This is a genomic window from Nostoc sp., assembly GCF_036917635.1.
GTDB lineage: Bacteria > Cyanobacteriota > Cyanobacteriia > Cyanobacteriales > Nostocaceae > Nostoc.
On record NZ_JBALCW010000075.1, the window covers coordinates 1 to 44,815 of the forward strand.

Consider the following 44,815-nt stretch of genomic DNA (forward strand, 5'->3'; position numbering starts at 1 on the left):
TAATCTACGGGGAATTTAAGAATGTATCAATTAATTTATCCTAAGTCTGGCTAATCCAGGTGTTTTTTTCTCCCTCGTGAGAAATCCGGGATAAGTAGTCTAGAATCAATCTACAGTAATAAGCTGTTGTGCCTTTGATTTGCACAACCAGGGCGGGCAAGATGCCCACCCCACAAGAGGTCTATTTTTCTGACGATGCAAATTAAAATATTTTTAGCTTAAGCGATCGCTTTTAGTCCAAATGTTCTTGGGTAAGTCCAACTTCCAACCAACCTTGAACTGCATCTTGCAGCATCTCTAATAGATGTTCGTAGCTGTCTCCCCAAGTATGACATCCTGGTAGGGCTGGTACAGAGACACACCACACACCGTCTTGTTGCCAGATAACTGCTTTAATTTTCATTGCCAATCATCTCCACAAGATTGTGGCTAATATTTTATCGCCTTTTCCCTGTATTAAGGTTTTCGTTGGGAATAACAGCGCGATCGCAGAATTATCGCAACTCAAGACGAAAAATATAGTCTCAAATTTATACCTTCTAAATGTTAATTATTTGGTATCTGAGGGAAATATAAGTATAAGGTGATGCCTCGTTTTTATGTTTAACCCGTAGACGAGTACTAACCAAATACTAATCATAATCAGGAGTATTTGATGATTCCATTGATTTTGGGTGCTGCGGCTTTGGCCACTGGAGCCTTCGGAGCAGTAAAAGGTGCTGAAGGCATTGGGAATATGAATCAGGCAAAGGAAATTGGTGAACAGGCTCAACAAAAATACGAAAGTAGCTTGCAAAACTTAAAAGCAACCTGGGAAATTACCAATCAGTCAGCAGAAGTTTATGGTCAAATGCAACTTCGTATCAAGCAGGGTACAATTTCAAACTTTATAGCTTTTATTGAAAGAATTGGTCAGCGAGCTTCCCAAAACAATCTGGACATTATAACTAAATTAGACATCTCCACTCAGCAAATTCAGGAGTATAAAACAGAAGTTATCAAAGCTGAACAGTGGGTCAAAGGTGGTATTTCAGCAGCGGTTGCAGCCTCAGTAGCAGGTTCTAGTGCAGTTACTTTAGCAAGGAGTGTAGGTACTGCTACTGTTTCCAGGTTCTTTGGATTGTGGACTACTGAAGTCGCTATCTCACAACTTGGTGGTGCTGCGGCTTGGAATGCGACCATAGCTTGGTTAGGTGGTAGCAGTATGGCAGTTGGTGGTGCTGTATTGGGAGGTATTACACTCGCCCCGGCGTTGATGGTTGGGGGTTTTCAACTTGCTGGTAAGGGTGAGGAAGCTTTGACTAAAGCGCGAGAGTATGAAGCTAATGTCAACGTAGAGATTGCCAATATTGAAGCAGCTCAAGATTTTCTATTACAGGTTCAAGGGCGAATAGTGGAACTGGCTAATTTAGTGTGTAACTTAAACAACCTTGCTAAATCCGCACTTCAAGAGCTTGAAGCCCAACCTTTTAATAGCGATCACGATGCTAGGAAATTTCAAGAGGTAGCACTTTTAATTAAAGCACTTGCAGAAATTATGAAAATTCCTATTTTAAATAATGAAGGACTATTAAACCCTTCTACTTTAACCATCCAAGCTAAATACAAAACTCTGGGAGGTATTTAGCAATGGTTTTAGCAAGTATTGGTACAATATCTACTGCCATTAACGCCACAAAATCCTTAGTAAGCATTGTTTCTAGTTACAAGCAAATTGGAGAGCAAGAAAAGACTAAAAGGCGAGAGATAGCAGCTTTGGAAAAAACACAATGTGTTGATGCAGTTTCTTCAGCTTATAGTGAATATAAAATAATTGCCGAACAAGAACAGACAAAGAGACGAGAGATTGAAGCTTGGGAAAAAGAAACAATCACCAAGATTAATGCCCAGCGAGAGTTGTTGATAGCGTATTTAGATAGCTCTTTCGATGAACGTGCAAAAAACTTTCGCGCTTTATTTGCTGTCGTTGATCATGCGATGCCTTCGGCGGGCTACGCCTACGCATCCGGTAATAATGACCAATTAGCCCTTACCTTAAACTCAATCATAGAAATAGCTAAATCCTGCCCTTTCAAAGACCTTGCTAACTTAACTTCTGTTCGCGCCGCATTAGATGATCCAGACCATGAATGGACATTTTGATTTTATAACAGCGCGATCGCTCCAAAACTTTCTCAAAAGCCTACCAATGTAGGCTTTTTTCATGTAGTGCAAGGCTTCCACCTAGAGGCGTTCTCAGATAATAGCGATCGCCATTCATCACATCTCATCCTTGCAAAACTTCAGCAGCAGTCAATTTAAGATTAGCAAAAACAGGAGAAGCGATCGCCCGATCTCCCACATACACCTGCTCCTCATAAAAACCCTCCACCCATTCCAACACCGTCACCTTTTGGGCAATTGGATCAACAATCCAATACTCAGCAACCCCCCGCGCTGCATACTCAGATCGCTTGTAGCAATAATCCCGATTTTCCTGATTCGGACTCACCACCTCAACCACCAACAGAGGTGGCGGCATATCCATCAAAATTAGCGATCGCGTAACTCCTTCCATCACCTTTGCTAACTCCTCAGAATATACCACCAAATCAGGTATACGTACCCCCACCTGTGTACTATTAACAGCTAACTCTGCCTTCATCCGCAACTGATAAGATGGGATGCCTAGTTGCGAAAAATAAATTAATAAAAACGTCGCAATCCGTTGATTAATATCACTTTCTGAAGGTATGACAATGAGTTTTCCGTTTTCTAATTCATATAAAGTATCCGTTCCATCGTTATAATTTAGGAATTCTTCAAAGGTCATCTTTTTAGCGATCGCTGTAGTCATTGCCTTTATTCCCATATCTTAGGATTGATTAATCTTAGCTTCTTGTAAAACAATCAATCGCTTTAATCACGACAACAGAGATACCCAACTTTTGCGCTAATTTCTGCAATTTTATCCAGATGGTGCTCTGTAATATTAATGGTTATAGAGCATTCTTGTTTATCAATGGAGATATAAATTTGCTTCTGGTAGCCAGTCTTCATCCAACACTAATTCTAAAGAATATGGGCACTCTTCTGGAAACACGGATATAAGTATTTCCGTTTGCTTGGCTGCTTGGCGACGTGTCCTTTGATAGCTTTCTTCAAGTTGCTCTGTAGGATAGTTCTTGAGACTAGGACTATCGAGTATAGCTAACTCAATTTGGGTACGAGAATCAGTAATGGAATCTAGCCAACTATCTGAGCGACGCTGAGGTTGATATTGCCACTTGAGCAGATGTAACAGTAGGCGAGTTAGTTGACTGGCAATATCCCTTCGTTCACTTTTCCTCAAGCCTTCAACCTCTTCAATCAGATGTTCTACATCTATTTCATGCCAGTGATGCGATCGCAATTGTTGGGCTGTCTGTTCAATCCACAAATTAAAATCTGCTGTATAATTTCCACTCATAGCCGTTTTTAATCAGCCGCATAGCTTAGGCAAGCCAAAATATCCTTATTTTCCAATACGCTCAAGTTCCTCTCGCAACACTCGCCGTAATGTATCTTCTAGGGGTTCACGGCGCTGCTGAATATACTCACGCAAGGCATCGTTAATCAAAGTTTGGTAATTTCCCCCACCTGCTGCGTGAACTTGGTCACGAAACCATGCTAGTACTTCATCATCTAAACGAATTGTAATTCGAGTTTTGCCTGTCGGTGTTGATTCAATCGCTCCCCGCTTGCCTTGGCTAAAATCATACTCAGTTTCCATAATTTCCAAATCTAATACAGTGTCAAAACTCCCAAATCTGGATTTTTGTCAAAAGCTTGGATATCCTCTACATGCAATCGCAAAATCTCTTCAATCTGTCTGGTTGAACAATTGCCATAACGAATCCAAATCACTTTCGGAGGAAATCCTCGCAAAATGCTCAACTCATTAAAATCAGCATCTCTGGTTACAACAGTAAATTCATTTTGTCGGGTATACTCCCAGACAGTTAAATCATCTGCTTGATCTAAGCCTATAAGAAAAAGATGCTGAGAGTTTGGGTACATATCAGCCAGTCGATTAACTAACCGAGGTGATAAGTTATGGTCAAACAATAACTTCATGCTTGCATTGTCAGCATTTGCCGTTCTCGATCAGCCGCATAGCTCAGGCAAGCCAAAATATCCTCTTGTGTCAAATAAGGAAAGTCATCAAGCATTTCTTCGTAGGTCATGCCAGATGCAAGATACGATAAAACATCGTATACAGTAATTCGCATTCCTCGAATACAAGGCTTACCACCTCGTTTTCCTGGTTCGATTGTAATAATATTTTGGTACTGCATAGCTATTCAACCCTCAAAAATCTTCATCGTCAACAAAAAATTCTGCATCCTCTTCTAATCGAGAATTACGTTGACTAAAATCAGCTAGTCCCCAAAAAGGTTGCAGCAGCGCCATACCAATTAACCCTAAACCGGCACTAAAAGCTAGCACTAAACCCATTGGTATTTGAATCGATTGGAATGTTAAGAATTTTAACGACACTGGTGTGGCATTTTGGACTGAAATAATTGCGATCGCAATTACCCAAACCGCTACAACTAGAGATGTCAAAAAAGGAGCAAGAGTTTTCATACTTTGAGCAAAGTGAGGAGTGAGAAGCTAGGAGTCAAAAGTTAAGAGTTGTTAATTTACAATTCTTAACTCCTGTACAGATGCGATTAATCGCATCTCTCCTAACTGCTAATTCTTATCCCTCTAATTTAGCAATGACACTCTCTAACTCTTTGGCGATTTTGGTTAGTTTTTCGGGAGTGTTGGTTTCTAGATAGACGCGCACCAGTGGTTCTGTACCGGAAGGACGCAGTAAAACCCAGCTACCTTCTTCTAAATACAGCTTAATACCGTCTTTACGCCCCACTTCCTTGACTTTAATTCCTGCTACGTCTGTAGGTGGATTTTTAGAAAAGGAGTCGATGACGGCGATTTTGTGCGCCTCTGACAGGTGCAAATCTAGGCGGTTATTGTAAAGTGGCCCATCGGCTTCGGCGATCGCTTCTTTGACAAGTTGACTCAGAGGTTTGCCTTCATAAGCGATCGCTTCTGCCACCAGCATATCGGCTAATACCCCGTCTTTTTCGGGAATATGCCCGATAATACTTAAACCACCGGATTCTTCTCCACCAATTAACACGGCAGTTTCCCGCATTTTTTCGCCGATGTATTTAAAACCGACTGGTGTTTCGTAAATTTGCAGTCCATTTTTGGCCGCAAAATTATCCAGTAGGTGGGTTGTCGCCACAGTGCGGACGATCGCGCCAGTTTTCCCTTTATTTTTGATTAAATGACGTGCTAGAACCAACAGCACAGTATTAGGAGTCAGGACAGTTCCTTGTTCATCGACGATACCAAAGCGATCGCTATCTCCATCAGTCGCCAAACCCAAATCAGCGCGATCGCTAACTACTGCTTCTACTAACTCAACTAATTGTTCTCCTTTAGGTTCTGGCATCCCACCCCCAAATAAAACATCCCTCCAATCGTGGAAACTTTCTAATTGAACGCCACAATGTTGCAAAACTTCATCTAAATAGCCGCGAGAGGTAGAATAAAGGGCATCGTACTTTACCTTTAAATTAGCGCTTTTAATTTTTTCTATATCAAGTAAGGTGTAGATAAATTGCAGGTAATCAGGTTTGGGATCGAAAATTGAAATTGAACCTAATGGGCTGCTAAGAGGCAACTCATCCGAAGCACTTTCTATATTTGCCACAATAGTATCAGTAATCTTTGGAGTGGCAGGCCCAGCATAATCGGGTATATATTTAATTCCACAGTAGGGTGCTGGATTATGGCTAGCAGTAAACATTAATGCCCCAGCAGAATTTAGATGACGGGCGTTGTAGGCAATTACTGGTGTGGGACAATCCCGGTCGGTAATTTTTACAGTCCAACCCAAGTCTGCCAAAACTTGGGCCGATGTTTGGGCAAACTGGTCAGCTAAAAAGCGAGTATCGTAGGCAATAAGCACTGGTCTATCTTTTGTGTAGGCTGTATCCAAGTAAGCGGCAATTGCCCTTGTTACTTTCCGCACATTGGGGAAAGTAAAGTCATCGGCAATAATCCCTCGCCATCCATCAGTACCAAATTTTATCTTGCTGGACATTTTTGCCACTTGCTCCCGTACATTATCAGTACTATAAAAGCTTCTCGCAAACCGTGTGTAGCAGCAACTATTCTCCGAAGTTCTTTTCTAAGCAAGCCTTAGTTTAAACTTCTCCCCACCGTATTTTCTCTCACTGTTTCTGAGCAATGTCAACCCCCGATCGACCTTTTGCCAGTTATCACCTTTGGTCTCTAGTTGCCCCAGCAACCGGGCAAGAACGCTGGCATTGCCAGATGAGACGGGGGTTTATCAAAGCACGGCAACACGAACCAAAAGTCAAAGCGCTTTTAGCGCAAGCCACCGCGCCCCAGAGAATTGGCATACTTGCCCAAAAAGGCGTTTATGAGTTTCATCATCACAGGCATCTGTTGAAGCAAGCAGATGGTGTAGAAAAAGTTGCACAGCTACTTAAATTAGGTAACTCAAGTGTTCAAGTTCAGCAACGCGTGCTGCAAATTTTGAAAAAATATCACGATGCGCCGTTGCTTTTGAATAAAGATATTATCCAATTAACTCCTGGTGATGAAGGCTTTCCTAAACCGATAGTAGTTGAACAAGAAGATTATTGTTTTCGCTTATACGCGGCTATGGACTGCGTTTTCATTGAGTCTGATAGCACAATACATATTTTAGATTTCAAAACTGGTAAGTCGGCTTTTGACCGACGACAGGCATTAGTTTATTTGCTAGCTGCTCGTTATCTTTATCCTGGACAGGAAGCTGTCGCATCATTTTATAATTTAGAAATATGTAAAAAGTCAGAGTTAATTAGTATTAATAATAGTGAATTAGAATACTTAAAATTAGAGTTAGCAAATATTGCCCACAAGCACCAGCACGATTTGCAAAAATATCACGAAGAAACTAGTAATTTTAGTAAAATTTTCCCTCCAAATCCTGGTTCTCACTGCCGTTTTTGCCCATTTAACTCAATCTGTGATTTTGCCGATTTTAAGCAGTATAAATCGTATCCAATGCCCAGTTTAAGAGTTAATAGCTAATTGGTTTACCTCTTTTATCTTGGTTCAATCTTCAAAAAATAGCTGCTAAATCTTCGTACTTTTACTGGCCTCATTCTCGACTCCTGTGAGACAACCTAGATGTAAACTACACCTATTTTTATCTTTGGTTGTGAGGAGTTAAGACTAGTGCGATTAACCACAAAGAAATCTATCTCTAGATTAGTAGGAATTTGGACGTTTCTTTTTCTTCTAATATTTAAGGGAGTTTTTCCTAAACCTGCTTATGCATTCCTATCATCCCTAGATGCTTGCGCTGCTAATCCTGAATGTGCCGCTGCTATAGGTTCTGAAGTAGCTCCTGCTGTTGCTGCTCCCACTGCGGAGGCTGCCGGAACGACAGCAATTAGTACCACTACAGCTACTGGAGTTACTACTTCTTCTGTGGAAGTTGTTGCTGGTACTACGGTTGTTGGGGATATGCGCCTATCTGGGGTTGCCGCTTTTTATATTTGGAATCGGGCGCAAAATGAGCAGGCTCAAAATAAGGCTAAAGAAAAATACTGTGCTACTTACCCTAATGACTCTGAGGTTTGTACTAGCTGGACTTTTTCTGGTAATGGAATATGGGTTGGCGATTGTAGCAAACATCCTCTAACCTTTCTTGGCAATTGGATCAGTGAACCTCAGTTTATTCTTGTTAATTTCCACACATACTGTAGTGGTGTCGGGGTTTTGGTGGATGGTCAAAGGTTTGGTGGAGATGGTTATGCCTATTTTCCTGGTACAGAAATCAAAGTTAGGAACAATAAAAAAGAGTGGAAAGATTGGCCTCAAGAAAAACGCAATGCTGCTGTTAAATTACTAAATAATTCTGACTGGCAAGGTTTAATTAGTTCAATGCCAGCAGGAGGTCTATTAAATCCTGGAGATAAGATTAATGCTCCGACAATTGTAATTCCAGGGCAAGAGACAGACGACCCTAATACGCCAGCAGATGAGGGTTTGTTGAGAAAGGAGTCTGGATTTTTTACTTTTCCTGGAATTCCTGATTTTGATAAAGATGGCATTCCAGATTCAATTGACTTAGACAATGATAATGACGGAATAGTAAATACGAATGATCCAGAACCGTACAATCCTAATGTTTTCTTCGCAAGCAGTGCGCCCGATCAGTCAGGAAAAGTTACTCCTGAAGTTCTTCAAGATATCCGCGATATCGTAAGTAAGCATCCGAATGAATTCTGTGTTGAATGCGCTGCTGAAATTGAGACTTACTTGAGAGAGCAGGGTATTCATGGAGAGCGGATTAAACTTGATACGACGAAATCAGTAAAAGAAGATGACAACATATATGATGATAGCCACCCACCTAAAGCAGCACCAGACTATATTATTTCAACTAATGGTCATCATGAAGGAATTGCGATTAGGATAAATGGAGAAGAAAAAGTTTTTGATAACCTTCATCCTGACGGAGTTCCTACGGAGCAATGGATAAATAATCTCACCTTTATCAGCAAGGAACTTTCTGGAGCCAAGTTCCGAAGATCAGGATACTTATTTTAAATAGGAAATATCTTTCAAGAACATTCTTCATCAAAGTACAGGTTGCTAGCATGAATGATCTTTCCACGCTGCTTCAAAAGATTAAAGAAAATCCAGTCATGTTCATAGATAAGCCATCAATTACTTGTCTTCATTCATTCTTAAATGGGTATTTAAGTGGTCTAATCCGACTAGGGTTCACTCAAAAAGGCTCTGAAACAGACGGGTTTAACGAGTGGATGCAAGAAAGAGCAAAAACTAATGTGAGTCAATCTTGGGCTGGGATAATTCTCTTTGGTTCTGGAAGTGAACGAAGTGCTTTTTATAGGTTCTTTGAAGAATTTGATCAGTTCTTAAAGCAGAAAAATAGTTCAAAAATTCAAGAAAGTGAAGACGTTTTGAAGCTTCGTCAGGATTTGAGCTTTCGTCAGTTTGATATTTACAACGAGATTCTAAAGGGCATAAAGAAGAGACCGGGTATGTTCTTGGGAACTAGTTCAATTACTAAGCTTGATATGCTTTTGCGAGGATATAGTCTGGCTCGAAGGGAAGTTGGCGTACCTCCAACAGAGCCAGAAAGAGAATTTGAATGTTTTCAATCATGGGTTCAAGAAAAATATGGAATTAACTCAGGTCAGTCATGGTCTAAAATAATTCTTTTCTATTCTGTAGACGAGCATGAGGCACTACAGAGATTTTTTGAATTGTTTGAAGAATACTTGAATAGGAACAAGAGTTTACAAGTAGACCAAAATAGTGGTTAAGCAGAGAGTATTAAGGTGCGTTAGCCTACGGCATAACACACCTTACTCGCTTTCTTAGCGCCTTTCCTCAATGCCCTAATTTAAAAAGGCGGTAACTCTTTAAGAATTGTGAATCGGATATGATTTATCGCTAAATCACCGATGGGGATATCTTCTTTGGTTAGCCGCGCACCTTGACTTGTCACGGTTTCAAAGGTGATACCTTTGCCAATTTCAATGTGATACCAGCACAAGCCCATAAAAAAGCGCGTCGGATAAGGGCCACCTTCACCTATATCATCAGGATTTGATTCCATTGGCAACCAACCAAAATTCGGGACGTAGAACTCCAACCAAACATGATTAAACTCTGGTTGTAGCGGCACACCTATTAAGTCACTATGAGGAGGACATTTGTACCTACCTACAGTGCGGCAGGGGATGCCATTTAAACGGGATAGGGCAAGTAAAACGCCGACATATTCGCCACAGGAACCAACACCCCGTTCTAAAACTGTATCTGGTGTGTCGATGTAAGGTTTAATACCGTAAGATAACTGATCGTAAACGTAGTTGCGGATGCTGTGCATTTTCCGCAGCACATTGGTTTCAGAACCAATCGCTTCTCTGGCGGCACGGCGAACAATGGTAGTATCCATTGCTAAATCGTCGTCATCCACTAGGTAGCGTGTTTCTAATTCTGGGGACAGTTTAGGTATATCTTCCACATCTCTGGGTGTAATCCGATATTTGATACCGCGAACTTCCAAAAGTGCTTTCCAGCCAAAGATATGCCGTTCACCTGGAGCAAGAGAATCAAATTTAAAGACTGCGACACGTTGCCCCTGTACCACTTCTTCGGTAAAAGGTATACCAATGGGTTCAACGTGTTTTACCTTTTGACGCTCTGTTTCGGATGGTAAGGCGATGCGCCATTCTAGCTCAGGTAAATAAACCTCGTCTAAGGGGGCAATTTCCTCAGCATAAGACATTTCAATCAGATAGCCATTAGAGAGGGCGTAGCGCTTATCTGGATCGTAATGATAATACAGAGGATGAATAAAAGTGCGATCGCGGAATGTTAGCTCATAACTAGGATCGGCATTTGGATTGTCTCTAATATAAGCCTCCTCTGAGGCGTAAGCGATGTAAATACTTTTTTTTCCTGTTTCGCCATTTTTATGAATTGCTATGCCTGTGGGACATTCAAATGGTGTCAGGACGCTAAATTGAACTTCTCCTGTGGCTCTATCCATCGCGTAAACTGATTGTTCGGTGCGATCGCAAATCCACAGCATTTCCTGAGTTACAGCTAAATTCTCTATCCCAACGCCTGGGGCATAAAACCTGGTAATCTCTTTTCGCGTTTCGCGGTCATAAATCAGAATGTAGCCTAGCCTTTGGCAACTGACATAAACTGTTGTTTCCCAAACAGCAACGCCGTCAGCAGGATAAGGCAATGTTACAAAATGTTCCAGATCCAAAGCATTGAGCTTGCAGATGTAAACACTATTTTCTCGGCTCACCCACAGGGTATCTTCCCACGCAGCTAGACCAGTGACATCAGTAAATTCTTTAACTTGATGGGGATTGAGAATTGTGCTGTTGTCAGAGGTGGGATCAATTTCTAATAGATGCCCTTTAATACTGTCAATAGCAATCAGTCTATCTTTAATGAAAGTAATGCCACACAGGGTTGCAGCAGTAAGCGGTCGAATCGTCTTTTGCCCAAACATCTGGCTAACGGTCAAACTGGGGAGTGCAAAACTCATAAAACCTTGTGGGAAGTGTAAAAAGCCCTCACCTTTTGGTAGGGGAGAAAACATGATTATTTAAGCAATTCAAAATTATTCTTGAAAAATTTACTAGGTAGGAAAACCTTACTGGCAACTTCTCTCAAAATTAACAATGAATAAATGTACTTGTGCCAAGCATCCTAGCTATTGACCAGATGTAAATTAAAGCAATACAGCCTAAATTCATTCTGGCAGATGCTCTGGAACTAACCTTCAAAGAAGAGGCAGGGAGCAGTTATTGCTGTTCTTGCAGAGGGAAATGACCCCATGAAGAACTGCTGTAAAGCAGAGTGGAACATGGGTCTGAGTCCCCGACAACAGTGGGTGTGGTTCTTTTTGTGGTCGGGTCGAATCCCCATTGTTTTCTATCCCCCTTGCTTATTGCTCCCTGCTCCCTTGCGTCTTTTTCAAAGCTCTATTACTCACAATTATCGGTAGAATGTGTTCTGAAAAACTCTTTCGTGAGAGATAACACTATCTTAAAAAAAATAAATTTACAAATGTTAAGAATTACAGATCCACTCGTGCAACTGGGCGATCGCCTTAATGTAACTTTAGAAGATGGAATTCCTGCCATCACTAAATTATGATCAAATTTTGTAACCATTTGCTGTGACCTACACGATGTCTGCTAATTCTCTGCCTGAAGGTGCCGCCGTTTGGCATAGTTTAGAAGTTGATAAAGCGCTAGACCTGCTCGATAGTAATGCAGACAGTGGCTTAACACCCCAAGAAATTGAGCAGAGATTGCAAAAGTACGGCCCCAACGAACTAGAAGAAACTGCTGGGCGTAGTACTTGGGAAATCCTGCTGGATCAGTTCAAGAACATTATGTTGTTGATGCTGATTGGCGTAGCTCTGATTTCTGGCTTTTTAGACCTGATGCGTTTGCAGTCGGGTCACTTGAAGCCTGGTGAAGTGCCATTTAAAGATACGATCGCTATTTTAGCAATTGTCATCCTCAATGGCATACTTGGCTATGTCCAAGAAAGCCGGGCCGAAAAAGCCTTGGCAGCCCTAAAAAAAATGACCTCTCCCTTAGTGCGCGTCATCCGCGACGCTAGACTGGTGGAGATAGCAGCCAAGGAATTAGTTCCAGGGGATGTAATGCTGCTGGAAGCTGGGATGCAGATAGCCGCAGATGGACGTTTGATAGAACAGTCTAATTTACAAGTGCGTGAGTCGGCATTGACTGGTGAAGCCGAAGCGGTGAATAAACAGGCATCATTAAAATTGCCAGAAGAAACATCATTAGGCGATCGCCTAAATGTCGTGTTTCAAGGAACTGAAGTAGTCCAAGGACGCGGCAAGGTTCTGGTGACTAACACCGGAATGACTACAGAACTAGGCAAAATTGCCACCATGTTGCAGGCGGTGGAAAGTGAACCGACGCCTTTACAGCAACGGATGACTCAACTGGGTAATGTCTTAGTTACTGGTTCCTTGATTCTCGTGGCGATCGTCGTTATCGGCGGTGTGCTAAGGGATGGAGGTTTTAAAAACATCCAAGAACTCTTGGAAGTTTCTTTGAGTATGGCGGTTGCTGTGGTGCCAGAAGGTTTACCTGCTGTAATTACTGTCACCTTGGCACTGGGAACCCAGCGAATGGTGCGCCAAAATGCCTTGATTCGCAAACTCCCAGCAGTGGAAACATTAGGTTCTGTAACTACCATCTGTTCTGATAAAACCGGTACGCTGACGCAAAATAAAATGGTGGTGCAATCGGTTTTCACTAATAACAAAACTTTTCGCGTCATCGGTGAAGGTTACACTCCCACAGGGGATTTTCAGTTAGATGGTCAAAAACTTTCTCTAGAGGAATTTCCAGAAATCTCAGCTTTATCAGTCGCCTGTGCTATTTGTAATGATTCGGTGTTGCAAAAAGAACAAGGTGACTGGGCAATTTTGGGAGATCCCACAGAGGGGGCATTGTTAACACTGGCGGGAAAAGCCGGAATCGAAAAAGACCAGTGGAACAGTAAATTACCCAGAGTTAGGGAGTTTCCATTTTCCTCAGAACGGAAGCGGATGAGCGTGATTTCTCAGGTGGAGGGAGTCGCCACAGGTGACGCGTTTTCCAGAGGCATTGACCCCGCGATAGCTAGTTTTATCGAATCTGAACCTTACTTAATGTTTACCAAAGGTTCTCCAGAGTTAATCTTGGGACGTTCCACTCAAATTCATTTGGGCAATGACACAGCCCCCTTGACTGAAGCACAACGCCATAACATTTTAGCAGAAAATGACCTGATGGCGAGTAAAGGTTTGCGGGTGCTAGGTTTTGCCTACAAACCCCTGGCACAGATTCCACCGGAAGGTTCAGACGAAACATCCGAGCAAGGCTTGGTGTGGTTGGGATTGGTGGGAATGCTGGATGCGCCACGCCCAGAGGTAAGGGCAGCTGTGCAAGAGTGTCGAGATGCAGGCATTCGCCCTGTGATGATTACAGGCGACCACCAATTAACAGCACGAGCGATCGCTACCGATTTGGGAATTGCCCAAGAAGGCGATCGCGTCCTCACAGGTCAAGAATTGCAACGGATGACTGACCAAGAATTAGAGGAAAATGTTGACCTGGTGAGCATTTATGCTAGGGTTTCCCCAGAACACAAACTGCGAATTGTCCAAGCACTGCAACGGCGGGGTAGATTTGTAGCAATGACGGGTGATGGTGTTAACGATGCCCCAGCCCTCAAACAAGCCGACATCGGTATTGCGATGGGCATTACTGGCACTGATGTAAGTAAAGAAGCCAGCGATATGGTGTTACTTGATGATAACTTCGCCACCATTGTCAGCGCCACCAAGGAAGGTAGAGTTGTTTACACCAATATTCGCCGCTTTATTAAATACATCTTGGGCAGTAACATTGGTGAAGTTCTGACAATTGCAGCAGCACCCCTAATCGGTTTGGGAGGCGTTCCCCTTACTCCTTTACAAATTTTGTGGATGAACTTGGTGACAGACGGTTTACCAGCTTTGGCATTAGCTGTGGAACCTCCAGAACCGGATGTGATGCAACGTCCGCCTTTTAGTCCCCGCGAAAGTATTTTCGCTAGGGGATTGGGTTCTTACATGATTCGCATTGGGATAATTTTTGCCATTATCAGCATTGCCTTAATGTGGTGGGCTTATCAACATACCCATGCAGCTGGGTATCAAGGAGATCCAGAGACTTGGAAAACAATGGTATTTACTACCTTGTGTATCGCCCAAATGGGTCATGCGATCGCTATTCGTTCCAATAACCGACTGACTATAGAGATGAATCCCTTCTCTAATATATTTGTACTAGCGGCTGTTGTTGTCACCACAATTTTGCAGTTGATGCTAATTTACGTCCCACCCCTGCGAGATTTCTTTGGTACTCACTACCTAAATATGCAAGAATTGGGGGTTTGTATTGGCTTCAGTGCCTTAATGTTTGTCTGGATTGAAGCGGAGAAGATATTTCTGCGGATTATGGGCAAGAAGGCCGTCTGAAAAAGTTAGGAGTTATGAGTGAAGAATTATGAGTTATAAGATATGAGTTTTGAATTCCTAACTTTTAACTCCTAACTCCTAAAGCGGTTCCCATTCAGATGCGGTACAACATTATATCGCCAGGTGTAGGGGCATGGCAGTGCCATGCCCCTACCGATGTACCTCACATAAACGAGAACCGCTATAACTCCTAACTTTATGTACCTGAAAAGTATAAATCTCCGACAATTTCGTAATTATCAAAACCAGAAGGTTGAATTTAATGCTGCTAAAACAATTTTGGTAGGTAATAATGCTCAGGGAAAGTCAAATTTGTTGGAGGCGGTGGAGTTGCTGGCGACATTGCGATCGCACCGAATCACCCGCGATCGCGATTTGGTTCAAGAAGGGGAAGCCATAGCCCAAATTAATGCTACTCTTGAGCGACAAACAGGCATTAGTGACCTGACTTTAACGCTGCGCCGCAATGGTCGCCGTAGCGTTGCCCTCAATGGTGAATCTATCCGCCGTCAAATGGATTTTCTCGGCGTTCTCAATGCAGTCCAATTTTCTAGTTTGGATTTAGAACTAGTACGCGGCGGCCCGGAAGGTCGCCGCAACTGGTTAGATACACTCTTAATTCAACTCGAACCACTTTATGCTCACATTTTGCAGCAGTATAACCATGTGTTACGCCAGCGCAATGCCTTTTTAAAACGCCATGTAGAGACGTTAGATGCAACCTCTCTACAGTCAGAATTGGCGGTGTGGGATGCACAGTTAGCTACCACAGGAACCAGGGTAATTAGACGACGCGATCGCGCTATCCAAAGATTAGCTCCCATTGCTAATGCAAGGCATGCCAGTATTAGCGGCAGTACAGAAGTTTTGCAAATCAACTACCTGCCGAATATTCCTTTAGAGGATAACCATCCAGAAGAAGTGCAGCAAGCTTTTTTAGCAAAAATCCAGCAACGAGCGATCGCCGAAATGCACCAAGGCACTACTCTTGTCGGCCCCCATCGAGACGAAATAGAATTAACTATTAACCAGACACCCGCTCGTCAATACGGTTCTCAAGGTCAACAACGAACGCTGGTTCTAGCCTTAAAATTAGCAGAATTACAATTAATTGAAGAAGTCGTTAAAGAGCCACCATTACTATTGCTTGATGATGTTCTTGCTGAATTAGATTTATCCCGCCAAAATCAATTACTCGATGCCATTCAAGACCGCTTTCAGACCCTTATTACTACTACTCACTTGGGTTCTTTTGATTCTCAGTGGCTGAAATCCTCGCAAATTATTTTTGTGAAAGCAGGAGAGATAATCCCAAATTAGTGATTTTTGATTAAGTAAGTGGGCGCAACTACGAGCCAAATACAGAAATTTTACTTTTCGTTACATAGTTTGGTTTTATCTTGTCTAGCTACTTAATTACGTTTTTCTAACCTTTTAAAAACGGTGAGAACCAAAAAAGTAAGCAAAGCACCGATTAATGCTAACTGCCACAAACCGCAACCAGCAGCAATTCCCAAAGCAGCCGAAACCCAAATAGCTGCTGCTGATGTCAGTCCGTGAATTTCAAGTCGCTGTGATTCTTGAGAAGATTGGCGCACAATTTCTCCAGCACCGAGAAATCCTACACCCGCTGCAATCCCCTGAATCACGCGGCTAAGTGCATCATGACTGGACTGTGACTGTGACCCATCTGTTTGCATAATTATGAGAGTAAACACGGCTGAACCGAAACTCACCAGGATATGAGTTCTTAAACCGGCTGGTTTACGGCTAATTTGGCGTTCTAAGCCGATAATTGCTCCAATAAGCAATGCAAGGCAGAGCCTGAAGCTGATATTTAACCAATCATTAGTTGCAAGATAGTAAGTGTTTGGCAATGCTTAGTCTGGGTAGAGAATTTCATATATTAGTACAGCACGGCATAAATCTAGGTACTATATATAAAAATTAACAAGACTTGGGGCAGAATCCCATTATTAAAGGTAGGCAAAGTTTCGCCACAGTGTATTAGGTTAATTATTAATATTTTTACCAAAATAGTGCAAAAATATTTTAATCTTTTATTGATGGAGTCTCATTGAACGAGTGCAAATTAATATCTTACCTTGTTAGGATTATTTACCAATAATATCATGTCCGCATAAGTAAGTGGGCGCAAATAATCATCACTGGCTCGTAGTTGCGCTAAAGCGCAAGAGGGCGCAACTACGAGCCAAATACAGAGATTTTACTTTTCGTTACATAGTTTGGTTTTATCTTGCCTACCTACTTAATTAGTTATGATTCCCACAGTCATTGCACCCCAGCCCGCCAAAGCATCGGGCAGGGGATTAAGGGGAGCTTTGGCGGTCTTGGGGTCTCCCCAAGTGGAGCATCTGGCGTGTGGGATGATTCGGGTTTAATAAGTAATCAAGCGGACATGATATAAGACATTATTTTGTCAAAAATAAATGAAGGTTTGCATTGTTAAATTATGACAACGATCGTAATTTGGGCAAACTACATGAATTTTAAGTTTATTAAATAGGTTTTTAACTAAGTAAGTCGGTGAGAAGAAATAAAACTAGATTAAGTAATGTAAACAATCTTAAGATGATTTCGTAGTGAGGCTTTCAGCCATCTTAAAAAAACTAAAGTCCTCAGCCAACGGGTTCATTATTCGCTCGTGGGGTAAACCCCTCTGAGCGACTAACTCACTACAAACCTTGAATTATTCACGCCGCTCTACTTATTTGAAAATGACTAAAGTATAAAGTTTTACCTTAAACTGCTATATTTAACGCATACACTCAATAATTAAATATAATACCGCGATCTACAACTCGCTCAAACAAATAAATCCCTAATTTTAGGGAAGAGAGGCTAAATGAAGGAAAATATTTGATTTACAAAGGAGTTGAATTACAGCAACACATCGTGTAACTGGCAACTAACCACTAATAAGGTCGGCAAATTAAACGTAAATGCTGAAAACTCCTCCTAGTAGAGAGTCAGTCGATTTACGGTTGATAACGTACCACGAGGAAATGGCTATGGCTACAAATAGATAACTGACAACTAACAAATTGAGTGGACATCTACTGGCTAGACCAAATTAAACTACAAGACCGCGCCAAAGTAGGCGACAAAGCATTTTACTTGAGCAAAATGATCCAGCGTGGCTATCCGGTGGTGCCTGGTTTTGTGGTTTCGACAGAGATTTTGCGGCAATTTCTCGAAAATCTCAATAGTTCAGAGTCATTAGTGGCTGACTTACCCCATTCTTCGTTACACCTAGATGTAGCTAATTGGCGTCAACTTCAGCAAGTAGCTGGTCGTTTGCGCCAAGAAATTCTCACTGCGACTGTGCCACAGGATTGGGTGAGGACAATTTTCCAAGCAGCTAGAGAATGGCAAACTAGCTGTTTGATTCTTCGGCCTACCTTGGCAGTATCAAATGCTACTCTAGGGATGAAGAATATATCTGGTTTGCTAGAGTCGGTGTTTTGCCAGTGCGAACCCGAAGCGATCGCTTTTGCCCTAAAGCGTACCTGGAGCCAAATATTTCGTGCCAGAAGTCTACTATATTGGCAACGGGCAGGAATTAACCTGCAACAAGTGAGTTTAGCAGTTTTAGTTCAACCTGTTGAGAATGCGATCGCCAGTGGCTTGCTGAAAGCCAACTCCTCTGCATGGGAAATTGAAGCTACTTGGGGATTAGGAATTGCGATCGCTCTTGGCGAAGTCCAGCCAGATATTTACTACATTCAACAGGTAACCGGAGTTGTGGAGCAACAGTTGGGCAATAAAATGCTCGCTTATGGTGTTGATAATGCACCACCTGGAACTTTTTCGCAACCTGTGCCAAACTCAGCCCTAACACCAGATCACACTTGTCTAAATACCTACCTAATTCAGTCAGCCCAACAAAAAGAGTACGCTTTACAAGAAGAATACATCCAACAAATAATTGCTCTAGGAACTCAACTGGTGAGTGAACTAGGTAAAAGCTTTACCATTAAATGGACTATCGCCGAGCAAAATACATCTGGCAAGCTCTACATAACACAAGTTAGTTCTCCCCAATCTGTAATTAACCACAGACACCTCATTAGGGGAATAGGGGCGGGTGGAGGACGGGTTGTGGCCACTGCTTTAGTAATTAATAATCCCCAACACAAACCCGAACAATTACCCAAGGGAGTGATTTTAGTAATAACAGCGATCGCACCTGATTGGTTACCATTGCTGCACCAAGTTGATGGTATTATTACTGAACAAGGCGGATTAACCAGCCACGCTGCAATTCTTGCCAGAGAATTAGGAATCCCCGCAGTAGTTAACGCAACATCTGCGACAAGCTTAATCCAAACAGGCGAACGACTGCTACTCGATGGCGACAGAGGAGAAGTTTATCGGATCAAAACAGAAGGGGGAAGTAGCAGAGAAAAAGAGATAGAGAGGAGGAAACTGGCAGAAAAACCTCTCCATCCTCTTATCTCCCCATCGCTTCCTGTTACTTCTCATCTACCTATGATTGCTACCCAACTGCTGGTTAACTTGAGTCAGTCCAGTTTGATAGAACAAGTGCAAAGCTTCCCTGTGGATGGAGTGGGATTGTTGCGCTCAGAATTGATGGTACTAAATATATTGTCTGGGCAACATCCTAATAGTTGGATTTTAGGCGGGCGGGAAGCAGAATTATTAGAGCTATGGTCTGAGCAGATTATGCAGTTTGCCCGTGCTTTTGCACCAAGACCAGTTTTTTATCGTTCTTTAGATTGGCCGCAGGATTTACCATCATTGAATGATAATTTACAATCTTCAACACAATCGATGTTGGGTGAACGTGGGACTTTTAGCTATTTACGAAATCCCGCAGTTTTTGAGTTGGAACTACAAGCTTTAGCGAGTGTCCAGCAAGCTGGTTACAGCAATGTAAATCTACTATTGCCTTTTGTGCGGACTGTAGAAGAATTTGTCTTTTGCCGTCGCAAAGTTGAACAAGCCCTTTTAACAGAGGTGTCACAGTTTCAATTGTGGATAATGGCAGAAGTGCCAAGCGTCCTGTTTTTATTGCCAGAATATGTTAAGGCAGGTGCAGCCGGAATTTCTATTGGTACAAATGATTTGACCCAATTATTGCTCGGAGTGGATCGAGAGCAAGGACAGCTAGGAAGAGTATTTAATGAACGTCATCCGGCAGTTATGAGGGCGATCGCTCAACTGATCCAAATGGCTAAAAGTGCCGGTATCCCTTGTTCAATCTGCGGTCAAGCACCAGCCCTCTATCCAGAAATTATTGATAAGTTAGTTGAATGGGGCATAACTTCCATTTCTGTGGAACCGGAAGCAGTCGAGCGAACATATCAGGCGATCGCTCGTGCTGAACAACGTTTAATTTTAGCAGCAGCACGACGAAAACTCCATTAGGTAATTCCAACAAATAAATTATTCAATCTTGTGGGGTGGTCTGAAAACCCATTGGTGTCAAGTTAACCTGAGATTTGTAGGTTGGGTTGATCGTAAAATAAACTTTATTAAACCAAATCTTAGTTGAGAACCGAAGTTTTCACCCTCTCCCTAAATCCCTCTCCCAAATTTGGGAGAGGGAGTTTGAAATTCTGGCTCCCCGAATCCCTCTCTCTGGGATTCGGGGTTGGGGGATGAGGGCAAATCCTTTTCGTCATGGAAGAACTATAGGTTTCAAGATAGACGTGGTTTAATTGCGATCGCTCTCCTTTATATTTGGGTTATTTTTTCAGAGTTAATCCGACGGCTGTCAATTCTGAAGCTAATCGAATTTACAAATATATTCTGGTTTTCTAGGACATATTTTGTGTGCGATCGGGTTATTTTTAATATCAATAACAATCAAATGAGTCAGAGTGGATAAAGGCTTTATGTCGCTGATTTGATTTGATTTAAGTTCCAGAAAAATCAAATTTTTCAGACTGGATAAAGGCTTGATATCGCTGACTTGATTTACAAATAGATAGAGATAAGTCAAATTTTTCAGACTGGATAAAGGCTTAATATCCCTGATTTTATTTGATTCAAGCTTGAGAGTATTCAATTTTGTCAGAGTGGACAAAGGCTTGATGTCGCTGATTTCATTTGAGCTTAGTCCGAGAAAAATCAAATTATTCAGAGTGGACAAAGGCTTGATATCGCTGATTTTATTTGAGTCGAGGCCGAGTATAGTCAAATTATTTAGAGTCGGTAAAAGCTTGATATCGGTGATTTTATTTGAGTCGAGGTCAAGTCCAGTCAAACTAGTCAGAGCAGATAAAGGGTTGATATCGCTGATTTTATTTGAGCCGAGGTCGAGTAAAGTCAAATTATTCAAAGCGGACAAAGGCTTGATATCGCTAATTTCATTTAAGCTAAGGTAAAGAGAAGTCAAATTATTCAGAGTGGACAGAGGCTTGATATCGCTGATTTTATTTGAGCGCAGCCAAAGAGAAGTCAAATTAGTCAGAGTGGATAAAGGCTTGATGTCGCTGATTTTGTTAAAGCTGAGGTTTAGTTCAGTCAAATTAGTCAGAGTGGATAAAGGCTTGATGTCGCTGATTTTGTTAAAGCTGAGGTTTAGTTCAGTCAAATTAGTCAGAGTAGACAAAGGCTTGATATCGCTGATTTTATTTGTATTGAGGTTTAGTTCAGTCAAATTAGTCAGAGCAGACAAAGGCTTGATATCACTAATTTTATTTGAGTGCAGAGAGAGAGAAGTCAAATTAGTCAGCTTTTGGTTAGCCTCGTTGCAATTTTGAGTCTGGGCTGTTTCTAACAGTGCCTCAACAGTATGTTTTGTCTCTGGAGGTAAAGTTGATTTCTGCTGACACCAATCTGTAAAGCTTTTGGGATTTTCTAGAGGAGCAGCAATACTTTGTGTGCTGTAAAATCCGAAAGTAAAAGTAAATATTGTGGCGATGCTTAATGTAAGTTTCATTGCATGATAATATAATTTTTATCGCATAATATTATACTTTTTGCTTATGCAATTACACTAGACAAAAATTACCTAACTTAGTATAAAAAAGTAATCAAATAAAAATAAGATCAACTATTTTTCGGTGGTCGAAATTTCTGAGAACCAATTGGGCCAAGAATTTGGTTAAGGCTACGCAATTGCTCTGCTGTACCCATACCAATTAACCGATCGTCTGGCATTAAAACTGTATCGCCAGTGGGGCCACCGATTAAAGTTCCATCAGCGCGGCGAATTGCTAGAACTAATGCCCCAGATTGCGATCGCAATCTCGCTTTTTGCAAACTCTGACCCACAAAGGGACAAAAAGCCGGGTCGAGTAAAAATTCTTCCATATACAACTGACGGTCTGCACCTGCCAAAATTCCATCTACAAAGTCTAATACTTGGGGTCTGAGAGCCGCAGCAGCCATGCGCTTCCCACCAGTAATATAGGGGGATATCACTTGATCTGCACCACCGCGTCGTAACTTCTGCAAAGCTTCTTCTGTACTTGCCCGTGCGATTATCCGAATTCCTGCATTCAGTGTTTTGGCAGATAAAACAATGTATAAATTTTCGGCATCGGAAGGAAGGGCTGCAACGAGACATATTGCCCGTTCAACGCCAACTTTCAGAAGTGTGTCATCTAAGGTAGCGTCACCTTGGTATGCTGTGTAACCTTCAGCCTGCGCCCTTTGTACCGATTCCATCTCCGAATCAATCACCACAAAAGGTACGTCTTCTGCTCGAAATTCCTTGGCAATTTGACGACCAGTCCGGCTAAATCCACAAATAATGTAGTGTTCTGTTAGGGATTCCATTAACCGCCTCTGCTGCTGTAGCCGAATTCCTTCTTGAAAGTAGCCTTGAATAATCGCTTCTGTAAATCTGTTGACAATGTAACCGATATTGATTACACCCAACAAAATCAAGGCAATTGTAAACAATCGTCCTCGGCTACCCAGTGGGTGCGTCTCTCCATATCCCACAGTTGCTAAAGTGATGACTGTCATGTAAGCCGCATCTTCCCACGACCAGCCCTCCACTAACGAGTACCACAAAGTGCCAATGAGGAAAACACCGCCCAGAGCGATCGCCCCAGCCATTAACTCCTTTTGGATACGTTGATATTTTTGCTCAAGTGTTGAGAATGAGGTAACAATAGTACTTCTAGCCTAATTTTTCTAGTTTTTTGCCAACTTTTTAACATTCGTCCTTTTTAGTATATTGAAACTAAGTAAAGGGATAAGAATAAATCAAACTGAGTTACGCAATGTAAAATTAATTAAATAGGCTTTTATTTTTAAATCCGTGAACACGGTAAGCTGAAAAACATCTAAGTTGCATAACCCTTATTAAATCAAACTCTTGTGGGGTGGGCAACATGGGCGCCCAGCCTATGTAATTTAAATATGGAACAACTTATTAATCTTCAAGTGTTGAGTACAAAATTTTTTCACCACCGCCGATGCAAAAATCCCGTCGTCATTACAAAGGCTACGGGGTGCTAAGGGAATTATAGGGTTTGAGTTGATGGATTTAATCCTAGATAACTTGTGCAAGCAGTTAAAATTATGCCATAAAGCGCTAGACATAATTAAAGGATTTTTTACTGAGATAATCCCACAAAACACAATTTAAAACGAAACCTAACGTCAAGCATTTGAGGTCATGTAAGCGTTAGCTTAAGAAGAAGTACGAGTTGTGCTAAATAAAAAGTATTTTTTAGATATTTCTAGGAAACTAGTAAATAACTATATAATGAAAAACTTTCAGGAGGAGCGGTAGTGAGCCGACAAACTCTCGTTGACCAAGCCATCATCCCCCCAGATTCAGAGTCAGCATCTAATCCCTTTGATGCAGATAGCTTTAATGAAGCTGTCATGTCTACCTACGCCCGGTTTCCTTTAGCCCTAGAACGGGGCGCTGGATGCCGGGTTTGGGATACACAGGGGCGAGAATATCTGGACTTTGTGGCGGGAATTGCTACTTGTACTTTGGGACACGCCCACCCAGTTATGGTAGAAGCGGTGACACGCCAAATCCAGAAGCTGCACCATGTCTCTAATTTGTACTACATTACCGAGCAAGGTGAATTGGCAAAATGGCTTGTTGAACATTCTTGTGCCGATCGCGTATTTTTCTGCAACTCTGGAGCTGAAGCTAACGAAGCTGCAATTAAACTGGCGCGGAAATATGCCCACACAGTATTAGACATTGAAAAACCGATTATTTTAACCGCCAATGCCAGTTTCCACGGACGGACTTTGGCGACGGTTACTGCTACGGGACAACCGAAGTATCAAAAATATTTTGACCCATTGGTTCCTGGTTTCCACTACGTAAATTACAACGATATTAACGCTGTGGAAATGGCGATTAGCGAGTTGGATGAAGGCGATTATGGGGTAGCGGCGATTCTGATTGAGCCATTGCAGGGAGAAGGCGGTGTGCGTCCAGGAGATATTGCCTATTTCAAAAAGCTCCGGCAAATTTGCGACGAAACTGGCATTTTATTGATTTTCGATGAAGTGCAAGTTGGTATGGGACGCAGCGGCAAATTATGGGCTTACGAACATCTCGGCGTTGAACCGGATATTTTCACCAGCGCCAAAGGCTTAGGTGGCGGTATCCCCATCGGCGCAATGATGAGCAAGAAATTCTGTGATGTTTTTCAACCAGGGGAACACGCCAGCACCTTTGGCGGAAATCCTTTTGTGTGTGGTGTAGCACTCAGTGTTTGCCAGACATTGGAACGGGAAAATATTTTGCAGAATGTGCAAGACAGAGGTGAACAATTGCGATCTGGATTGAAAGCGATCGCAGCGAAATATCCTCACCATATTGCCGAAGTTCGGGGTTGGGGTTTAATCAACGGTTTGGAGTTGCAAGCCAATATTCAACTCACCGCAGCAGATATCGTCAATGCTGCCATCAAGGAAGGCGTATTACTCGTACCAGCCGGGCCAAAAGTAGTCCGATTTGTGCCACCGCTAATTGTCACAGAAGCAGAAGTAAATTCTGCCTTGGAAGCTGTGGACAAGGCGATGTCTAACGACAAGGCGCAGGGCGACTACGCAATCACAGCTTAGGTAATCAAAAAGCGAGGATAAATCTTTGTGCCTATCTCTCGCTTTTTCTGACTTTTAGATTAATTTTCACTAAAACTATTGATTTTTTTAGCTATGTATGTAGTGTGCCTCTGGCGGCGTTCTGTTCATTCTGGAAAAATTTCTCGATAAGCTTGCCGACACTGCTCATAATTGTCTGGCAAAATCTCGGCATTACCAAAACATAATTGCTCGTGAGTGGTAATTAAAGTTTCATAAGGCTGTATAGGAGTCAGAGACGATCGCAGCAATTGCAGATATTCTCCATCAGTGCGACTGAGTTTGTGGGGTGCGTAGACGCCCTGCGGCTTGTCGTTAGACATGGCATTTTGATGTAACTGCTGCAACATCGCTAAATACAGACAACGGCAAGCTTCACGATAGTTTCCCTGACGGTAAAATTGTTGCGATCGCTCCAATAAAAGGGCTATAGATGACTCATTAGAGCGAGTTTTGACACGAAAATCAATGAGATTGCCACTTCTATTCAGCCAAGAATATAGATAAGGACTGAATTCTCGCCATAGTCGCCAACCCACCCAAGCGATAAATAAGCCTAGTACCAGCCAAAACAGGAATTTCAGCAAATCACCAAGCCTTGGGCTAATCGACCATCCACTAGGCAATTCGGGCATTGCCTGTTGAAAGCGGTAAAACTGGTATTCCCACCATTCTCCCGCTTGTTGTTGAAATTGAGAAAGCTGCCAATTCCAGCTAGTTTTTTCAAAAGTATCTGTCATAGGGGGAGGGGGGACTTGTACTGAGAGTTATGGCGCTTTGAGTTCTGTTTTCTCGAAGACATTTTTTAGTAGAGTTAAGCCTTCTTCAATGTTAGAAATTTGGTCTTCTGTAAGACCTTTCAGCAGATCGGTAATATGAGCGCGAGTTTGATCTTGGGATTGCTTGAGATGGTGTTTTCCATCTTCAGTTAAATTGAGCAGCACCCGCCGCCGCTCTTGGGGATGAGCGCAGCGTTTTACAAAGTCGCGTTGTACTAAGCGTTCTATGGTTGCTGATGCCGTAGCAGAGGTGACACCTAAATGCTCTGCCAAGTCAGATAATGAAGCACCAGGATTCCGGTTGAGAAATGCTAGCGATCGCAACTGAGGTATAGATAAAAAAGCGGCACTATGGACACGCATATCCGCTCGGATAAACCGCATCACTAATGGAACTGTTTCCATTACTCTAGCGGCACATTCTTCGGAAGTTGCACCTTGATTAGGTTTATCCAAGGTCATGGGCTTGTTGTTCTCCTAGTTACATGGCCACCCGTGGATAAAGTTTTCCACCAATGATCGCCAAAATTATTAATGTTAAGTGACTTCCAAGAAATAAATTATTCCAATAAACGAACCACAGAGACAAGGCAGCGCGGTCTTGGGGGTTTCCCCCATGAGCGATTGCCGCACAGAGAACGCAGAGAGAAGAAATAGAGAGAGTTTTTGCTTCAGTTTTGGAACATTTTTTTATTTGTCAGTCCCTAATAAGAGAATTGTACAATCTGGACCAAAGCCATAGATGCTAGTGCCGTTTAACAGCATGGTGCTGCGTAAGCCGTCAACCTCATAAGTCAAGGCTATCCGCTTCTTCTAAAAAGTGGGTTGTTAAAAATATAGTTGTGCCGTAATCAGCACAGAGTTGTAGTACAAGCTGCCATACTTGAGTTCGAGCAATTGGGTCTAGTCCGACAGTCGGCTCATCAAGAAACAGAATTTGGGGTTGATGTAAAACTGATATGCCAATTTCTGTTTCTTGCGGATCATTCCACCAGAGTAGTTTCGTACCAAGCGTTTCGCCGCATCTTGCAAACCCATGTATTCTAGAATTTAATAGATGCGGCGATCGCGTCCTTTGGCAGGTATTCCATACAGCTTGGCAAAAATTAAGAGATTTTCGTAACCCGTGAGACTACCATCAGCAGACAACGCCTGGGGTACATAGCCGATAGCCCGTCTCACAGGATTAGATTCACGAGCGACATCATACCCAGCTAAGGTTGCTTTCCCTGCACCATTGGGGCCAAGCAGTCCAAACACTTCGCCCTGTTCCACAGATATGCTCAGGTTATTAACTGCGGTAATTAAATATGCGTAACTTGAAACCCTTGTAGAGACGCGAAATTGCACTTCGTGCCGCTACGAAGAAAGCGTCTCTACATTCATTGTCGGAGATGTCTAATAGACCCTAATGGTTATACCAATTCTCTATAAATACGAATTATATAACATCTCTGGTTATCTTCAACATTTTATTTCCACCGGGCTGTAGTTCGTATTCAACCTTTTCAATATCTACCTTATAACCAATTGAAGTGTAATATTTGACAATTTCATCTAAATGTTGTGAATTTTTCCACATTAAAGTTATGAGAGGAAAAATTCGGACTTCTTTAGCAATACGCAGCATCTCACCTATAGAATCTAGGTGAAAATCGTAATTGAGATGGTCTGAATATAAAAACAATAAATGTGAACAAAGGGCTATGTCAAATTCTTGATTTTTAAATGCCAATTTTGGTAATTCATCGACTATGTATCTGTTGCTTTTTTTGCCAGTTTCATAATCAGACAGAAATTCTCGAATAACTTTGACTCGATTGTGTCGCAAATCTTCAGGAGATTTATGATAGCTCCATACCCAATTATTCGATGTAGCCTTGACTTGATTAATTATATTATCTACTACTTCATTAAATCTTTGCAATATTTCATCACCAGAAAATTGGTATAGTGGATCAACAGAAACTACACTTTTATCCTGACGTGTCATTTCTGCATTAAAGCTTGCCGGTCCATCCCCAATACCAATGATTCTTTTATTTAAATCTGCATTTGTTAAATTGAATATTTTTATATATTCATCCATTGACCTTCCAAAAGGAACTACTTTTTCTAGAACCATTGCCATAGAATTTACCTCCTTAATAGACTGATTAGACTGAATGATAAGTAAGTAGGTCAAATTAAATATAAAACCTCACCCTGCCTCCGGCTTCCCTCTCCGTGAGTTCGGAGAGGCATTGAGGGTGAGGTTTGATATTATAGCTTTTCGCAATCAAATGAGATAAATCAGAGTATTACGAATTACGAATTATTTACTTTGCCTTGCCAAACAATTTCTTTAACTTTGATTTCTTTCGGAATCAATTTAATTTTGTAGAAAGTATCTGCAACCTCTTGTTGTTTAGTAATTACTTCATCTGTGAGCGGAAGTAGATCATAGTCACGCCGCTTTTCTGCTATTTCCAACACAGGAACATCTATACCCAAAGCAGGGGAAAGAAGTTTAGCAACTTCAGTAGGATTATTCTTTGCCCATTCACTAACTTTCTTCACCTGAGCGAGGACTATTTTCAAGGCATCCGGCTTGGCATCAACAAAAGATTTTGCAGCCAGATAATAACCATGATTGGGAGCTAATCCCGTCGCATCTGCTAAGGTACGTGCGCCTGTTGCTGCTTCTGCTGCGGCTAAGTACGGGTCCCAAATTGCCCAAGCATCAACGTTTTTTCGCTCAAATACAGCACGAGCATCTGCGGGAGTGAGAGTTACTCGTTGAATGTCACTGTACTGTACGCCTGCCTTTTCCAGCGCTTTCAGCAATAGGTAGTTAGCATTAGAACCTTTGGCAAAAGCCACTTTTTTACCCTTGAGTTCAGCCACACTTTTAATAGGTGAATCCTTGGGCACCAGAATAGCTTCAGCCTTGGTACTCCAAGGATCGTAGGCAACATAAACCAAAGGAATACCCCCGGCTTGAGCAAATATAGGTGGTGATTCTCCGGTATAGCCAAAATCAATACTACCTGCATTCAATGCCTCTAGGAGTGGAGGGCCGGCCGGAAATTCCGACCAAGTTACAGAAGTTCCTGAAGCTGCGAAAGCTTTTTCTAATTCCCCTCTCGCCTTCAGCGCATACAGAACAGTTGACGCTTTCTGGTAACCTATGTGAACTGTGGTACTGGGGGCTTGGGTTGTCTGCGTTGTGCCATTGTCGCCTGCGCTTGGAGAACAAGCAGAGACAGCCAGAGTTAAGCTAAGTCCCACTGCAAACAGTAGCAAAAAAGTGCGGATTCTTCGTTGTTGGAACCTTTCAAGGAAGGCAAAAGCCATACCCAACAGTCGGGTTGGAAAGAACTTAGTCAACATCATCACTCTGCTTTAAAGGGTAAATTAATATCAGACTATAGCAAAAGTACGGTCTAACTCCGGCAAGTTTATTGATTTACCGTATTACTGGTGGATGAAAAAAATATCACATAATTAAAGCTGAAATGCAAGTTTATTCGCTGAATACAAAATTTTCCTTAAAATTCATAGTAAGTAAGTGGGCGCAACTACGAGCCAAATACAGAGATTTTACTTTTCGTTACATAGTTTGGTTTTATCTTGCCTATCTACTTAACGTCAAATCCAAACTCAATGGGATTAGAAAGCACGCGATGACAGATAATATTCTTCAACAACAGATTGACTACTATCGCGCTAGAGCCAACGAATATGATGAGTGGTTCTATAGCAAAGGACGCTACGATCGCGGTATCCAAAATAACCAATGCTGGTTTAAAGAAGTAGCTGTTATTAAAAATACATTACACCAAATTGGGGTAGTGGATGATATTTTAGAGTTAGGGGACTTTCAAATAAAAAAATGTTCCAAAACTGACGCAAAAACTCTCTCTATTTCTTCTCTCTGCGTTCTCTGTGCGGCAGTCGCTCATGGGGGAAACCCCCAAGACCGCGCTGCCTTGTCTCTGTGGTTCGTTTATTGGAATAATTTATTTCTTGTCAGTCCCTAGCATGTGGTACAGGTATCTGGACACAGGAGCTTTTAAGTATCGGTAAAAAAATTACTGCGATCGATGTCTCTGAAGAAGTGATTACAATTAATCCCTCGAAGTTAAATTAACTGAGTGTTGAATATTACCTTATATATTTATTTACATGGGAACCTGACACTGAATATAATTTAGTTTTCTTTGCCTTTTGGCTCTCTCATGTACCGCCAAAATTACTCGATTCATTTTTGACAAAAGTCTATCAATCTGTTCGCATTGGTGGACAAGTATTTATAATTGACTCTCGCTTTGAACCGACATCAACGGCTAAGAATCATATACTTAAAGACGACGGAAACATATATAAAACCCGAAAATTAAATGATGGTCAAGAATTTCAGATTGTCAAAATTTTTTCTCAGCCTGATGAACTTCAAGACAAGCTTAAAAAAAACAGGCTTTCAGGCTGAGGTAAAGGTGACAGATAACTATTTTATCTATGCACATGGGAGAAAGGTTTAAAAAATTCGTAATTTACACTATGCCTCACTGATTCAGTATCAACTAAATGCTATAGGAGTATCAGACGTATTTTTTCTAATGGAGACATCAATTCAACATAACATGAGGAAGCCTCATGCGACGATTTTCCATAACTACTCCTTAAGTTATGTACTGATGCTTGATCGTGTATATATATTGGTGATAGCTATACAGATGACTTTTGTGGGACTAAAGGAGTAGAAATGAAATGTATTTTTATTGACAGCAAATAACGTTATCTAGAGCTAGGTGAACAGAGAATTGAAGACCTTTTTAAAATTGAAGATAGATTATTGATCAATCTTAGTTAATTATGCTTGCCGAGTAAGCAAAATAAAATCCACTAGCTGCCTAACAGACAGTTTGCAATGCAAATTCTTAAAGTACTAACTAGAGTCTATCTTAGTCCCATAGACTTGGATGAGGCGATCGCTTTCTATGAAAACCTCTTTACAGAAAAATGTTGGTTGTGGTTTCAATATTCCGAGACTGAGTTGGAACTCGCCGGTGTGGGTTCTATTCTTTTAATTGCTGGTTCGCCAGAAGCACTCTCTTCATTCAAGAGTACACACGCAACATTTCTCGTTGACTCACTCAATGATTTTCGAGAAGCACTTATTCAGCAGGGTGCAGTGATTCTGGCGGAACCTAACAAAGTTCCCACTGGAGTCAATATGCGAGCGATGCATCCTGATGGTACTATTATTGAATATGTTGAGTTTGCTTGATTAATTTTTCAAAAAAGATATTTGTATCACTTTATCACAAGGTTTTACCACCATATCCACAACCACTTTAACATATTTGCAGACATCAGCAAATTAAAATATCAATAAAGGATCATTTTCCATTTCCTTCGTGTTCTTCTCTAACGAGACGCTGCGCGTTCGCGTAGCGTTCCGAAAAAACGCGGTTCGTGCTTCATCCTCTGTGCCGATACCTGAAAAAACAAAGGTATGCTTAGATTAATTTAAAGGAAAATAACTTATGTCTGATTTAATTAACAAACAAATCATCCTTAAAAGTCGTCCAGTCGGCGAACCAAAGGAGAGTGATTTTGCTTTAGTAGAAACACCAACTCCCGAACCGGGTGAAGGCGAAATTCTTAGCCGCACTATTTATCTATCTCTCGACCCTTACATGCGTGGCCGCATTAGTGCAGGTGAGTCTTATGCTCCATCAGTAGAATTGGATTCAGTTATCGTAGGTGGTACAGTCAGCCAAGTAATTAAATCAAATCATCCTCAATTTCAAGTTGGGGATTTTGTTCTTAGTAATAACGGCTGGCAAACTTATGCTGTATCTAAGGGTGAGACACTGCGTAAACTCGATCCTACTCAAGCACCTTTATCCTATAGTCTAGGTGTACTGGGTATGCCTGGTCTAACTGCTTATGCTGCTCTACTTGATATCGGTCAACCAAAAGAAGGTGAAACTGTTGTGGTTTCAGCCGCTTCTGGTGCTGTCGGTGCTGTAGCAGGTCAAATTGCTAAAATTAAAGGTGCGCGAGTCGTGGGAATTGTTGGGAATGAGGATAAGCAAGATTATATAGTTAAGGAATTAGGTTTTGATGTTGGCATTAACCGCAAAACTCAAGAACTTGATTCAGCGCTCAAAGAAGCTGCTCCTAATGGTATTGATGTTTACTATGACAATACAGCAGGTGTGATTTTAGAAACTGTGTTGCAACAGATCAATGTTGGGGCAAGAATTCCACTAGTAGGTTTGATTTCGGAGTATAACGCTACATCTACTCCATCAGGGCCTAATTTAAGACCACTGCTAATCAAACGAGCTTTAATCAAAGGTTTTTTAGTTGGTGATTATCAACATCGGTTTAATGATTTTTTGCGTGATGTTTCTGGATGGTTGCAGTCTGGTAAACTTAAGTATAAAGAAGATGTAGCTGTTGGTTTAGCGAACGCTCCTGGTGCATTCATCGGTTTACTTCGAGGTGATAATTTTGGCAAGCTGATTGTTAAGGTCAATGACGACCCAACAACAGCTTAATCGTTTAGTAAGGTGGGCGTGTGTTATGTTGACACAAATCAAGAGACTGACAAACAGCGAGCATCCCAATTTTGGCTTAAATCTTTTCCCTCACCCCAGCCCCTCTCCCATGATATGGGAGAGGGGAGACGTAATTCTAGTTCCCCGAATCGCATGTGATGGGGTTAGGGGATGAGGGCTATCAAGGTTTTTGCACCTGACGGGATGCTCCCGACAAACAAACAGTTCAACCTCTGGAAGAGTAAATGGAATCAACGCAAAGGGGCAACTTCTCTACTTGCGCCTGGTTGTGCGATCGCTGATGATTACCCTGAGTTTGAACTAAAATTTAGGAAGACTTTTTCCCATCTGAAACCATTTGCGAAAGAATATAGGCTGCGAAATCTAGTAACTGATCTAGCAAAAAGCCAATGATACCGATGTAGAGAATCACTTGGATTATATAATCGGCATTGCCAGCTTTATAAGCATTCCAGAGGGTAAAGCCAAGTCCTTTTGGACCGATTAACATTTCTGTAGCAATAACTATAAACCAGGCTACCCAAATGCTAACTTTCAAGGCATGAAATAGATGAAATATAGCTGCTCGAAAGTTATTGTTCTGTCTATGAAAATGCCGCATTCCTATTGCCGTATTAATAATCATCGTCCAGAGAGTTCCTAAAAAAACTACTATAATCGCAGCCGATTCGCTCTCTTGAAATGCTATTAAGGCAATAGGTAGCAAAGCTATAGGGGGAATACTATGTGGAATTTGAAATATCAGCCTAAATAGCTGATAAATCATGCTATTAAGGCCTATGAAATATCCGATAAAACTACCCAGGACAACGGCTGGAATGTAACCGACAAATAACCGTTGTAGGCTAGCTAAAATGTCTAAAAACATATTATTCTCTCTGCCTCAGTTCTCATAGAAAACATTTGGGAAATACTGTGGCAACAACACAAGATAGCGAATAAAAAAGTGTCTTGAATTACACTTATCTTTCAATACCATAAAATTTCTGATATTTTCTCCTCCTTAATGGCTAATCAAAAACTTAGGTATTCTTACGATGTGATAGTAGTAATACAAAGGAGAGGTAAAACTTGGCTTTACTAAACATTATCAGAAAAATAAATCCTGATTAGTAAATTAAATACAATTTCCAGAATTTTTTTGCTTGATAATTGTACTAAGTAGGTAGGCGTAATTAAACATAAGATAAAACCTCACCCTCAATCCCTCTTCGATACTTTGGATAGTTCACTACTTTTTCTTTCTAACGATACAAGACAAAAAATAAAAAATGGTGCAACTTAAGAGTAGTGTAAATATCAAAAATTATGGACGCTGCCAAACGCCTTGCTACTCTCAACCGCATCCGCAAACTCAGCCGTCTGATGGATACATATATACGCATCCCTCTGACCGGTTTTCATATTGGAATAGACCCAATTATCGGTTTGGTTCCAGGGGAAGAGTGATTTAATCAGTACAGCGTTTTCAGCTTACATCATATTTTTAGCAACCCGTTTTGGCATTCCACGCCAAGATTTAACCAAAATGATTTTTAATGTTGGTTTGGAAGCAGTCGTTGGTACTGTGCCTTTAGTGGGTGATTTATTTGATGCTTTCTATAAGTCTAATATTCGTAATTTGGCAATTTTGGAGCAACATTTGACAGTAGTTGAACCAGAACTCAAAGAAGTGTCTGATAAATTTTACTCTGGTAAGTTAAACCAAGTTTAAGTTAGTCGTCATGTCTCTTCACTCAGACTAGTACGGCTTGGCAGAAGTCAGGCATTCACGCATTCAAAAGTATTATGGAATAAGGGACTGACAAGAAATAAATTACTCAAATAAACGAACTTTATTAGACACAGAGAACACAGAGGAATAAGGAGGAGAAAGTTTTTTGGGTATTTTTTTATTTGGAAGTCCCTAAGCTCTTTAGGGATTTTAAATGATTGCTCTATTTCCGCCCTGAAAATTCAGGTCATCTGGAAAACCTCACTTCTATTTCTCTCTTCCTTTGAGGAGAGAGACTTTGAATTTTCCGCCTTAGAGCGTCGGTTAGGGGGTTAGGGGGTTAGGTGAATCGTTAGCTTTTCCACATAACCTGAATGGTCAGATTTCCGCCGACCTGTACTAGTATAAATCCCTGAATATTCTGCTTGGAACCAATACTGCGTAGGTTTTGAAGATTTGTAGGTTGGGTTGAACTTAAGTATTACCCAACAAAGCTTTGATTATATTGGCTTTCGTTCCTCAACCCAACCTAAATTAGTTTTATGTAAAGACTATTATTTTCCTAGATTCCGCTTCATTTGTTCTAACTCATCCTGAGTTTCCCAGCTACGGAACTTTTCTTCTAAGTCATCAAACCCACCAGAATAACTGCTAGTTTTATTCGACCAGCCGCTAGTTTCAAAATGCTGCTGGGTTTGCGCTTTAGCACGCGCTGTCTGTGCAACGGCTGCTTTAGCTTGGACTTCCTGTCGTCGCTGCTGAATTTTTCGCAGTAGTTCCTGAGATTGGTTAATGCGTTCTTTCAGCCCTTGCATGTGTCCCCAGCGCTGATTTCCTTCGCGCAACAGGGCTGCTTCTCGTTCACCCGCCGCCGCCGCCAAATCTTCTCTACCAGCGTTTTTGGCTTTTTGAATACGGATATGCCAACGCTGAATTTCTTGAGCGGTGGAGAGAATTTCTTCTTGCGATCGCTTTTCTTGTAATTGTAAATCTGCGATCAGCTTTAATGTGCCTTCCTCTTGCTCACGCAGCTGTTCTAGCAGCGCCTCTAACTCCAAATGTGGATTGTTACGCAAGAATTCTTCTAAACGGTCTTCTAGAAACCGACTCAAATCATCAAATAAGCCCACTGCTAGAACTCCAGAGATCGGGTGCGTGACTATTTTATTGTAGTAATTAATGTTCATACTTGTGGGGTATTGTTTATTTCAAAGCCCCTAAGTCTTTAAATGAATGCGATCAAAGGGGGCATTTAACCCCCTCACAAATCTTGCAATTAAGAGTCACCGCCACATTAGAATGCTTGGTAGGAGTACTTTTGCTGATATCTAGATGGAACAGCAAAAACTATAGCAAAAGACGATCATCCTTTAGTCCTATCTGTCGGGAAATCACAGTAGCAGATTTCTGAGATTTGGCGGGATATTCGAGTCAATAGTTATTGTGATTTTGACCTACTGCCAACTATTCTTGTTGAGTCTGCTATTTTCATCTCAGAGTTTTCAGCATTGTCAACCTTAAGAGTTCGCAGCAATTCTCGAATTACATCAGTTGCTGGCCTTCCTGTCAAAGCACAGTAGGATTGAAGTTTCTTCATTTCCTCGGTTGTGAGATTTACTGTCAGTCGTTTAACAGCCCATTTTTTATTCATGATCCTCTTTTGTCTTTAATATGTTCCTTTTTGCCGAAATCATCAAGTCATTACGATTTCTCCCGCAGTGCATAGCCTACACCACGGACTGTATGAATCACATGCTTTTCTTTATTGTCTTTCAATTTTAGTCGCAGATAACCAATAAAAACCGGAATAATATTAGAATCACCCATCAAGTCGTAACCCCAAACTTTCTCTGATTTTAGTTTTTAGTAAACATTTGGCGCGGATGTGAGAGGAGATATTCTAATAAGTCAAACTCTTTTACTATTAACTCAATGCTTCGTTTACCAGAAAACTTCACGGGTAGGGTGATTTAAGCTTAAACCTTCAAATGGCAACAAATTCTCGTCTGTTTCTTGCGTGCACCAGAGATAGGCGCGAATTATAGTTAAATTTTGTTGATTGGTTTAGTTAGCGATCGCTTGTAGTTATATTAGCCTAAACCTGCGAAGATTCAGCAGACGACGGAATAATTTCAAGACCATATTTTGAAGCAGCAGCCAACACTTTTTCTATGTCTGCAAGACTAACATTAAGTACTTGCGTTCTCTCTAAGATTGGCACACCTACTTTCATAAAAAACTTCTCTAACCCGGTGACGGGCTAGCCCTATCGTTTAGCAGCAAGAAAAAAGGCAGTTTTAGGATTGCTGTACTTGTTTCATTAATTTCAATTTTTCATATTTAGCTATTAGAGTTAGTTGCATTTTTAATATCATCTATCAATTCATTAATCCTTGCTTTAGTCGTATTCCAAGAACACATAAAACGTACTCCTCCCACGCCGATAAATGTATAAAACTGCCAGTTCTTTGCTTTTAAGGTGTGAATGACTTGCTCAGGTAGTTTAACAAACACAGCGTTAGCTTCTCTAGGAAACATCAAGTCAACATTTTCTATATTCAATAGTTGATTTTCTAAGTATTCAGCACATTGATTCGCATGTCTGGCATTTTTTAACCAAGCACCAGTTTCTAATAAACCCAACCAGGGAGCAGAGATAAACCGCATTTTTGACGCTAGCTGACCTGCTTGCTTGCATCGATAATCAAAATCCTCTGCTAGCTCTTTGTTGAAGAAAAGAATAGCTTCACCTAATGCCATTCCATTCTTTGTACCACAAAAGCACAACACATCCACTCCACTTTTCCAAGTAATTTCAGCAGGGCTTTTATTCATAGCGGCAACTGCATTTGCAAAACGAGCGCCATCCATGTGAATCTTTAAGTTATACTTTTTCGCAACTTCTTTAATTTTCAGAAGTTCTTCAATAGAATATAAAGTCCCTAATTCAGTTGATTGGGTGATGCTAATAACTTTAGGTTTGGGATAATGAATGTCAGTCCGTTTAGTGACAATTGCCTTTATAGCCTCTGATGTTAACTTACCGTTTTTACCTTGAGCAAGTAACAATTTAGAGCCATTAGATGCAAATTCAGGTGCGCCACATTCATCTGTTTCTATGTGAGATGTTTCATGACAAATGACACTGTGATATGACTGACAAAGGGCTGCTAAAGATAAAGAATTGGCGGCTGTACCGTTAAAGGTAAAAAATACTTCACAATCAATTTCAAAGAGTTGCCGAAAATAATCTGTGGCTTTTTGAGTCCATTCATCATTTCCATAGGCTGGAACACTACCTTGATTTGCCTTAATCATATATTCCAGGGCTTCTGGACAAATGCCAGAGGAATTATCACTTGCAAACTGTTCTAATTGGCTAATCATAATCTCTACTTTAATTTTTATCAGTAATTGTTCTAATCTTAGGGAATAAATTTTAATTTTGGCAACCCCAAAATTGACATAAATGCTATTAACCTTAGGACTTACGCAATAACTCTCTGAAACTCTTATTTATCCGTGCGCTCTGCGTTCTCTGCGGTTCGATTTTACGTTATCTGCGCCTAAGTCCTGAACCTCTCAAATTATTGTCTAGAAGGAAATAGCCCTACTTAATCATTCAGGAACAAAAATTTTCGACTTATCTAAAAACTCGTGAATTTTAACCTTTTGATTATTACAAATTAAATATCACTGCTATGTCTTGCATCAACCTGTTAATTATTTTTTGTTTTCGGACTTTTTCTCTAAGTACTTATAACACTAATCGGCATATTTATGCTAAGTAGTTTATAATATTGGATGACTTTGCTAATCTCCACAAAAAACTGGAGTCTTAGTTCTCCATTACTGAGACGTTAAACATTGCAAATAACTAAGTATTATACTAAAAAAATAAATTTTCCTAATTAAAATGCTAATCATATACTTATAATGTACCATACAATGCCCGACCAATAACTATGACATCACTATTGGGCTATTTGTCCTTTGCTAATGACCAATGACAAATGACAAATGACCAATGACCAATGACCAATGACTAATAACTAATGACTGAACCATTGATTGAACTGAAAGGTGTTTCTAAGTCCTTTGGTAGCCATAAAGTTCTAGATAATGTAGACTTGAGCATTTACCGGGGAGAAGCACTAGGGATTATTGGGCCATCGGGGACTGGTAAATCAACAATTTTACGGGTAATAGCGGGGTTACTTACTGTTGATGAAGGAGAGGTTTATGTGCAAGGAGTACGGCGAGAGGGTTTGATAGAGGATGGTGGCCAGCAGGTTGGCATTGGCATGGTGTTTCAGCAGGCGGCGCTATTTGATTCGCTGACGGTGCAGGAGAATGTGGGATTTTTACTTTATCAAAATTCAAACCTACCGCGATCGCGCATCCAAGATTTGGTAAAGGAAAAATTGGAGATGGTAGGTTTGCCAGGAATAGGTCACCTCTACCCAGCCGAACTTTCGGGGGGAATGCGAAAACGCGTAAGTTTTGCCCGTGCAATTATGTCTAACCCCGATAGTCTCACAGAAGGCCCAGAAGTTCTACTATACGACGAACCAACAGCCGGACTTGATCCGATTGCCTCAACAGTAATCGAAGATTTAATCCGTTATTTGCAAAGTTCACATGGAAATTGTAGTACCTATGCCGTTGTTACCCACCAAGCCAGCACTGCCCGCCGTACTGCTGATAGACTTATATTTCTCTATGAAGGTAAAGTGCAGTGGCAGGGTACAGTTAGTGAAATACACAACACAGAAAATCCGTTGATCAGACAATTTATCAGTGGAAGTGTGCAAGGTCCGATTAAATTCGTCGGCTAGAAACTTAAAAGTGAAGAGTTATAAACTGAGGAGTCAGGAGTTAAGAATGAGAAGTAAGGAGTTAAATTCAACTCATAATTCATAATTCATAATTCATAATTCATAATTCATAACTCATAATTCATAATTCGTTGTTGGTGGAGGCAAAAAAATGCGAGGTCTTATGACAAGCAGCTTCGCGTCTGGGCGAACATTTAGAGAAGGCTCTGTGGGGTTGTTACTCCTGCTAGGATTAGGGGTATTTGGATTACTCTTTTTGTGGTTAAATAGATTCACTCCTGCTGGTCGTTCATACAAAATTATTGTAGAATTTGCTAACGCTGGCGGAATGCAAAAGGGAGCAGCAGTTCGCTATCGTGGTTTTAAGGTAGGAACTATTTCCCAGGTTCGACCCAGAGCAAATGCCATTGATGTAGAGATTGAAATTGGCCAAACTGATTTACTTCTCCCCCGGAATGTACTGGTGGAAGCTAATCAAAGCGGATTAATTAGCGAAAGTATTATCGACATCACACCAAAAGCAACGTTACCTACTGGGGTTGTAATTGCTAAACCCCTAGATAAAAATTGCGATCAGAGCCTGATAATTTGTAATGGCTCTCGGTTAAAAGGTCAGGTTGGCATCAGTGTTGATGAATTAATTCGCAGTTCAACTGATTTAGCCGCTGCATACAATAACCCCCAATTTTATAGAAATGTCAATAGGGTTCTAGAAACTACCACAAGCGCAGCAACCAGTTTTACTGGGCTAAGTCAAGATTTACAAGGTTTGACCAAAAACTTGCGACAACAACTTAATACCTTTTCAGCCACTGCTAATTCAGTGCAACGAGCGACAAACCAACTTAGTGCATCTTCGAGTCAAACAATAAATAAATTCGGTGCAACTGCAACTCAAGCAAATCGTTTGCTGAACAATCTAGATAATTTATTGACAACAAATCGTTCTTCGCTGGTTGGCGCTTTGAACAATATTACCGAAACCAGCAACCAACTGCGTGTTACAGTCAGTAGCCTATCACCAGCTGTGAATCGATTCACTCAAGGAAAATTAATCAATAATTTAGAAACTCTTTCAGCAAATGCAGCGCAAGCCTCAGCTAATTTACGTGATGCTTCAAAAACCTTAAACGATCCAAAGAATGTGGTGCTGCTGCAACAAACTTTAGATTCAGCACGAGTAACCTTTGAAAATAGCCAAAAAATTACATCTGATTTGGATGAGTTGACAGGTGATCCTACTTTCCGACAAAATTTGCGGCAATTGGTGAATGGTCTAAGTAGTTTAGTATCTTCTACACAACAGATGCAGCAACAAGTGCAAGTTGCTACTACTCTAGATTCGGTAAAAACTGCTGTGAGCAAACCAAAGAATCTAATTCCTATCCCAACACCAACTCAAGAGGCAATGTCTAATGATAAGTCTCTATCGGTCTACGTAATTAATCCCCCAGCTGCTAATTTTGTCAGTACCGACATCAACCCGGAACCAACCCCAACCCCCAGTCAGTCGATCTCTAACTCATCCCAAGAAGACCTGTTGAAGCAGCTGCGGGAGTATGGTAAGCAACGGGAGCAACTGGAGACGGGAAAATAGGCAATACAGCTTGACCGAATTTTAAATTTTGGATAATGGAATTGAAAGATTCGTATTGAAAAGTTTGCCACGGAGTGATATAGTATCTGCTTGATTGCTTATTAAACCCCAAGAACCCCACCCCGCCAAAGCTATGCTTTGTCTCCCTTCCCCGCAAGCGAAGAGGGGATTAAGGGGAGCCAAATCTAAAATTGTTTAGATCCAATGCTGACTAGCAGTTAAACGATTAACTCACCCACCACAAGACCAGCAACTACCAAGCGCCATACTTGGTTAAAGTCCGTGTCGATGTCTGGATTGCTCCATTCGGATGCGTGGGCTGGATGGTGAAATCGAACCGTCGCTTGAAAGACTGCCTTCGCTGCTACCTGCGGATCTGTTACCTTAAACTCGTTACTGGAAATACCGCTCTCGACGATCGCAGCGATTTGGCTTATCAGTTCAGCAATGTGAGCTTGAACTACCCCTCGCGCCTCTTGAGCGATCGCAGAATAGGTTGCAAACAACTCTGGCTCGTTCAGAACTTTTTGACGTTTCAGAGTCATGAGTTGCTCAAACCATCGGTGCAACCGTTCAACGGCGGAACCCTGTTCTTCGGCGATCGCTGCTAATGGTGTAGAAACCCGATGCAGCCAACGTTCTGCTACCGCATCGCGCAAGGCTGCCTTGCTGGGAAAATGCCGATAAATCGTGCCGTGGCTCACCTCTAAAAAGCGAGCCACATCGACCACTGTTGCCTTTGCCAGACCGTAACGACGCAAAACCTCTTCCGCCGCGTCGAGAATCCGCTCCGGTGTCAAAGCTGAATCATTCATCTCTTTTCACTATCCAACATCCGCATTTGATCTGGATCATAGCGATCGCCAGCTACGGCATTTAGTGGCACTGCTGTTTCAATCCGGGCGAGATCATCCTCGCTTAAGTGTAGATCCAACGCACCGAGTGCTTCATTCAAGCGATCGCGACGCCGCGCCCCAATCAGTGGCACAATGTCGTTCCCCCGCGATAACACCCAAGCAATTGCCACTTGAGCAACCGTCGCATTCTGTTCTTGGGCAATCAGGCCAAGGGCTTCGACTAGCAACAAATTGCGATCTAGATTCTCTCCAGAGAAGCGGGGCAGATGTCCGCGAAAGTGATTAGAGCGTTCTTTCGACCAGTGACCGCTCAACAACCCCTGTGAAAGGACTCCATAAGCGGTGACAGCAATGCCCAATTCCCGCACAGTCGGGAGGATGTCATCTTCAATGCCACGACTCAGGAGCGAATATTCAATCTGAAGGCAAGTGATCGGATGAATCGCATAAGCACGCCTAATTGTATCTGCACCCATTTCAGATAAACCAATCTGGCGAACATATCCAGCTTTCACCATTTCGCTAATCGCCCCAACGGTGTCTTCAATGGGCACCCTTGGATCGAGTCGGGCTGGCTGGTAAAGGTCAATGTAATCGGTTCCCAGTCGTTTTAATGTATAGGCAAGTGAAGTTTTCACGGCTTCAGGACGACCATCGAAGCCAATAAACTTACCGTCAGGCGATCGCAATGCCCCGAATTTAACAGCAATAAAAACATCTTCCCGCCGTCGTCCTGCTAGGGCTTCGTGTAGCAGCAGTTCATTGTGACCCATGCCGTAAAAGTCGCCTGTATCAAGTAAATTAACGCCTGCATCAAGCGCTGCATGAATCGTTGCAATACTTTCTTGGCGATCGGCTGGGCCATAAGCATCAGACATGCCCATACAGCCAAGCCCAAGTGCTGATATTGTTGAACCGTTTTTTCCCAGTTTACGTGACAACATAGCAAGTTCTCCACTGTGGTGATACAACTATGATACTGATTAAATGACAAAAATCAATATCTGTCATTTAATATTTGTTAGTGTCGTCTAAGACGGTGAGCATGTCGCTCGCACCTTGATTTTGCAAGCTTATACTTGCGCCCTGTGTTACCCTGGCTATTTCATTCTCATCTAGCCCGCCTCAGAATTCATTCTGAGTCTAATAGCACTCATTCGTCTAAAGACGACTGAGAAAAGATTAAAGTCCGTTAAAACGGACTTTAGTTATGAGCCGCAAAACTGAGCGTCATTACGAATTATCTTGACACTTGCGCTACGATATCCCCTATTGCCTTTGTGCAATGTATGTGAGGAGTAGTACAGGTCAAAAACATGATAGAAGAATTCAATACACAAAGCGCAGAGAATCTGGTTGCGATCGCTGCTCAATTCGCTAGGCTGGGGAAGGTTACAGACGTTAAAGCTTTTGGAAGTGGTAATATCAATGACACCTTCTTAGTAAATCTAGATGATTCAGAAGAACAATATTTTGTCCTGCAACGCATCAACACGCAGGTATTCCGGCAGCCACATCTGATTATGCAGAATATGCGTACCTTCACTGAGCATGTTCGTAAACGATTACAGCATACACCTTTGAATCGTCGCTGGGAAGTGCCACGCGTACTGTTGACTAAGGATGCTCAAGACTACTGGAGGGATACAAATGGCTCCTTTTGGCGGGCGATCAGCTTTATTGAAGGCTCCCAGTGTTTCGATACTATGCGCGATCGCTCACATGCGAAAGAAATCGGTTATGCCTTGGGGATGTTCCACAATCTAATCAGCGATTTGCCACCAGAAAAACTCGCCGATACCCTTCAAGGATTCCATATTACACCGCTTTATCTCCAGCATTACCAAGAAGTGTTGACGAAAACTATTGCGTGTCAATCTTCGGAAGTTAATTATTGCTTGCAGTTTGTTAGCGATCGCCAAAGCTTTGCACATATCCTAGAAAATGCCAAAATTGAAGGCAAGCTACCCTTGCGTCTGATGCACGGCGATCCAAAAATCAATAACGTCATGTTTGACACTGCTACCCTGCAAGCCGTCAGCGTCATCGACCTCGACACCGTTAAACCCGGTCTGGTACATTACGATATTGGTGATTGCTTGCGATCGGGTTGCAATCCGGCTGGAGAAGAAACTGAGAATTGGGACAGTGTTTATTTCGATACCGACCTATGTCAGGGAATCTTACAAGGTTATCTCTCGGTAGCAAAGGCGTTTCTGACTGAGAATGACTACGCATATATATACGATGCAATTCGTCTGATCGCTTTTGAACTAGGATTGAGATTTTTTGCTGATTATTTAGCAGGGAATGTCTACTTCAAAGTTAAACACCCAGAACATAATTTGGCCAGAGCGATCGTCCAGTTTAAGCTTACCGAAAGTATTGAATCTCAAAAAACGCAAATTTGTAATATTATTAAAGACATGAAATGAGCGAACAGACATTTTCCCTGCAACCCTTTCTTTATACAAAATCCCTGCCTAATTTGAAAATTGCAGGTAATATTGCCAGAAATAGTAATCAACTTGCCATCCGCTATATCCTTGAGGACGATTTAAAAGAAATTGCAATCGCCCCACCATCAAATACACCATCACGTAAGCATGAACTTTGGCAAGACACCTGCTTCGAGTTCTTTCTTGGTGTCAAAGATTCTGCACAGTATTGGGAATTTAATCTCTCTCCCGCCGGACACTGGAATGTATATCGCTTTGATGGATACCGTCAAGGAATGCAAGAGGAAACAGCGTTTACAACACTTCCGTTTAGCATTCAAAATCAACTTGACAGTTTAGCACTTGTGTTGGATGTAGATTTGGATAAAATCATCTCGGCAGAACAAGACATTGAAGTTGGCATTACTAGCGTTATTAAAGATAGAGATGGTGAGGGAACTTACTGCGCGTTAACTCATAGAGGCGCGGAGGCTGACTTTCATTTGCGGGATAGTTTTATTGTTAAGTTGTGAGATACGTTTTTATATAGCTTGCAAAGTTGGGAATATTAGCTGTAGAGACTTAACTTAGTAACTATAGAACGTGAATATGAATATAAATGAATATATCTTGCAATTACCTCATACAAGTATAAAAAACAGAGAGTTACTTCCTGAGAAGTCAGGAATATACTACGTACTAGATGAACAATTTATAGTTTGGTATGTAGGGCAGGCGAAAAATTTACGTAGTCGTTGGGCAGGTGATAGCCATCACAGAGCTATGGAACGACAGCGCATTGAGGAGTACAACCCGCAACTGAACGGAACTAAAATTAAAACCTCTGAAAAAGGTTGACGTTTTATCCGACATTCTGCGGGTGCGATGGCGTACCCGCCCTTTCCGGTGGCGATCGCACCGTCCCAACCCGTATCAAATCCTCACTCATCCTTGGCAATGGCATCAACAGCGACATAGGTAGAGACAAAGGCTTTCGCTATTATACTTGCGGTAGATGCACAACAAAGAGTAAGTAAGCCCGGACAAATCAACCTACTATGTAACACTACGCTTGGGTTAAGCATTTTTTCCTTCTCTCTGTGTCCTCTGCGCCTCTGCGGTATACGTTAAAAGAATTGACTTTGACAAAGAGTTTTAACTTATATCTCAACCACAGCGATATTTACACATCTACAGGACTTACGCAACTGGCACAAAATATGGTCAGTGCTTTGCCCTGCCACGCAAATTTAAATTAGACCAAACACATATGAATGTCTGGACGTT

General features: G+C 41.6%; 42 protein-coding genes and 3 pseudogenes. 20 read left to right on the forward strand and 25 right to left on the reverse strand.

Annotated features, from left to right (window positions below; all coding sequences use genetic code 11):
• Positions 1–232: 232 nt before the first annotated feature.
• The gene (locus tag V7K32_RS17580; protein WP_334995111.1) at positions 233–403 is read right to left on the reverse strand and encodes a type II toxin-antitoxin system HicB family antitoxin; all 171 of its coding nucleotides are present in this window, start codon (positions 401–403) and stop codon (positions 233–235) included.
• Positions 404–655: 252 nt separating this feature from the next.
• Between V7K32_RS17580 and V7K32_RS17585 the strand changes: the two genes are divergently transcribed.
• Positions 656–1,627, forward strand: coding sequence for a hypothetical protein (locus tag V7K32_RS17585; RefSeq protein WP_334995112.1), 972 nt, complete (start codon positions 656–658; stop codon positions 1,625–1,627).
• Positions 1,628–1,629: 2 nt separating this feature from the next.
• A complete protein-coding gene (locus tag V7K32_RS17590) occupies positions 1,630–2,142 on the forward strand; it encodes a hypothetical protein (RefSeq protein ID WP_334995113.1) in 513 nt (170 codons plus the stop codon).
• Between the two features lie 124 nt (positions 2,143–2,266).
• Here the strand turns inward: V7K32_RS17590 and V7K32_RS17595 are convergent, their stop codons facing one another.
• From V7K32_RS17595 to V7K32_RS17625, 7 genes are all read right to left on the reverse strand, one after another.
• Entirely contained in the window at positions 2,267–2,836 is a 570-nt protein-coding gene (locus V7K32_RS17595) for a Uma2 family endonuclease (RefSeq protein WP_334995114.1), read from the reverse strand.
• A 162-nt stretch (positions 2,837–2,998) separates the two neighbouring features.
• Complete coding sequence (locus tag V7K32_RS17600) at positions 2,999–3,448, reverse strand: DUF29 domain-containing protein (RefSeq protein ID WP_334995115.1); 450 nt, start codon at positions 3,446–3,448, stop codon at positions 2,999–3,001.
• Positions 3,449–3,493: 45 nt separating this feature from the next.
• Positions 3,494–3,751 carry a BrnA antitoxin family protein gene (locus tag V7K32_RS17605; protein ID WP_334995116.1) on the reverse strand — a complete coding sequence of 86 codons (258 nt, stop codon included), beginning with the start codon at positions 3,749–3,751 and terminating at the stop codon, positions 3,494–3,496.
• 11 nt (positions 3,752–3,762) lie between these two features.
• Positions 3,763–4,095 (reverse strand): DUF5615 family PIN-like protein, encoded by a 333-nt coding sequence (locus V7K32_RS17610; RefSeq protein WP_334995117.1) that lies wholly within the window; start codon positions 4,093–4,095, stop codon positions 3,763–3,765.
• Complete coding sequence (locus V7K32_RS17615; protein WP_334995118.1) at positions 4,092–4,316, reverse strand: DUF433 domain-containing protein; 225 nt, start codon at positions 4,314–4,316, stop codon at positions 4,092–4,094. Before V7K32_RS17615 ends, V7K32_RS17610 begins: the two co-directional genes overlap by 4 nt.
• Positions 4,317–4,329: 13 nt before the next feature.
• On the reverse strand, positions 4,330–4,608 hold the full coding sequence (locus tag V7K32_RS17620; RefSeq protein ID WP_334995119.1) for a LapA family protein: 279 nt from the start codon (positions 4,606–4,608) through the stop codon (positions 4,330–4,332).
• A 115-nt stretch (positions 4,609–4,723) separates the two neighbouring features.
• On the reverse strand, positions 4,724–6,139 hold the full coding sequence (locus V7K32_RS17625) for a phosphoglucomutase/phosphomannomutase family protein (protein ID WP_334995120.1): 1,416 nt from the start codon (positions 6,137–6,139) through the stop codon (positions 4,724–4,726).
• Between the two features lie 146 nt (positions 6,140–6,285).
• Between V7K32_RS17625 and V7K32_RS17630 the strand changes: the two genes are divergently transcribed.
• The 3 genes from V7K32_RS17630 (at position 6,286) to V7K32_RS17640 (ending at position 9,410) form a co-directional block, all read left to right on the forward strand.
• On the forward strand, positions 6,286–7,140 hold the full coding sequence (locus tag V7K32_RS17630; protein ID WP_334995121.1) for a PD-(D/E)XK nuclease family protein: 855 nt from the start codon (positions 6,286–6,288) through the stop codon (positions 7,138–7,140).
• A 147-nt stretch (positions 7,141–7,287) separates the two neighbouring features.
• Positions 7,288–8,667: a papain fold toxin domain-containing protein gene (locus V7K32_RS17635; protein WP_334995122.1), complete on the forward strand. Its 1,380-nt coding sequence runs from the start codon at positions 7,288–7,290 to the stop codon at positions 8,665–8,667.
• A 50-nt stretch (positions 8,668–8,717) separates the two neighbouring features.
• Positions 8,718–9,410, forward strand: coding sequence for a hypothetical protein (locus V7K32_RS17640; protein ID WP_334995123.1), 693 nt, complete (start codon positions 8,718–8,720; stop codon positions 9,408–9,410).
• 80 nt (positions 9,411–9,490) lie between these two features.
• On the opposite strand, the gene V7K32_RS17645 is transcribed toward V7K32_RS17640, so the two are convergent.
• A complete protein-coding gene (locus V7K32_RS17645; RefSeq protein ID WP_334995124.1) occupies positions 9,491–11,161 on the reverse strand; it encodes a transglutaminase family protein in 1,671 nt (556 codons plus the stop codon).
• 648 nt (positions 11,162–11,809) lie between these two features.
• Here V7K32_RS17645 and V7K32_RS17650 point away from each other — a divergent pair.
• Together V7K32_RS17650 and recF are read left to right on the forward strand one after the other, a co-directional pair.
• Positions 11,810–14,668 carry a cation-translocating P-type ATPase gene (locus V7K32_RS17650; protein WP_334995125.1) on the forward strand — a complete coding sequence of 953 codons (2,859 nt, stop codon included), beginning with the start codon at positions 11,810–11,812 and terminating at the stop codon, positions 14,666–14,668.
• 198 nt (positions 14,669–14,866) lie between these two features.
• Positions 14,867–15,988: a DNA replication/repair protein RecF gene (gene recF, locus V7K32_RS17655; RefSeq protein WP_334995126.1), complete on the forward strand. Its 1,122-nt coding sequence runs from the start codon at positions 14,867–14,869 to the stop codon at positions 15,986–15,988.
• 92 nt (positions 15,989–16,080) lie between these two features.
• Here recF and V7K32_RS17660 read toward each other — a convergent pair whose 3' ends face one another.
• Positions 16,081–16,545, reverse strand: coding sequence for an MgtC/SapB family protein (locus V7K32_RS17660; protein WP_334995127.1), 465 nt, complete (start codon positions 16,543–16,545; stop codon positions 16,081–16,083).
• 1,192 nt (positions 16,546–17,737) lie between these two features.
• Here V7K32_RS17660 and V7K32_RS17665 point away from each other — a divergent pair.
• Positions 17,738–20,080: a putative PEP-binding protein gene (locus V7K32_RS17665; protein ID WP_334995128.1), complete on the forward strand. Its 2,343-nt coding sequence runs from the start codon at positions 17,738–17,740 to the stop codon at positions 20,078–20,080.
• Between the two features lie 361 nt (positions 20,081–20,441).
• Here V7K32_RS17665 and V7K32_RS17670 read toward each other — a convergent pair whose 3' ends face one another.
• Entirely contained in the window at positions 20,442–21,599 is a 1,158-nt protein-coding gene (locus tag V7K32_RS17670; protein WP_334995129.1) for a leucine-rich repeat domain-containing protein, read from the reverse strand.
• Positions 21,600–21,709: 110 nt separating this feature from the next.
• Complete coding sequence (locus V7K32_RS17675) at positions 21,710–22,726, reverse strand: potassium channel family protein (RefSeq protein ID WP_334995130.1); 1,017 nt, start codon at positions 22,724–22,726, stop codon at positions 21,710–21,712.
• 681 nt (positions 22,727–23,407) lie between these two features.
• On the opposite strand from V7K32_RS17675, the gene V7K32_RS17680 reads away from it, so the two are divergent.
• Entirely contained in the window at positions 23,408–24,712 is a 1,305-nt protein-coding gene (locus V7K32_RS17680; protein WP_334995131.1) for an aspartate aminotransferase family protein, read from the forward strand.
• Positions 24,713–24,837: 125 nt separating this feature from the next.
• Here the strand turns inward: V7K32_RS17680 and V7K32_RS17685 are convergent, their stop codons facing one another.
• The 5 genes and pseudogenes from V7K32_RS17685 to V7K32_RS17705 all read right to left on the reverse strand — a co-directional run bounded on the left by V7K32_RS17685 (position 24,838) and on the right by V7K32_RS17705 (position 28,881).
• The gene (locus V7K32_RS17685; RefSeq protein WP_334995132.1) at positions 24,838–25,470 is read right to left on the reverse strand and encodes a DUF4129 domain-containing protein; all 633 of its coding nucleotides are present in this window, start codon (positions 25,468–25,470) and stop codon (positions 24,838–24,840) included.
• A gap of 27 nt (positions 25,471–25,497) precedes the next feature.
• Positions 25,498–25,971, reverse strand: coding sequence for a MarR family winged helix-turn-helix transcriptional regulator (locus V7K32_RS17690; protein WP_334885408.1), 474 nt, complete (start codon positions 25,969–25,971; stop codon positions 25,498–25,500).
• Positions 25,972–26,305: 334 nt separating this feature from the next.
• Positions 26,306–26,859: pseudogene (locus V7K32_RS17695) on the reverse strand (ATP-binding cassette domain-containing protein); the annotation flags it as partial.
• A gap of 91 nt (positions 26,860–26,950) precedes the next feature.
• A complete protein-coding gene (locus tag V7K32_RS17700) occupies positions 26,951–27,640 on the reverse strand; it encodes an SAM-dependent methyltransferase (RefSeq protein WP_334995133.1) in 690 nt (229 codons plus the stop codon).
• 176 nt (positions 27,641–27,816) lie between these two features.
• Positions 27,817–28,881: a sulfonate ABC transporter substrate-binding protein gene (locus V7K32_RS17705; protein ID WP_334995150.1), complete on the reverse strand. Its 1,065-nt coding sequence runs from the start codon at positions 28,879–28,881 to the stop codon at positions 27,817–27,819.
• 293 nt (positions 28,882–29,174) lie between these two features.
• Here V7K32_RS17705 and V7K32_RS17710 point away from each other — a divergent pair, with 293 nt between their 5' ends.
• The 5 genes from V7K32_RS17710 (at position 29,175) to V7K32_RS17730 (ending at position 32,063) form a co-directional block, all read left to right on the forward strand.
• Positions 29,175–29,531, forward strand: a complete 357-nt coding sequence (locus V7K32_RS17710) for a hypothetical protein (RefSeq protein WP_334995134.1) — start codon at positions 29,175–29,177, stop codon at positions 29,529–29,531.
• A gap of 38 nt (positions 29,532–29,569) precedes the next feature.
• Entirely contained in the window at positions 29,570–29,641 is a 72-nt protein-coding gene (locus V7K32_RS17715) for a hypothetical protein (RefSeq protein ID WP_334995151.1), read from the forward strand.
• 117 nt (positions 29,642–29,758) lie between these two features.
• Positions 29,759–29,980, forward strand: coding sequence for a hypothetical protein (locus tag V7K32_RS17720; protein ID WP_334995135.1), 222 nt, complete (start codon positions 29,759–29,761; stop codon positions 29,978–29,980).
• A gap of 441 nt (positions 29,981–30,421) precedes the next feature.
• Entirely contained in the window at positions 30,422–30,781 is a 360-nt protein-coding gene (locus V7K32_RS17725; protein WP_334995136.1) for a VOC family protein, read from the forward strand.
• Positions 30,782–31,040: 259 nt separating this feature from the next.
• The gene (locus tag V7K32_RS17730; RefSeq protein WP_334995137.1) at positions 31,041–32,063 is read left to right on the forward strand and encodes an NADP-dependent oxidoreductase; all 1,023 of its coding nucleotides are present in this window, start codon (positions 31,041–31,043) and stop codon (positions 32,061–32,063) included.
• Between the two features lie 328 nt (positions 32,064–32,391).
• Here the strand turns inward: V7K32_RS17730 and V7K32_RS17735 are convergent, their stop codons facing one another.
• Positions 32,392–32,952 carry a nitrate transporter gene (locus V7K32_RS17735; protein ID WP_334995138.1) on the reverse strand — a complete coding sequence of 187 codons (561 nt, stop codon included), beginning with the start codon at positions 32,950–32,952 and terminating at the stop codon, positions 32,392–32,394.
• 440 nt (positions 32,953–33,392) lie between these two features.
• On the opposite strand from V7K32_RS17735, the pseudogene V7K32_RS17740 reads away from it, so the two are divergent.
• Positions 33,393–33,798, forward strand: a pseudogene (locus tag V7K32_RS17740) (DUF4112 domain-containing protein).
• Positions 33,799–34,352: 554 nt separating this feature from the next.
• Here the strand turns inward: V7K32_RS17740 and V7K32_RS17745 are convergent.
• From V7K32_RS17745 to V7K32_RS17765, 5 genes and pseudogenes are all read right to left on the reverse strand, one after another.
• Positions 34,353–34,928 (reverse strand): TIGR04376 family protein, encoded by a 576-nt coding sequence (locus V7K32_RS17745; RefSeq protein ID WP_334995139.1) that lies wholly within the window; start codon positions 34,926–34,928, stop codon positions 34,353–34,355.
• Positions 34,929–35,236: 308 nt separating this feature from the next.
• A complete protein-coding gene (locus V7K32_RS17750) occupies positions 35,237–35,449 on the reverse strand; it encodes a CopG family transcriptional regulator (protein WP_334995140.1) in 213 nt (70 codons plus the stop codon).
• Positions 35,450–35,499: 50 nt separating this feature from the next.
• A pseudogene (locus tag V7K32_RS17755) lies at positions 35,500–35,847 on the reverse strand (winged helix-turn-helix domain-containing protein); the annotation flags it as partial.
• A 46-nt stretch (positions 35,848–35,893) separates the two neighbouring features.
• Complete coding sequence (locus V7K32_RS17760; RefSeq protein WP_334995141.1) at positions 35,894–36,031, reverse strand: hypothetical protein; 138 nt, start codon at positions 36,029–36,031, stop codon at positions 35,894–35,896.
• Positions 36,032–36,138: 107 nt separating this feature from the next.
• A complete protein-coding gene (locus V7K32_RS17765) occupies positions 36,139–37,185 on the reverse strand; it encodes a threonine aldolase family protein (protein ID WP_334995142.1) in 1,047 nt (348 codons plus the stop codon).
• A 668-nt stretch (positions 37,186–37,853) separates the two neighbouring features.
• Here V7K32_RS17765 and V7K32_RS17770 point away from each other — a divergent pair.
• Together V7K32_RS17770 and V7K32_RS17775 are read left to right on the forward strand one after the other, a co-directional pair.
• Positions 37,854–38,636 carry an ABC transporter ATP-binding protein gene (locus V7K32_RS17770; RefSeq protein ID WP_334995143.1) on the forward strand — a complete coding sequence of 261 codons (783 nt, stop codon included), beginning with the start codon at positions 37,854–37,856 and terminating at the stop codon, positions 38,634–38,636.
• A gap of 151 nt (positions 38,637–38,787) precedes the next feature.
• Positions 38,788–40,233 carry an MlaD family protein gene (locus tag V7K32_RS17775; RefSeq protein WP_334995144.1) on the forward strand — a complete coding sequence of 482 codons (1,446 nt, stop codon included), beginning with the start codon at positions 38,788–38,790 and terminating at the stop codon, positions 40,231–40,233.
• 218 nt (positions 40,234–40,451) lie between these two features.
• Here the strand turns inward: V7K32_RS17775 and V7K32_RS17780 are convergent, their stop codons facing one another.
• Positions 40,452–41,048 (reverse strand): TetR family transcriptional regulator, encoded by a 597-nt coding sequence (locus tag V7K32_RS17780; protein WP_334995145.1) that lies wholly within the window; start codon positions 41,046–41,048, stop codon positions 40,452–40,454.
• Positions 41,045–42,034: an aldo/keto reductase gene (locus V7K32_RS17785; protein ID WP_334995146.1), complete on the reverse strand. Its 990-nt coding sequence runs from the start codon at positions 42,032–42,034 to the stop codon at positions 41,045–41,047. Before V7K32_RS17785 ends, V7K32_RS17780 begins: the two co-directional genes overlap by 4 nt.
• A 372-nt stretch (positions 42,035–42,406) precedes the next feature.
• On the opposite strand from V7K32_RS17785, the gene V7K32_RS17790 reads away from it, so the two are divergent.
• The 3 genes from V7K32_RS17790 (at position 42,407) to V7K32_RS17800 (ending at position 44,386) form a co-directional block, all read left to right on the forward strand.
• A complete protein-coding gene (locus V7K32_RS17790; protein ID WP_334995147.1) occupies positions 42,407–43,525 on the forward strand; it encodes a phosphotransferase enzyme family protein in 1,119 nt (372 codons plus the stop codon).
• A complete protein-coding gene (locus tag V7K32_RS17795) occupies positions 43,522–44,061 on the forward strand; it encodes a DOMON-like domain-containing protein (protein WP_334995148.1) in 540 nt (179 codons plus the stop codon). Before V7K32_RS17790 ends, V7K32_RS17795 begins: the two co-directional genes overlap by 4 nt.
• Positions 44,062–44,137: 76 nt before the next feature.
• Positions 44,138–44,386: a GIY-YIG nuclease family protein gene (locus V7K32_RS17800; RefSeq protein ID WP_334995149.1), complete on the forward strand. Its 249-nt coding sequence runs from the start codon at positions 44,138–44,140 to the stop codon at positions 44,384–44,386.
• Positions 44,387–44,815: the final 429 nt, after the last annotated feature.

What these genes read in the sequence shown, in the direction of transcription:
- V7K32_RS17790 (WP_334995147.1), top strand. Translation starts at nt 42,407, where the DNA reads ATGATAGAAGAATTCAATACACAAAGCGCAGAGAATCTGGTTGCGATC.
- V7K32_RS17630 (WP_334995121.1), top strand. Translation starts at nt 6,286, where the DNA reads ATGTCAACCCCCGATCGACCTTTTGCCAGTTATCACCTTTGGTCTCTA.
- V7K32_RS17760 (WP_334995141.1), bottom strand. Translation starts at nt 36,031, where the DNA reads ATGAAAGTAGGTGTGCCAATCTTAGAGAGAACGCAAGTACTTAATGTT.
- V7K32_RS17675 (WP_334995130.1), bottom strand. Translation starts at nt 22,726, where the DNA reads ATGGCTGGGGCGATCGCTCTGGGCGGTGTTTTCCTCATTGGCACTTTG.
- V7K32_RS17800 (WP_334995149.1), top strand. Translation starts at nt 44,138, where the DNA reads ATGAATATAAATGAATATATCTTGCAATTACCTCATACAAGTATAAAA.
- V7K32_RS17650 (WP_334995125.1), top strand. Translation starts at nt 11,810, where the DNA reads ATGTCTGCTAATTCTCTGCCTGAAGGTGCCGCCGTTTGGCATAGTTTA.
- V7K32_RS17645 (WP_334995124.1), bottom strand. Translation starts at nt 11,161, where the DNA reads ATGAGTTTTGCACTCCCCAGTTTGACCGTTAGCCAGATGTTTGGGCAA.
- V7K32_RS17615 (WP_334995118.1), bottom strand. Translation starts at nt 4,316, where the DNA reads ATGCAGTACCAAAATATTATTACAATCGAACCAGGAAAACGAGGTGGT.
- V7K32_RS17640 (WP_334995123.1), top strand. Translation starts at nt 8,718, where the DNA reads ATGAATGATCTTTCCACGCTGCTTCAAAAGATTAAAGAAAATCCAGTC.
- V7K32_RS17600 (WP_334995115.1), bottom strand. Translation starts at nt 3,448, where the DNA reads ATGAGTGGAAATTATACAGCAGATTTTAATTTGTGGATTGAACAGACA.
- V7K32_RS17625 (WP_334995120.1), bottom strand. Translation starts at nt 6,139, where the DNA reads ATGTCCAGCAAGATAAAATTTGGTACTGATGGATGGCGAGGGATTATT.
- V7K32_RS17725 (WP_334995136.1), top strand. Translation starts at nt 30,422, where the DNA reads ATGCAAATTCTTAAAGTACTAACTAGAGTCTATCTTAGTCCCATAGAC.
- V7K32_RS17595 (WP_334995114.1), bottom strand. Translation starts at nt 2,836, where the DNA reads ATGACTACAGCGATCGCTAAAAAGATGACCTTTGAAGAATTCCTAAAT.
- V7K32_RS17590 (WP_334995113.1), top strand. Translation starts at nt 1,630, where the DNA reads ATGGTTTTAGCAAGTATTGGTACAATATCTACTGCCATTAACGCCACA.
- V7K32_RS17750 (WP_334995140.1), bottom strand. Translation starts at nt 35,449, where the DNA reads ATGAATAAAAAATGGGCTGTTAAACGACTGACAGTAAATCTCACAACC.
- V7K32_RS17705 (WP_334995150.1), bottom strand. Translation starts at nt 28,881, where the DNA reads ATGTTGACTAAGTTCTTTCCAACCCGACTGTTGGGTATGGCTTTTGCC.
- V7K32_RS17765 (WP_334995142.1), bottom strand. Translation starts at nt 37,185, where the DNA reads ATGATTAGCCAATTAGAACAGTTTGCAAGTGATAATTCCTCTGGCATT.
- V7K32_RS17730 (WP_334995137.1), top strand. Translation starts at nt 31,041, where the DNA reads ATGTCTGATTTAATTAACAAACAAATCATCCTTAAAAGTCGTCCAGTC.
- V7K32_RS17685 (WP_334995132.1), bottom strand. Translation starts at nt 25,470, where the DNA reads ATGACAGATACTTTTGAAAAAACTAGCTGGAATTGGCAGCTTTCTCAA.
- V7K32_RS17620 (WP_334995119.1), bottom strand. Translation starts at nt 4,608, where the DNA reads ATGAAAACTCTTGCTCCTTTTTTGACATCTCTAGTTGTAGCGGTTTGG.
- V7K32_RS17780 (WP_334995145.1), bottom strand. Translation starts at nt 41,048, where the DNA reads ATGAATGATTCAGCTTTGACACCGGAGCGGATTCTCGACGCGGCGGAA.
- V7K32_RS17670 (WP_334995129.1), bottom strand. Translation starts at nt 21,599, where the DNA reads ATGAAACTTACATTAAGCATCGCCACAATATTTACTTTTACTTTCGGA.
- V7K32_RS17775 (WP_334995144.1), top strand. Translation starts at nt 38,788, where the DNA reads ATGCGAGGTCTTATGACAAGCAGCTTCGCGTCTGGGCGAACATTTAGA.
- V7K32_RS17735 (WP_334995138.1), bottom strand. Translation starts at nt 32,952, where the DNA reads ATGTTTTTAGACATTTTAGCTAGCCTACAACGGTTATTTGTCGGTTAC.
- V7K32_RS17580 (WP_334995111.1), bottom strand. Translation starts at nt 403, where the DNA reads ATGAAAATTAAAGCAGTTATCTGGCAACAAGACGGTGTGTGGTGTGTC.
- V7K32_RS17690 (WP_334885408.1), bottom strand. Translation starts at nt 25,971, where the DNA reads ATGACCTTGGATAAACCTAATCAAGGTGCAACTTCCGAAGAATGTGCC.
- V7K32_RS17785 (WP_334995146.1), bottom strand. Translation starts at nt 42,034, where the DNA reads ATGTTGTCACGTAAACTGGGAAAAAACGGTTCAACAATATCAGCACTT.
- V7K32_RS17700 (WP_334995133.1), bottom strand. Translation starts at nt 27,640, where the DNA reads ATGGCAATGGTTCTAGAAAAAGTAGTTCCTTTTGGAAGGTCAATGGAT.
- V7K32_RS17585 (WP_334995112.1), top strand. Translation starts at nt 656, where the DNA reads ATGATTCCATTGATTTTGGGTGCTGCGGCTTTGGCCACTGGAGCCTTC.
- V7K32_RS17610 (WP_334995117.1), bottom strand. Translation starts at nt 4,095, where the DNA reads ATGAAGTTATTGTTTGACCATAACTTATCACCTCGGTTAGTTAATCGA.
- V7K32_RS17795 (WP_334995148.1), top strand. Translation starts at nt 43,522, where the DNA reads ATGAGCGAACAGACATTTTCCCTGCAACCCTTTCTTTATACAAAATCC.
- V7K32_RS17770 (WP_334995143.1), top strand. Translation starts at nt 37,854, where the DNA reads ATGACTGAACCATTGATTGAACTGAAAGGTGTTTCTAAGTCCTTTGGT.
- V7K32_RS17710 (WP_334995134.1), top strand. Translation starts at nt 29,175, where the DNA reads ATGACAGATAATATTCTTCAACAACAGATTGACTACTATCGCGCTAGA.
- V7K32_RS17605 (WP_334995116.1), bottom strand. Translation starts at nt 3,751, where the DNA reads ATGGAAACTGAGTATGATTTTAGCCAAGGCAAGCGGGGAGCGATTGAA.
- recF (WP_334995126.1), top strand. Translation starts at nt 14,867, where the DNA reads ATGTACCTGAAAAGTATAAATCTCCGACAATTTCGTAATTATCAAAAC.